This is a genomic window from Proteus sp. LHD240705, from assembly GCF_047921555.1.
Taxonomy (GTDB): domain Bacteria; phylum Pseudomonadota; class Gammaproteobacteria; order Enterobacterales; family Enterobacteriaceae; genus Proteus.
Window position 1 is genome coordinate 1 of record NZ_JBLRMI010000005.1, and the last position, 57,671, is coordinate 57,671.

Genomic DNA, 57,671 nt, shown 5'->3' on the forward strand with positions numbered 1-57,671 from the left:
AGTCAGTTCGCTTAGCGCCCTGTGCCGTGACAACGAGGACGCATTATAGGGAGTTTTCTGAGGCTGGCAATAGTTTTTTTAAAAAAAATGTTCGTTTGTTGGTAAATTAAACGAAGTGCCTATTTTTTGTGGCTTTTTAGCCATTTTGGCAAGTCTGCAAGGCTATCGAGAACAAAATCTGCACACTGTTGTGCCTCTTCAGTTATCTCTTTTCCAGTGCGAACAAGAATTTTATGACCCACTCCCGCAGTTTTTGCTGCCAACATATCTTCTTTTTTATCGCCAACCATATAAGAAGAAGCCATATCGATGTTTAATTGTGCTTTTGCATCCATAAACATACCTGAGGCTGGTTTGCGACAATCACATTCTTTCTTATATTCTTCTACAGTGGCATCAGGATGATGAGGACAATAATAGATACCATCTAAATCAACACCTCTATCTGCCAAAGACCAATCCATCCACTCTGTTAGGTGTAAAAATTGATCTTCACTATAGTAGCCACGCCCAATGCCCGATTGATTAGTCACTAGTACCAAGGCATATCCCATAGCTTTTAATTCAGCCATTGCCTCAATCACGCCATCGATAAATTCAAAGTTATCAATTTCAGACACATAACCATGGTCTATATTAATAGTTCCATCGCGATCTAAGAAAATCGCAGAAATCCCCTTGCTCACAGCATTACTCCATTTAGATATTTTTATTAGTATCGCATGTTTTTTCTTATATAGAGAATGATATCCACGGCTTTCTTTCTTTATTAGTCTTCAACTCTTTTTTATTGACTTAGCCGTCTAGACGCCTTAACATCTATTTTAACTCGGGCAGAATAGTCTTTATGTCCCATATCTACTTATATAAAGAAAAACATGATTAAACTGACGAATATAAACAAAGTATTTAAGCAGGGAGAGCGTTCTATACAAGCGCTATCAAATATTAACCTGCATGTGCCACAAGGGCAGATTTTTGGTGTTATCGGATCGTCAGGTGCGGGTAAAAGTACACTTATACGTTGTGTGAATATGTTAGAAAAACCCACTTCAGGTGAAGTGCTTGTTGATGGGCGTGATCTCACAAAGTTATCTGATAAAGAATTAACGAAAGCACGTCGTGGTATTGGCATGATTTTCCAACATTTCAACTTACTGTCTTCACGTACCGTATTTGATAATGTGGCACTGCCATTAGAACTTGATAACACACCTCGCGCTGAGATTAATAAGCGTGTTAATGAATTACTTGAATTAGTTGGTTTATCAGATAAGAAAGAGTATTACCCAGCAAACTTATCTGGTGGACAAAAGCAACGTGTTGCAATAGCTCGCGCATTAGCAAATTCACCCAACGTTTTGTTGTGTGATGAAGCCACCAGCGCACTTGATCCAGCAACAACACGTTCTATTTTAGAATTGCTGAAAGACATTAACCGTCGTTTAGGTCTCACCATTTTATTAATCACTCATGAAATGGACGTTGTAAAACGCATTTGTGATCAAGTCGCAGTAATAAGTGGTGGTGAATTAGTTGAAAGTGATGCAGTGAGTGAAGTTTTCTCTCATCCAAAAACACCTGTTTCTCAGGCTTTTATCCAATCAACACTACAATTGGATATTCCTGAAGATTACAAAGAACGTATGAAGCCAGAGTGGGAAGAAGGTTTGTTCCCATTATTGAAACTTGAATTTAACGGTCAATCCGTTGATGCACCATTGATGTCCATCGTTGCTCGTCGTTTTGACGCAGATATTAATATCTTAAGTTCACAAATGGACTATGCCGGTGGTGTGAAGTTTGGCGTGATGTTAGCTGAGCTACACGGTAAGAATGGTAATACTGAAAAGTCGATTGCGTTTTTAGAAGAGCATCATGTGAAAGTAGAGGTTCTCGGTTATGTCTGAAGGAATGGTTTATTTATTAATTAGTGGGATCTGGGAAACCTTAGTCATGACCTTCGTTTCAGGCTTCTTTGGTTTTGTCATCGGGCTACCACTTGGTGTTTTACTTTATGTCACTCGTCCTGAACAAATTATGGCAAATCCACCTGCCTATCGTGTTATCTCAGCACTTGTGAATATTTTTAGGGCTATCCCTTTTATTATCTTACTAGTATGGATGATCCCTTTTACTCGCTTGATTGTAGGAACATCTATTGGCTTGCAAGCAGCCATCGTGCCATTAACTGTTGCCGCAGCACCTTTTATTGCTCGTATGGTCGAAAATACGCTATTGGAAATCCCACAAGGATTAATTGAAGCATCTCGTTCTATGGGTGCAACACCAATGCAAATTATTAAGAAAATTTTATTACCAGAATCTTTACCAGGCTTGATTAATGCTGCAACCATTACACTAATTACATTAGTGGGTTACTCAGCGATGGGTGGTGCTGTTGGTGCAGGTGGTTTAGGTCAAATTGGCTATCAATATGGTTACGTTGGCTATAATGCAACTGTAATGAATATTGTGATTGTTCTACTCGTTATTCTTGTTTTTATCATTCAGTTTTTCGGCGATCGCTTAGTGAAGCTGACAACACATAAATAATTAGATTGAAGGTTTCAATTATTAAATCGAAACCTTTTAATTAACAGATCAAATAAGGGTAAATGTATGTCATTGAAATTTAAATCGCTCGCAGTCGTAAGTGCTTTAGTTGGCGCATTAGTATTAGCTGGTTGTGGTGAAAAAGAAAAAGATCCAAACCATATTCGTGTTGGTGTTATTTCTGGCTCTGAACAACAAGTTGCAGAAGTAGCAAAACAAGTTGCTAAAGATAAATATGGTCTTGATGTAGAACTCGTTACTTTCAATGACTTCGTAATGCCTAATGAATCATTAAGTCGTGGTGATATCGATCTTAATGCATTCCAACACAAGCCTTATTTGGATCAACAAATTAAAGATCGTAATTTCAAGATTACTGCAGTAGGAAATACGTTTATTTACCCTATCGCGGGTTACTCTAAAAAAATTACTGATTTAGCTGATTTACCTGATGGCGCTCAAGTGGCTATCCCTAACGATCCAACTAACTTAGGTCGTTCACTGCTGTTATTAGAAAAAGTGGGATTAATTAAATTAAAAGATGGTGTAGGCTTATTACCGACTTCTTTAGATATTATTGAAAATCCTAAAAATCTAAAATTAGTAGAATTAGAAGCACCTCAATTACCACGTTCATTAGATGATCAAAAAATCTATTTGGCGGTAATCAATACCACTTATGCAAGCCAAGTAAACTTAACACCAGCAAAAGACGGTATTTTTGTTGAAGACAAAGAATCTCCATATGTAAATATCATTGTTGCTCGCGAAGATAATAAAGACAGTGAGAATGTGAAGAAATTTATTCAAGCTTACCAAACTGATGAAGTTGATAGTGCTGCAAATAAAATCTTTAACGGCGGTGCTGTAAAAGGCTGGTAATACGTTAAAATTTAACTTAATTATAAAAAAGGCGGACATTTGTTCGCCTTTCTCTTTTTTACTTGGCTAATTTGCATTAAATTAGTGCCGTTTAATTTTTGTATAGACAATAATAAAGAGGATATAACCCATGCACATGCGCTTGCTACTTCTTGGCATCATGGCGCTGTTTATGACAGGCTGTTCAATGCAAAAATCATCTGATGTTGATCAGTCTAAATTTACGGATATGCGTTTAAATAAACCAGGACAACCACAAAAACCGAGGTCACAAACTTTACCTTCAGTGCGCATTGTTGAAAAAACAGAAGACCTTTTAGGTGCACCTTTTAAAGATCTCGGTATTGTCGCTGGCGAGTCTTGTCGTCAAACATTACAAGACCCACCAGCAAGTTTACCTATTGCTAAAAAAAGAATGGCAACAAAAGCGGCTTACAAAAATGCGAATGCCGTTTTATTGCATGAATGCCAAATTGTCACAGGCTTAGGTTGCTATCAATCCGCCATTTGTGAAGGCACAGCCCTACTCATTACAAAATGAACACCTACCAAATGAATCCTATAGGGTATATTTCAAGCCCTTATAAAGAAAAATTTGCCGTTCCACGCCAGCCTGGATTAGTCCAGGATGGCGGCGGTCAACTTATTCTACATACCCCTTATAATCACCCCGATGCAGTCAGAGGTTTAGAACAATTTAGCCACCTTTGGTTACTGTTTGTTTTTCACCAAACAGCACAACAAGGTTGGCATCCTTTGGTTCGCCCACCGAGATTGGGTGGAAACGCAAAGATTGGCGTTTTCGCCACCCGTTCAACCTTTCGTCCTAATCCAATTGGTATGTCGTTAGTTGAATTAAAAAAAGTAAATGCCGAAAATCAGTCTGTTATTTTAGAATTAGGCAGTCTAGATTTAGTGGATGGCACTCCTATTCTTGATATCAAACCTTATTTACCGTTTGCAGAATCTCGTCCAAATGCGATTGCAGGGTTTGCACAAGAAGCCCCTAATAACGAAATGCCAGTTTTCTTTTCACAGATTGCATCCGAACAACTGCAACACTATGCAAGTGAATACCCTCATCTTTCACGCTTTATTACCCAAGTATTACAGCAAGATCCTCGTCCTGCTTATAAAAAGGGAGAACAAAGTGATAGAATTTATGCGGTACACTTACTCGAATTCAATGTTCGCTGGCAAGTCAATGGACAACAGACACTTGTTCTTAGTGTAGAACCGCGGTAACTTGCTATTATCTTCATTGATATTGCTATCATGAATAATCTAATCTGAGAGTCATTCTCATGTCTTTAGACAAATCAGATTGAAAAAAATGCTTTGCCCCTTTTGGCAGACCTAAGTCACTGGTAGACTAGAGCGTGTTGACCTTTGATGGTCGATTTTTATTCGAATTAAAAGCATTTTAGGCAAGGAGAGGGGCTCGCCGCCTAGTGAACTAGGCTAGCACCTCTCAACGCAGAATAAAATGAGTGAAACGTCTTTTAATCGAACCCGTAGGGCTGTTTTTATTTTTAAGTGGTCATTGTTAATATCAATCAATGCCCAAACCCAAAATGTTGAATATGTTGCTTGTTTTATAAATTTCTTTTGCTGTAAAAATAAGCAGCAAAGATCAACACGCTCTAGAGTCTTTCTCTAATTATATTGATATAGACTGGCGTGACAGTCAGCCTAAGTATTTTTGTTCTAATGGAACCTAATAATGCGTACTAGCCACTATTTGCTCTCTACTTTAAAAGAGACACCTGCTGATGCAGAAATTGTCAGCCATCAACTTATGCTTCGCGCAGGCATGATCCGTAAACTCGCTTCTGGTCTTTATGATTGGATGCCGACAGGGGTTCGTGTTCTAAGAAAAATTGAAAAAATTGTTCGTGAAGAGATGGACAACGCAGGATCTCTTGAGATTTCAATGCCCGTTGTTCAACCCGCTGACTTATGGCTAGAAAGTGGTCGTTGGGAACAGTATGGCCCTGAATTACTGCGTTTTTCAGATAGAGGTGAGCGCCCATTCGTTTTAGGCCCAACTCATGAAGAAGTTGTTACTGATATTGTTCGTAATGAAATTACCTCTTACAAACAACTTCCACTGAACTTATATCAAATTCAAACTAAATTCCGCGACGAAGTACGCCCTCGTTTTGGTGTTATGCGTTCTCGTGAATTTATCATGAAAGATGCTTACTCTTTCCATATCTCTCAAGAGTCTTTACAAGAGACTTACGACAGAATGTATGAAGCTTACAGCAAAATTTTCTCACGTATTGGTTTAGATTTCCGTCCAGTACTTGCAGATACAGGCTCTATCGGTGGCAATGCCTCTCATGAATTCCAAGTTTTAGCAGACAGCGGTGAAGATGACATCGTCTTCTCAACTGGCTCTGACTATGCAGCCAATATCGAATTAGCAGAAGCAGTAATGCCTGCAACTCCACGAGCTGCTGCAACTGAAGAATTACGTTTAGTGGATACACCAAACGCTAAAACAATTGCTGAATTAGTTGAACAATTCAATCTACCAATTGAAAAAACAGTTAAGACACTGATTGTTCATGGTACAAAAGAGAGTGGTCACCCATTAGTTGCATTATTAGTCCGTGGCGATCACGAACTTAATGAAGTTAAAGCAGAAAAATGCGCTATCGTTGCAGCACCTTTAACTTTCGCTACTGAAGCTGAGATTCGCCAAGCTGTAAATGCAGGTCCAGGTTCATTAGGCCCAGTTAATCTGCCACTACCTGTTATTATGGATCGTTCTGTTTCTGTGATGAGTGATTTCGGTGCAGGTGCAAACGTTGATGGTAAACACTATTTTGGTATCAACTGGGAGCGTGACCTACCTGTTGCTGAAATTGCAGACATCCGTAATGTTGTTGAAGGCGATCCAAGCCCTGACGGTAAAGGAACATTACTAATCAAACGTGGTATTGAAGTTGGTCATATCTTCCAACTTGGCACAAAATATTCAAAAGCATTAAAAGCAACCGTACAAAACGAAGAAGGTCATAACCAAATCGTTACTATGGGCTGCTATGGTATCGGTGTAACTCGTATTGTTGCTGCCGCTATTGAACAAAATCATGATGCTCGCGGTATTATTTGGCCAGATGCGATTGCACCATTCCAAGTTGCTATTTTACCAATGAATATGCATCGTTCTTATCGTGTTAAAGAAGTCGCTGACAAACTTTATGACGAATTACGTGCTCAAGGTATTGATGTTCTGTTTGATGATCGTAAAGAACGTCCGGGTGTAATGTTTGCTGATATGGAACTTATCGGTATTCCACACACGATCGTGATTGGTGATCGTAACCTCGATAACAATCAAATCGAATATAAAGCACGTCGTAGTGATGATAAATCACTAGTCAATGTTGATGATGTTGTTGCCTTTATCAAAGAGCAACTCGCTTAATCATTAAGCCTCTTGACGATAAGAGGCTTCATTGAGCAACAAAAAACCCGCAAAAGCGGGTTTTTTATTAGGAATAGAATAACTAAAACTTAGCTTCTGCTACCACGATGATTTCCACAAGAACCATGACGATTAAAACGAGGTTTTTCATCTGCAACAACTAAAGCTCGGTCATATTGACCGTCTTCCATTGAAGGACGAATACTGTAATAACCATTTACTTCGAGGTAAACAGGTGTTCCACCCTCAACACCCGTTGAGAAATAGCCTTTTTCCAATTCAATACCACTGGCTGCGTAAACACGCCCTGATTGGCAATCTTTAAACGTACCGGCATCAGCAAAATAAGTGAACTCGCCGGCAAGCTGTTTAGGTTGAACCTTAGCTAAAGTATAATTTAGCTCTGAATTAATAACGTTGCCATCAATATCAAGCATGACTAATTTATCTTCGCGAGGTAAATAATAGCTCTTCTCACCATAACTATTAGTCAATGTCAGCTTATCTTTACCTAATACCCATGTTCCTGATTCAAAGAAACTACGTTTATCATCAGGTGAACCTTGATAGCTTTGCTCCATAACATAAGAGCCATCTTGATTAACAAGAATTGTCGTGTCGATGCCAGAGCAATCGGCACAAGGCAGAATACTGTTGTAAGTTTGGTCTACAATTTTTCCATCAAGTGATAAGCCAATATTATTTTGGCAACCTGACAGTATAAATAACCCAGCAGCAACGGCTGCAAATAAAAATTTTTTCCCCATCATCGACTCCCTACATTCTGGGTACTTTTTAATAAATCATTCTCTATATGATTCTAACATTTTTTAAAATAAAAGGGGGCAATAAAACAAGCTTTAAGATAAATGCACCTATAATTGTTAATTATTTCTCAAATCACTTCGAATAAAGAACTATTTCAGAAAATTATTATAATAACTATTGTGCTCACATCGAATAACAGCATAATGATTTTATTCTGAATTATTCACTGGCGGCAACACCGCCACGAAAGAGTGGTGAGGGAATATGTCAACAAATACAGAATATCAACCAATTAACTGTGATGATTATGAGTATCTGGAGTTAGCATGCCAGCGTGGTTTAGCGCTCCATATTGAACTGCATGATGGTGAGCTTATTGAAGGTGTTGCGGATGACCTTTTCTTAAGCAAGAAAGTTGAATACCTAAAAGTCAAAACGTCTGAAGGCTCTAAAGATTTACGACTGGATGTTATTGCCAGCTTTTCTAATCCCGAACTTGGGACAATTGTTATAAAATCGGAATAACCGAATAAAGAACAACCGCCAACTGGCGGTTGTTCATTCATGAGCCTTTCGCCACTCAATAGTAATAGCGTGTTCTGATGTTGCTTTTCCCTCAAAAGTAACAAATGTGTCAATAGCTGCAATTAACGTATCATTATAATAAATCAAAGGGATCCGGGTTCTACGCCAAGGTGCAACTTCAAGCTCTTGCCAAATCTTTTTACTATGTCGAGCATGCTCTCGCCCTACAATACGTAAAGATGCTTGTGTTAAACCAAAACGCACAGTGACTTTTTCATCACTCGAAGGCTTTCTGACAGTGTTTTTTCCAGTTTCGGCTACGAGTGATAGAGCACCTAATCCATTAGGTAAACATAAAGGCTCATTGAGCGACCACTCAATAGCAGGCTCAGCAGGCTCAGCAGGCTCTTTAATGATTGGAACTAGATAAAGGCGCTGTTTATAACGTCTGACTTCATCTTGATAAAATTGTAATCTAGGTTCAGCATCCGCTTTGGCTAAAGCCACTTCTTGCCATAGTCGTAATATTTGTTGTCTTGAAGGCATGGTTTTATTGTGTTTAGCAAACCAGCGCCTCAGTAAAGCATTGCGCTTTATAACACTACAATGGGCAAGTTGATTAATATCTAAGCTGTGTTCACTGTCCATTAAACTATTAAGTTCAGAATCTAATAGTTCGTCTAGTAGTGCTTCTTGTTCACCACACAATGCAGCACTTCTAGTTACCGCTTGTGAAAAATGAGGCCAACGTTGAGCTAGTAAGGGCATAACACGCAATCGTAAAAAATTGCGATCATAACGATCATCTTGATTACTATCGTCTTCTATCCAAATTAATCGTTGCTCTGTCGCATAGGACTCGATTTGCCCACGAGTAATATTAAGTAATGGTCGAAGTAAATAACCATTCTCAAACACCATCTTGGCAGGCATTGAAGACAATCCAGCAGGGCCACTGCCTCGCTTTAAAGCCAGTAAAAAAGTTTCAGCTTGATCATCTTGGTGTTGAGCAGTCACTAATACTTGTTGTGGCTGTAAATATCGGCGAAAAGCTTGATAACGCGCCTCTCTTGCACCATTCTCAAGACCGCCTTCTTTAGGGTCTACATTCACTTTTTCACTGATAAAATCGACACGCCATTGCTGACAATATTGTTTACAGTGGGCAAGCCAATCATCTGCTTTGATATTTAATCCATGATGAATATAGATAGCTGTTAATTCTAAAGGTAACTGGAATTCATCACGCAAACGAACAAGCCCATGCAATAAAACTGTTGAATCTACCCCACCACTAAAACCCACCAAAATTTTAGTGTAAGGATCAATCTGTTGTTTGATTTCTTCAAGAAGTGAACAGTTTTCCAGTTCCATAGCATTATCATTTATCTGTGAATTCAGATGATTATGTTAAGCTTTTCTACCTGATTTTGCACGAATACAAAGCATTCCTGCAATTAATACCATATCCAAGGATCTTGAATGGCTCATAGAAAGAGCCAAAAGAAAGCAGAATATTGATTATTCTGCCTTTGAACAAAAGCTATTTATGCTGTAAAACCACCATCGACCAAATAAGAGGCTCCAGTGACAAACGAAGCTGCGTCACTAGCCAAAAATGCTACAACATTAGCCACTTCTTCTGGCTTACCAAGACGACCAATCGGGTGCAATGTCGCCAACTTTTGCTTATCTAGTTCACGCCCTTCTAATAAAGGTGTATCAATATAACCTGGACAAACCGCATTAATACGAATACCTTTGCTTGCATAATCAATAGCAAGTGTTTGTGTCAGTAATTTAACACCACCTTTTGATGCACAATAGGCAGGAAACTCGTGTTGACCAACAAAAGAGCAAATCGAGCTACAATTAACAATTGCACCTGATAGTTTGTTTTTCAGCCAATATTGAATAGCTGTACGATTAATCAGAAAGAGCCCATTAAGATTAACGTCTAATACTCCTTTCCATTTTTCATATTCTAATTTATCTGCGATGTTATCAGTTAAAATACCAGCATTAGCAAAGATGAAATCCAGTCGCCCATATTTATTTACTACATAATCAATAAGTTGTTCGTTCTCTTTTTCACTTTTCACATCCATTTGTATAAATTCACCCGAAAGCCCTTTTTCTTTTAGGTATTTTTCTGCTTTTTGCCCTCGGGTTAAATTACTGCCAGTGATAACAACAGATGCGCCTAAAGATAGAAACTTTTCCGCAGAAGCTAATCCAATCCCGCTATTACCACCTGTAATTATCCCAACCTTACCATTAAACGATATCATCGCTTTTTCCTCACAAAAGAAGTAAATGACCCTATAAAATAATAGATAGGGTTGATTATTCTTTTAGTAAAAAAGTGAATTAATATTGTTTTTGAGACCAACTTAACACATTGATATATAATGCATTATAGTGAATATAACCTCATTTTATTATCTCAATGAGGATAGTTTTTAGAGACAAAAACACCCCAAAGTTGGTGTCCAACTTTTGGGGTGCAGTTCATATCAACATGAGGTTTTCTTTTACTTTTTGAATAACGTGGCGCTATCAGCAGTAACCGTATTCCATTAAACGTTGGTAGCGACGGTTTGTTAGCTCTTCTGATTCAAATGCATCTAACTCGTCTAAATCAGCTTTGATTTGTGCTTTTAAAGACGCTGCAATTTCATCATAGTGACGATGTGCGCCACCTAAAGGCTCAGGAATAACTGTATCAATCAGCTTAAGCTCTTTTAAACGATTTGCAGTGATACCCATCGCTTCTGCGGCTAATGGTGCTTTATCAGCACTTTTCCAAAGGATAGATGCACAACCTTCTGGTGAAATAACAGAATAGGTGCTGTATTGCAGCATATTCACTTTATCACCAACACCAATGGCCAGTGCACCACCAGAACCACCTTCGCCAATAACAGTACAGATGATTGGCACGCCAAAGCGTGACATTTCACGTAAGTTACGTGCAATCGCTTCTGATTGACCGCGCTCTTCAGCACCAACACCAGGATAAGCACCTGGAGTATCAATAAAAGTGATAATAGGAAGATTAAAACGTTGCGCCATTTCCATTAAACGAAGCGCTTTGCGATAGCCTTCTGGCGCTGGCATACCAAAGTTACGGCGGATTTTCTCTTTCGTTTCACGCCCTTTTTGGTGCCCAATAACCATCACTGGACGACCATCTAAACGAGCGATACCACCAACAATGGCTTTATCATCAGCATAAGCACGGTCGCCTGCTAATTCTTGGAAGTCAGTAAAGATACGATGAATATAATCCAGTGTGTAAGGTCTTAATGGATGACGTGCAAGTTGTGCTACTTGCCATGCACCAAGATCAGAAAAAATCTTACGCGTTAGCTCTAGGCTTTTTTCTCTTAAGCGTGAAACTTCTTCATCGATATTAATATCAATTTTTTCATCATGTTGGCTAACTGCGGTTAGCGAATCAATTTTCGCTTCTAACTCGGCAATTGGCTGTTCAAAATCCAGAAAATTAAGACTCATAACATTCCTATTTTAGTCAAATTCTAATTCTACCTGCTCATTACCCAGCAGAGTTCGCAGATCCGTTAAAAGCATATCTGTTGGCGTTACACGCCAAGTCGCACCAAATCGTAAACGTGCGCAGGCATCATGCTTTTCAAAATAAAGATGAACCGGTATCGTGCCTGAACGATGAGGTTCTAAAACACCGCGAAGACGATTTAATAATTGCTCATTAATTTGCCTGTCTGATAATGAGATAGCAAGTCCTCGTGCATATTTTTCACGGGCTTCGTTGATATCCATAAGTTCGCGGACTGTCATTTTAAGCCCACCATTGAAATCATCAAAGCTGACCTGCCCAGTAGCAATTAAAATCTTGTCTTGTTCTAATAAATGTTGGTATTTATCCAATGCATCAGAAAATAACATAATTTCTAAGCGACCTGAACGATCATCTAAGGTACAAACGCCGATCCGATTTCCGCGTTTCGTTGTAAATACTTTAGAAGCAAGTACTAAGCCTGCTACCTTCACCATTTGACCACGAGGTGTTGGTACTAAATCTTTTAGACGCGTTCCTGCCGCATATCGTTCAATTTCTTTTAAATAACGTGTGATCGGATGACCTGTTAAATATAAACCTAACGTCTCTCGCTCACCTTCTAAAACGACTTGGTCTGGCCATTTAGGTATATTGGCATAAGAACGCTCAACTTGTTCAGGCGCTTCAGCTAACACACCAAACATATCCGATTGGCCTATTGCTTCAGCCTTGGCATGTTGGTCTGCGGCTTTTAATGCATCTTCTAATGAAGACATTAAAGCAGCACGATGAGGTCCCAGCTTATCGAATGCGCCTGACATTATCAGTTTTTCCATCACTCGGCGATTCAATTTTTTGGTTTCTGTTCTAGCACAGAGATCAAAAATATCTTTAAAGTGACCGCCTTGCTGACGCGCCTCTACAATTGCTTCAATTGGCCCTTCACCCACACCTTTAATAGCACCAATACCATAAACGATTTCGCCTTCATCATTTACGTGGAAATGATAAAGACCACTATTAATATCAGGAGGAAGAACCTTTAAGCCCATTCTCCAACATTCATCAACCAATCCCACCACTTTTTCAGTGTTATCCATATCAGCCGTCATTACAGCAGCCATAAATTCAGCTGGATAGTGGGCTTTTAGCCACAATGTTTGATAAGAAACTAATGCATACGCTGCTGAGTGTGATTTGTTAAATCCATAACCGGCGAATTTCTCCACCAAGTCAAAGATCCTCATGGCAAGCTCACCATCGACACCGTTTTTAATAGCACCCTCTTCAAAAACAGAGCGTTGCTTTGCCATTTCTTCAGGTTTTTTCTTACCCATTGCGCGTCGTAACATATCCGCGCCACCTAGCGTATATCCCGCAAGAACCTGTGCAATTTGCATAACTTGTTCTTGGTATAGGATAACACCATAGGTTGGTTCTAGAACGGGCTGTAAGCTTTCATGTTGCCACTTAACATCAGGATATGAGATCTCTTCAACACCGTGTTTACGGTCAATAAAGTTATCTACCATGCCTGATTGCAATGGCCCCGGACGAAATAGGGCAACAAGTGCAATCATATCTTCAAAACAGTCAGGACGTAGGCGTTTGATGAGATCTTTCATACCACGAGATTCCAACTGGAATACCGCGGTCGTTTCTGAACGCTGCAACATGTCAAAACTGCGCTGATCCGTTAATGGGATCGCCGAAATATCAACAGGTTCGAGAGATTTTTTAGCTCGTCGGGCATTAATCATCTCTAATGCCCAGTTAATGATGGTTAGTGTTCTTAAACCTAAGAAGTCGAATTTAACAAGACCCGCGTATTCAACGTCGTTCTTATCAAATTGTGTAACGGGGTTATTTCCCTCAGCATCACAATAAAGTGGCGCAAAATCGGTGATTTTCGTTGGTGAAATAACGACACCACCCGCGTGTTTACCTGCATTACGCGTCACACCTTCTAATTTACGAGCCATATCAATAAGAGATTTAACCTCTTCGTCGGCTTCATAAATTTCTGGTAATTGAGGCTCGGCTGCAAACGCTTTTTCCAGCGTCATACCTGGATCAGGAGGAACGAGTTTTGAAATTCTATCAACAAAACCGTAAGGGTGTCCTAAAACACGGCCAACATCGCGAATAACGGCTTTCGCCGCCATCGTACCAAATGTAATGATCTGAGATACCGCATCTCGACCATACATTTCAGCAACGTGGTCGATAACTCTATCGCGTTTTTCCATACAGAAATCGACGTCAAAGTCTGGCATCGATACACGTTCTGGGTTAAGAAAACGTTCGAAAAGTAAGTCGAATTCAAGAGGATCAAGGTCAGTGATTTTGAGTGAGTAAGCGACTAATGAACCAGCACCAGAACCACGCCCTGGTCCTACAGGAACACCGTTATCTTTAGACCACTGAATAAATTCCATCACGATCAGGAAGTAACCAGGGAATCCCATCTGGTTAATCACTTGCAGCTCAATATCAAGACGCTCATCATATTCAGGGCGTCTTTTTTGTCGCTCTTCAGGATCGGGAAATAAAAAGGCTAAGCGTTCTTCTAAACCTTCTTTCGATTTTTTGACGAGGAAATCTTCTGTGCTCATATCCCCTGTTGGGAATTGTGGAAGAAAGTATTCCCCTAAGCGGATCGTGACATTACAGCGTTTAGCGATTTCAACACTGTTTTCTAATGCTTCAGGTATATCAGCAAATAATTCACACATTTCTTCTTCTGTGCGCATATATTGCTGAGGACTATAATTCTTAGGACGTTTGGGATCAGATAACGTAAAACCGTCATGAATTGCGACACGAATTTCATGTGCGTCAAAATCATCACTGTCGAGAAAACAGACATCATTGGTTGCAACGACGGGCAGACCTTTTTCAGAAGCCAGTGCTACTGCTTCATGAAGATAAGTTTCCTCATCAGTACGGCCTGTACGAATAAGCTCTAGATAATAACTATCGGGAAAATGAGTTTGATAATATTCAAGGCACTGATCAACTAAAGCGCGATTTCCGCGAAGTAGGAACTTACCCACATCCCCCATTCTACCGCCAGAAAGCAACAAGAGCCCTTCTTTGTAGGTTGTTAACCACTCTTGTTTAATCGTCGGTCCAACAGCACCATAACCGTGTTTGTAAGCTTCTGAAATCAATAAAGTGAGGTTTTGGTAGCCTACATTATTACGGGCAAGAATAGTAAGATGAGCATATTCATCACCTAATAATTCTGTTTCAAGGTAAACATCAGCACCAATGATAGGTTTAATGCCAGCACCATGTGCAGCACCATAAAATTTCACTAACCCACATAAGTTAGTGAAATCAGTAATCGCAAAAGCAGGCATTCCCAGCGAAGCCACTTTCTTCACAAGAGGCCCTGTTTTTGCCAATCCATCGATCATTGAATAATCGCTGTGTACCCTAAGATGGATAAAACGAGGATCTGCCATAGTGTTTAATTACTCTGTGGATTACTTTAAATTTAAAGCACGTTTTACAGGCGCAAAACTTTTTCGATGATAGGGTGTTGCCCCTAATAAGGCTAGTTTTTCCATATGGAAAACAGTTGGATACCCTTTATGTTTAGCAAAACCATAATCAGGGTAAAGCTTATCTAACTCTTCCATTTCTCTATCACGAGTCACTTTAGCAAGAATAGAAGCTGCACTAATTTCTTGAACTAAACTATCACCTTTTATAACCGCTTGAGAGGCCATTGGTAATTTAGGGCAACGATTACCATCAATTAAGACCATATCAGGTGTTATTGATAAACCCGCAACAGCACGTTCCATTGCTTTCATGGTTGCCCAAAGAATATTTAATTCATCAATTTCTTCTGGCTCTGCACGGCCTATCGCCCAGCATAATGCTTTTTCTTTTATTTCGTCATAAAGAGCATTACGCTTTTTTTCTGTTAGCTTTTTGGAGTCTGTTAATCCTTCAATTGGATTTGCTGGATCAAGAATAACAGCAGCGGTAACTACTGCACCGACTAATGGGCCTCGACCAACCTCATCAACTCCAGCAATAAGATTTGCTTTTGGATATACAAATTCCATTATTTTTCTACCAATTCTAATACTGCATTTGCTGCTTGCTCATCCGCATTACAACGAATGTCACTATGTAGCTGTAAAAATATCTCTTTTAATTGACGTACTTTTTCTTCATCGGTTAAAAGAGGTAAAAGTTGTTGTGCTAACGCTGAGGGTTCGCACTCTTCTTGCAATAATTCTTTGATAATTTCTCGGCCAGCTAACAAATTAGGTAACGAGACATAAGGCGTTTTAACTAACCTTTTTGCTAACCAGAAAGTAAATGGTTTCATGCGATAGCCAACAACCATCGGGCATTTCGTTAACATGCATTCTAATGCAGCTGTGCCTGATGCTAACAATGTTGCATCGCTCGCTGTCATTGCTTCTCTTGCTTGCCCATCAAGAAGTTGTATTTCAAGTTCTGGTGCCACATTTTGATGTATCTGTTCAAATTGGGCTCGTCGATTAGCATTAACTAATGGCACAACAATATGAAGAGCGGGGATTTGCTGTTTTAGTAACTGTGCTGTTTTTATAAAATCAGCACTTAGCATTTCAACTTCAGCATGACGACTACCAGGAAGCAGTGCTAGACAAGGGATTTCTTCAGATATCCCTAGATGTTCACGAGCAGCCTTTTTATCTGGATTTAAGGCTATGGCATCAGCCATTGTATGACCAATAAAACGACAAGGAACCTGATACTTATCATAAAACGCTTTTTCAAAAGGCAGAAAAGCTAAGACGAGATCTGTCGCTTTACCAATTTTGAAAACACGTTTTTGACGCCAAGCCCACACAGATGGACTGACATAGTGAATAGTTTTGATCCCTTTTTGCTTTAAACGACCTTCAAGAGTGATATTAAAATCAGGTGCGTCAATCCCCACGAAAACATCTGGTTTTAATTCTGAGAATCGTTGAGTGAGATCTTTTCTGATCTTTAATAAGCGAGGTAATCGTTCGAGAACTTCAACGATCCCCATGACGGCAAGCTCTTCCATCTCATACCAAGCTTCACAACCTTCAGCTTGCATAAGAGGTCCAGCAACGCCGACAAAGCGAACATTGGGATGCATTTGTTTTAGAGCGCGGATTAATCCCGCGCCCAAGATATCACCGGACGTTTCACCAGCAACTAAGCCGATAACTAACGGACACTGAGTAGTAGATAATTGGCCTGACAAGGTCATATCCTAATTAGCGAATGATACCGCGGTTAGATTTTGCTGAGTTCTCCAGAAAATCACTGAACAGTTTGACATGCGGATTATTATTATCAGCAACCAATTGTCCAATTTCTTCACGCGCTTCTTCCAGTGTTTTACCATTACGGTAAAGTACTTTGTAAGCATTACGAATTGCATGAAGATCTTCTTTAGCAAAACCTCTGCGCTTTAATCCTTCAATATTCAGCCCATAAGGCGTCGCGTGGTTTCCTTGTGCAATAACAAAAGGAGGAACGTCTTGTGCCACGCCTGAACATCCACCGACCATCACATGAGAGCCAATTTGGCAAAACTGATGAACGGCGCTCATACCACCGATAATCACAAAATCACCTAAAGTGACGTGACCACCCAGTGTGCCGTTATTTGCAATAATACAACGATCACCAATGATACAATCATGTGCGACGTGGGTATTAATCATCAGTAGATTATCGTTACCAATTTTTGTGATATTGCCACCTTGGGTTGTTCCACGGTGGATAGTCACACTTTCACGAATAAGGTTTCGATCACCAATAATGACTTGCGTTGGTTCACCACGATATTTCAGATCCTGATTAACTTCACCGATAGAAGTGAATTGATAAATCTGATTATCTCGGCCAATGCGTGTGTGCCCATTGATAACAACATGAGATTTGATGTCAGTACCTTCACCAATCTCAACGTTAGCACCAATGACACAAAAAGGGCCAATGCGAACATTAGCACCGATTACCGCACCCTCTTCAATAATTGAGGAAGGGTGAATTACTGCGGATTTATCTATCATAGGCTAGACCTCACGGCGGCGAGCACACATCATTTCAGCTTCGCAAGCAATTTCCCCATCAACTTTAGCGACGCCTTTAAAGCGAGCAACACCACGACGTTCTTTAATGAATTCTACCTCTAGGATCATTTGATCCCCAGGTAAGACAGGACGTTTAAAGCGAGCACCGTCAATAGCAGCAAAATAGTAGAGTTCACCAGGTTCCAGCTTTCCTACGCTTTTGAATGCTAAAATACCCGTTGCCTGTGCCATGGCTTCGAGGATCAGTACGCCCGGAAAAATTGGTTTTCCTGGAAAGTGACCTTGAAAGAAAGGCTCATTAAAAGATACATTTTTTACTGCTCTTAGAAATTTCTTTTCTTCAAAATCAAGGACACGATCAACCAATAAGAATGGGTAACGGTGTGGAAGTAAATCTAAAATTTCTTCGATTTGCAGAGTATGATTCTCACTCATTGCAATACTCTTCCTGTCTAATAAAACTGAGTCTAATTAATAATGACACGACCTGCTGTGACTCAAAAAGTGAGTTAACCCGCAGGTCGCAAAATGGGTAACATTCGTCAATGACGTATATTGTTACTTGTCGCTACTTTCTACTTGACGTTCAAGCGACTTGAGCCTTTTTTGCATTTCATCAATTCGCAACACAAGAGCTGCGGTTTTACGCCATGCTTTATTCGATTGCAGCGGAATTCCTGAAGAATAAACACCCGGTTCAGTGATAGGACGCATTACCATTCCCATACCTGTTACCGTGACTTTATCACAGATTTCCATGTGACCATTGATAACACTTGCTCCACCAATCATACAATAGCGGCCTATTTTCAGGCTGCCCGCCATGATGACACCACCAGCAACTGCGGTATTATCACCAATAATAACGTTATGTGCGATTTGGCACTGGTTATCAATGATAACACCATTACCGATAACTGTGTTATCTAATGCGCCTCGGTCGATTGTAGTACATGCACCGATTTCAACGCGATCACCAATCACTACTGAACCTAATTGTGGAATTTTGATCCAATTACCACGTTCATTAGCATAACCAAAACCATCTGAACCAATCACAGTACCTGACTGAACCAAACAATCTTTACCAATGATAACTTCATGATAAATAGATACATTTGCCCATAAACGGCTATTATCGCCAATATGTGCTTTTTTACCCACAAAACAACCGGCACCAATCACAACATTATCACCAAGGATAACATCAGATTCGATAACGGCATTTGCACCCACTGATACATTTTTTCCTAACTTAGCGTCAGGAGAAATAACAGCACTTGGATGGATATCCTGTGCTGGCTGCGGTGTTGTATCCATTATCTGTGCCATTTGAGCATAGGCAAGATACGGGTTTTTCACCACAAGTGCGGCAACGGGACAAAACGGAAGATCAGCTTCTGTTAATACAACAGCAGCAGCCTGACATTCACTTAATTTTTCACGATAGCGACTATCGGAAAGAAATGTAATTTGTTCGCTATTTGCTAGGCTCATTGAAGCAAGACCGGCGATAGTGATATCACCATCGCCGTGTAACTGTGCATTCAACTGCTGAGCAAGATCAGCTAATCGAATTGAAAACATCTATTATTTAACCTGTTTTTGAACCTGAGCAGTAATATCTTTACCATCTGCGAAATAAGGTACAGTGTTAGCATCAAGGATCACATCATAGCCTTCTTTCTTCGCTACTGCATCAACAGCGTCTAATACACGTTTCATGATTTTGTTACGTTCTTCAGCTTGACGACGGCTAAAGTCTTGCTCAAAAGCTTGTGCTTTTTGTGCATATGCTTCACGTTTAGCAACCAGATCTTTCTCTGTATTTGCACGTTGTGTTGCATTCATAGTTGGCGCGTCTTTTTGATATTTCTCAACAGCTGTCTGTAATGCTTTACCTAAGTTCTGCAATTCAGTGTCACGTGATTTGAATTCATTTTCCAATTGTTTCTCTACCGCATCACGGTTAGGAATTTGTTGGAGAACTTGACCGATGTTCACAACACCTACTTTATCTGCGGCTTGAACACCTGCTGACATGGTCAATGCCATTCCTAGGGCAGCGGCACATAACAATTTTTTCACGATTAAACTCCTTAAAACCAAAAATAATTTTTTGTCAGAAATCGGATGCCTTTTTCAGCATTGTGAATCAGGCATCAACTTTACTTACATCGCTACCACGTTCTACCAATATTAAACTGGAATTGCTCTGATTTATCGCCTTCGTAATCTTTTATTGGCTTAGCATAAGAGAATACTAACGGACCTAAAGGAGATAACCATTGTAACGCAACACCGGTTGAAACACGTATATCACTTGCACGGCTATAATCAGGCATACCTGCTGTCCAAGCTGAGTTAGTGCTACTCCACTTAGTATCCCACACCGTACCTGCATCAACAAACAGAGAGGTTCTGACTGAAGATGAGTATTTATCATCTACAAATGGCGTTGGAGTGATCAGCTCAAAACTTGCCACAGCCATTGCGTTACCACCGATAGCATCGCTAGATGGCTCACCTGGTTTTGGCTTACCATTTGCGTCAAGGTAAACCGCTTTAGGCCCGATATTATTTGAACGGAAACCACGAACTGTCCCCGAACCACCTGCATAGAAGTTTTCATAGAATGGTAATTCTTTACCACCTAAACCATCACCGTAGCCTAAACGACCTTTAAGTAAGGTTACCCAAGACTCTTTCTCATTAATTGGGTAATAGTACATACCGTCCCAAGTGACTTTATAGTACTTGTTGTCAGAGCCCGGTACAGTCACACGTCCACTTAAGTTACTTCTCGCACCTGATGTTGGGAAGAAACCTTTGTTTAAGTTATTAAATGTCCAACCCATACTGACAGTATAGTCATCAGCATTAAACGATTCACGTTTATCAAAGCCTGGATTTTCACCCATACTTTCTAGGTAACGCCACATTGCAACCTGCGGTTCCATACGTGACAGACCATTATGAGTATAGCCTAAGCCAAGACGTGCTGAGTTATATTCATTAATTGGGAAGCCTAATGTACCATCTACACCATAAGATTTATTGGTATAACCAGATAAATCAGCATCATTAGCGCGGAAATCATTATAGAAAATTCGACCGCCTAAACTCACACCATTAACGGTAAAGTATGGGTCAGTCACAGATAATTCTGCGTAAGTTGAGTAATCATTTTTACTCGCGTTAATAGCAACTGCGTTACCTGTACCTAACCAGTTATCTTGAGTAACACCTACTTGGAAGCTCACGCCACTTTCAGTACCGAAACCGACACCAAAGTTAAGAGAGCCTGTGTTACGCTCTTTGACACGATAAACGATATCAACCTGATCAGGAGAACCTGGAATACGCTGAGTTTCTGTTTCAACCGTTTCGAAATAACCTAAACGATTTAAACGCTCTTTACCTTGTTCAACTAAATCGCTACCTAACCATGCACCTTCCATTTGACGCATTTCACGACGTAAAACAGAGTCTTTAGTGATGTCATTACCAGCGAAACGGACTTGACGAACATAGAAACGGTTTCCTGCATCTACGTTTACATGCAGTTTGACGGTTTTATTTTCATCATTAATTTCAGGGTTTGTCATAACGCGAGGATAAGCATATCCATAACGACCTAACAGATTTTTAATATCATTTTCTGTTTTAGTGACTTGCGCGCCATTATAAAGAGAGCCGGGTGCAATTTCGATAAGCTCTTCAATTTGTTTAGTGTAGCCCGCAGTATTACCATTGACTTCAGTATTTTCTACTGTGTATTTATCACCTTCTTTCAGGTTAATGGTAATGTAAATTCCCTTTTTGTCTGGCGTTAAACTGACATTCGTCGATTCAATATCAAAACGTGCATAACCACGATCAAGATAGAAGCTTCTTAATGTTTCTAAGTCACCAGCCAGTTTTTGCTTCTGATATTTTTCATCAGCCGCTAAGTTCCACCAAGGAACATCATCACGTAATTGGAAACGGTTAACGAGCTCAGCAGTAGAAAATGCTTTATTACCAACAATGTTGATTTGCTGAATAGTTGCTGAAACACCCTCTGCAAACACGAGTTTTAAGTCAACACGATTACGAGGAAGAGGTGTAACAACCACTTTTACAGTTGCATTATATTTACCAACACTATAATAGAAATCTTCAAGCCCTTTCTCGATATTCGCTAGCATTGTGCGGTCAAGTGTTTCACCGATACGAATGTTAGAAGCATCAAGATTCTGTTTTAGCATCTCTTCCTTGATTGCTTTGTTACCAGAAAAAGTAATGCTGGCAATAGTTGGACGCTCTTTTACTTGAACAATCAGTGTATTTCCGTCACGCAGGACACGAACATCATCAAAGTTTCCTGTCGCAAATAATGAACGGATAGTTCGGCTGATATCATCATTACCGACCGAGTCTCCAACTCGGACAGGCATGTTCAGTAATGCTGCACCAACGGCGACGCGTTGAAGACCTTCAAATTGAATGTCCTGAACTACGAATCCGTCTGAACCGTATGCAGTGGCGCTGCCCAGCAGCAGCGACGCTATAAGCAACTTTTTCATCGCCATCGTTGTTTTGTGTTTTCCTAACCGGTCCCTGCTTACCAATTATAAGCGAGAGAAATCATTGAAAAGTGCAAGTCCCATTAAAAGCATCAGTGCCATAATACCAATACGATAACAGAAATCTTGTACACGCTCAGATACCGGCCCTCCCTTTATCTTCTCGATAACCAGGAAAAGCAGGTGCCCGCCATCTAGGACAGGCAGGGGAAACAAGTTAATGATCCCCAAATTGACACTGATAAGCGCCATAAACATCAAATAATAAACAAAACCAGAATCAGCAGACATTCCTGCGCCTTTCGCGATAGAAACAGGTCCACTAAGGTTAGTTAATTTGACGTCACCAACCACTAACTTGCCAATCATTTTGACAGTTAAACCCATCAACTGCCATGTTTTATCAGATGCTTCATAGAGCGCTGAAAATGGGTTGTATTGCTGCATTATCAAATATTGCTCATCAGGAGGTAATATTTGCAATTGCGCACCAACTTGCCCTACTTCAGTACCATCTTTCAGTGCAACAGCTGTCGGCGTAATATTCAACATCAACGACGAGCCGTTACGTTCAACAAGAAGCTCCAAGACTTTATTTGGACTTTGTCGAACAAAATAAGTAAATGGATGCCATGTATCAATTGGCTGACCGTCAACTTTAACGATACGATCCCCTGCCTGTAAACCCGCTTTTTCAGCAGCGGAGCCTTCCGTAACTTCAATAATCTTTGAGTCTAACCTTGCGCCAACAGGCATTATCCCTAGGGACAAGATAGGATCTTGTTTTTCAGGATCAAAATTCCATTGTTGTAAATTCAGTATATTCTCACTCTCAGAAAGAGAATTTAGATCTGAAACAACGAATGAAACCTCTTTGGCACCAATTTGACTAACTAACGCTAAACGAACTGCATTCTGATCAGGCGTTTCGATACCTGCAACGGATTTTAGTTCCATTCCAGGCGTTAATTTTGCTTGTTCTGCGATAGAATTCGGACGAATGTCTGCAATTATAGGTTTTAATGCAGGAACACCTATCATAAAAACTATCCAATAGGCGACAATCGCTAACAAAAAGTTGGCAATAGGTCCTGCGGCAACAACCGCAGCACGCTGACCAACTGTTTTATTATTAAATGCAAGATGACGGCGCTCAGGTGCAACCTCAGCGACTCTTTCATCTAACATTTTTACATAGCCACCCAAAGGTATCCATGCGATAACAAATTCAGTGCCATGTTTATCTATTTTGCGCCAAATTGCTTTTCCAAAACCAATAGAAAAACGCTCGACATAAATACCACAGCGCCTAGCTACCCAAAAATGTCCAAACTCATGTACCGTAATTAAAATACCTAAAACGATAATAAATGCGGCAAGATTCCACAGGATACCCATTACTTACCTTTATAGTTTAAAGCCAGAAGAAATCAGAAAGACCAATCCTGCAAAGACTGGGATAGCCGCAGTCAAACTATCAATTCTATCAAGCACACCACCATGTCCCGGTATCAATTGGCTACTGTCTTTAATGCCTGCAACACGTTTAAACATGCTTTCTGCTAGATCACCAAATACCGATACTATGACGACAACGCCAGATATTAATAACAAGTTATTGGGTACTTCAGTCACAGGTGCAAAATAAGTAAATAACCACGATGCAACACCTGCCGTAATCAACCCACCAACTAACCCTTCGAGGGTTTTACCTGGGGATACTTTAGGCGCCATTTTATGTTTTCCAATTAAACGTCCGAAAGCATAAGCTCCAGAGTCAGCAGCCCAAACTAATAACATGACATACAGTAACCACCATGCGCCTGTATAAGTGTCAGTGTTATAACCCAGCATACGCAGCGCCATCATGCCACAATAAAAAGGAACAATCGTCAATATACCGAACAATAGCTTAATAAAAACTGAATTTTTCCACATATTGGCTGAATTAGGATAACTTACAACTAATAAAATTGCTGCTACCCACCAAATTAAACCCGCCCACAAACCATTTTTTATCATTGGAGTGTCTAGTAGGTGGTCAAAATTAGGTAAAGAAAACTGCATAACGAGTAACAATGCAGCAAAACCGATCCCTGTTGCAATACGTTTGCCTTGAGAATGCCAGCCAATAAATTGTGCCCATTCCCAACCCGCTAAGCCTGATATTGCGATAATCACTAATCCAAAACCTGCTGGAGGAAGTAGAAATAGTGCAGCAATAACAATAGGGATTAAAATTAATGCGGTGATGACACGATACTTAAGCAAGTTATCCTCCCAGATTTATAGTATCTGTTTCTGATGTAGTACCACCGAAACGTCTTTCCCGTTTAGCAAAAGCATCTAATGCATTCTGAAAAACTTGTTCATCAAAATCAGGCCATAAAACCTGTGTAAAATAAAGCTCAGCATAAGCAATCTGCCAAATAAGAAAATTACTTATACGATGCTCACCACCTGTACGAATAACAAGATCGACTTCAGGCTGATTATGCAAGCAAAGATGTGAAGATATTGCATTTTCATTAATATCTTCGAGACTAATTTCCCCTTTTGCGAGGGATGTCGCTAATTGTTTTACGCTTTGAGTAATATCCCACCGACCGCCATAATTAGCCGCAATATTTAAATTAAGCCCTGTATTATTCGCAGTGAGTGCCTCAGAACTTTTAATTCGGTCCTGTAAACGACGGCTAAAACGGCTAATATCACCAATAACCGTTAATTTAACATTATGTTTATGCAGGCTCTTCACTTCGTTATCTAAAGCGAAAACGAATAACTCCATGAGAGAACTCACTTCCTGCTCTGGTCTATTCCAGTTTTCGCTACTAAATGCATATAACGTTAGCGATTCAATTTTGTGTTTTACGGAAAAGCTAACTGCATCCCGAACTGCTTTAATTCCCGCGCGATGCCCCGTTACTCGGAGCTTCCCTTGCTTTTTTGCCCAGCGTCCATTGCCATCCATAATGATAGCAACATGCTTTGGTTTTGATGCGGATGAATCATCACTGGATAAGTTCACTCAATTTAACCCTTTGCTAATCTGATACTGATACAGACAGTCCTCTTCGGATAACCTATGCACAAAAAAAAACCGTGTCACCCACGGCCTTTGGCAAAGCCCCAAAGTTGCTAAAGCGATAGCCTTAGTAATGAACTGTTAATTTTCATTATTGTCTTTAGTGATTCGGCAACTATACCATTAGCCAGAAAGACGAACAAACACCCTATATTAAATATAATCACCATTATACAAATTGGGTGATTATCTGATGAGTTTCTAATCTTGCTAATTTATCAATTTCTAGGACATCATTAATACTTTGAGGCTCTGATAGGTCAAAATGTTCAACAACTTTGCGATTAATTTTAGCAATATCAGTAAATTTCACTTTTTCGTGTAAAAATGCATCAACAACCACTTCATTAGCCGCATTTAACACTGTTGTTGCCGCTTGCCCACGTTTTGACGCTTCAATAGCAAGTGCTAAACAAGGGTAACGTTGATAATCTGGGCGAATAAACTCTAGAGATTGAATCTCAAAGAAATCTAATGCTTTTGCACCAGATTGAGTACGATGAGGATAAGCCATTGAGTACGCAATTGGTGTTCTCATATCGGGCTCACCAATTTGAGCGATAATACTGCCATCTCGATAGCGAACCATTGAATGAATGACAGATTGTGGATGAATAATAACTTCCATTTCTTCTTCAGAAGCATTAAAGAAGTAACGAGCTTCAATATACTCAAGCCCTTTATTCATCATCGTTGCAGAATCAACCGAAATTTTACGCCCCATAGACCAATTTGGATGCGCACACGCTTGATCTGGCGTCATTACATCCAGCTCTTCTAATGGCGTATAGCGAAATGGCCCACCAGAGCCTGTTAACAAAATGCTTGTCACACCTTCATTCGCTAAAGACGCATGACCTAGATTTTCTTGGATTGCTTTAGGTAAGCTTTGATAAATTGCATTATGTTCGCTATCAATGGGTAAAATTGTCGCACCATATTTAGCAACCGCATCAAAGAAAAGACGCCCACTCGTTATCAGTGATTCTTTATTCGCTAACAGAATTCTTTTGCCTTTTTCAATGGCTGCAAGTGTCGGTTTTAATCCTGCAACACCAGTTATAGCAGACATGACCTGATCAGCTTCATCAAGAGCTGCAATTTCATTGATCGCATGAGAGCCAGATAGAATTTCTGTTTTACAAGATGTATTAGCGAGTAACTGTTTAAGTTGATTTGCACTTTTTTCATCAGACATCACAGCGTATTTAGGCTGGAAAGCAAGGCACTGCTGTGCCATCTTGTCTGCATTTTTACCTGCGGCTAGAGCAAGGACCTGATACTCATCAGGATTATTTTCAATTACGGAAAGAGTGCTAGTTCCGATAGATCCTGTTGAGCCTAATATAGTTATTTGTTTCATTTATTAATCAATCAGTATGTCTACAACGTTTTAATTAAAGAGAATTATATCAGTATGGCAAGGTAAATGAGGATTAAAGATGAAAACTTTAATAAATAATGTGACAAAAGAAGGTATTAAGCACGAATTTTCAAATAAATAATTAAAAATAATGCCGCTAAAGAGCGGCATTATCGAAAAAAGATATAAAAATTAGAATTCCATTAACTCTGCTTCTTTCAGAGCTAATGCATCATCAATTTTTTTAATGAACATGTCAGTTAACTTCTGAATGTCATCTTGTGAACGGCGTTCATCATCTTCGCTGATTTCTTTATCTTTCAGTAATGCTTTTATTTTATCGTTAGCATCACGACGGATATTACGAACAGAAACGCGACCTTGTTCTGCATCACCACGAACAACTTTGATTAAGTCTTTACGACGTTCTTCAGTTAACGGAGGCAGTGGAACACGGATAATGGTGCCAGCAGATGAAGGATTTAAACCTAAATCTGATGCCATAATCGCTTTTTCAACAGCTGGTGCTAAAGTACGGTCGAATACAGTGATTGCCAGTGTACGGCCATCTTCTGCGACAACGTTAGCAACTTGGTTTAATGGCGTTGGCGCTCCGTAGTATTCAACTACAATGCCATCTAAAAGGCTAGGAGATGCACGACCAGTACGAACTTTATTAATCTGGCTTTTTAGTGCTTCAACGCTTTTATCCATGCGTTCTTGAGCATCTTTTTTGATTTCATTAATCACGTTATAAACCCTTGGGAACTGGTTATCTTCCAGTCGATATGAAATCATATCGACATAAATGAATTGGCGTACTCTAGATGTTAGCGCCAAATTATACCGTTGTCTCTGTGTATTAAGCGTGAGAAATCAAAGTTCCTTCACTTTCACCCATTACAACCCGACGTAATGCACCCGGTTTATTCATATTGAATACGCGGATAGGTAAATTATGATCTCGGGCTAATGTGAATGCAGCAAGATCCATGACTTTCAATTCACGTTCTAATACATCCTGATAAGTCAGTGTTTCATAAAGTACTGCATCAGGATCTTTGGTTGGATCGGCAGAATAAACGCCGTCCACTTTCGTTGCTTTTAATACAACGTCAGCTTCAATTTCAATACCGCGTAAACACGCAGCTGAATCGGTAGTAAAGAATGGGTTACCTGTACCAGCCGAGAAAATAACGACTCGACCGTGGCGTAATAAGCTAATTGCTTCTGCCCAACTGTAGTTATCGCAGACACCATTCAGTGGAAATGCAGACATAAGGCGTGCGTTTACATAAGCACGGTGCAATGAATCACGCATTGCTAAACCATTCATTACTGTCGCGAGCATTCCCATGTGGTCACCCACAACACGGTTCATACCTGCCGCAGCAAGACCCGCGCCACGGAACAAGTTACCACCGCCAATTACGACACCGACTTGTATACCTAATTCAACGAGTTCTTTGATTTCCTGAGCCATGCGATCAAGTACGCTCGCATCGATACCGAAACCTTCTGCGCCTTGCAGGGCTTCGCCACTCAGCTTTAATAAAATTCGCTGATATACAGGTTTTGCATTGGTAGCCATGGTGTTCTGTCCTAAGCAGATTAGTTAATTGGAGGTTTTAGATAGCTTCTCTTTTTAACAAAAAAAAGCAAACAGCCAGTGGAGATTACAACAAAATAGAACCGCCATTAGGCGGTTCTGTTAACGCTAAGCGTTATTATTTGCTCATTGCAGCAACTTCAGCTGCGAAATCAGCTTCAACTTTCTCAATACCTTCACCAACTTCGAAACGAACGAAGTTGATAACATCAGCATTGTTTTCTTTCAGCAGTTCGCCAACAGTTTTGCTTGGATCCATTACGAAATGCTGACCAGTCAGAGAAATCTCACCGGTGAATTTATTCATGCGACCGATAACCATTTTTTCTGCGATTTCGCGTGGTTTACCTGATTGCATTGCAATATCCATCTGAATTTGGTGCTCATGTTCAACAACATCAGCAGGAACATCTTCAGGACGAACATATTCTGGTTTGCTTGCAGCAACGTGCATAGCAATGTGTTTGATCAGTTCTTCGTTAGCGCCTTTAGCTGAAACTAGAACACCGATGCGAGCACCGTGTAGGTAAGTACCTAATTCGTCAGCTTCTAATACAGCAACACGACGAATGTTGATGTTTTCACCGATTTTAGCAACTAATGCAGTACGTGCTTCTTCGAATTTAGCTTTCAGAGCATCGATATCATCAGTTTTGTCTGCTAATACAGCAGCCATAACTTCTTTACCGAAAGCGATGAAACCAGCATCTTTAGCAACGAAGTCTGTTTCACAGTTCAGCTCAACCAGCGCACCGAATTTACCATCAGCAGCAACTTCTGCAAGGATGATACCTTCAGCAGCAACACGGCCTGCTTTTTTAGCAGCTTTAGCTTGACCTGATTTACGCATGTTGTCGATTGCTAATTCGATATCACCATTAGCTTCAACTAGCGCTTTTTTACATTCCATCATGCCTGCGCCAGTACGTTCACGCAGTTCTTTTACCAATGCAGCGGTAATTCCAGACATTTGTTTCTTCCTCGACTTTTCTATGGACTAGCCATAGATGTTCTCATAGCAGATGTGTAAAGGGGGCCTATTGAGGCCCCCTAACCAATATATAGCAATACCTGGTTAAATAAGGGCTCTTACGAGCATGCCTTATTATTCAGCTTCGACTAAGCCTTCTTCAGCCTGAACAGCCAGATCTTGAGAACGACCTTCACGAACAGCTGTAGCTGCGGCGGTCAGATATAATTTAACCGCACGGATTGCATCGTCATTACCAGGGATAATGAAGTCGATACCATCTGGATCAGAGTTAGTATCAACGATAGCAAATACTGGAATACCCAGGTTGTTTGCTTCTTTGATAGCAATGTGTTCGTGTTCAGCATCGATAACAAACAGAGCGTCAGGTAAACCGCCCATGTCTTTGATACCACCCAGGCTGTTTTCTAACTTACCAAGTTCACGAGAACGCATTAACGCTTCTTTCTTGGTCAGTTTGTCAAAAGTACCGTCCTGAGATTGTGATTCTAAATCTTTCAGGCGTTTGATTGACTGACGAACAGTTTTCCAGTTAGTCAGCATACCGCCTAACCAGCGGTGGTTTACATAAAACTGGTCACAGCTTTCTGCTGCTTCTTTAACAGCTTCAACGGCAGAGCGCTTAGTACCAACAAACAGGATTTTGCCTTTACGAGAAGCAATTTTGTTCAGTTCAACCAGAGCTTCATTGAACATTGGAACAGTTTTTTCCAAGTTAATGATATGAACTTTGTTACGCGCACCAAAGATGAATGGTTTCATTTTTGGATTCCAGTAACGAGTTTGGTGACCGAAGTGAACACCGGCTTGCAGCATATCGCGCATTGAAACAGTTGCCATTTTAGACCTCTATAAATTTAAATTTGGGGTTATTTCGTCCACAAATCCCATACGACCGACTCATCAGCTGTAAAGGTTTGGCCTTTACATAAGAGCACCCCGGCGTTATGTGCCGATTTGTGTGTGTAATTAACACAATTGAATGTTTCAGATTTACGGCTATTACTCACAGTGTGATGCAATAACAGAACTCCGGCGCGCTTTATACCATAAATAACCTCAAGAAACCACTATTACTTGCGTTTGCCACGGGCTTATTTGACATAAAAACACATCATTTGAACAAAGAAAAAAGCGAGACTAACGCAATGATGAGAAATATTGCCCTAATATCAATTTGCTAGAAAAACACCAAATAGAAAAGCGCAATATGTAAAGACAATCAGATTAAGAAGGCGTAATGTTCGTCATTATTCTCGATATCAGACAGATTGCACATATCCTCTTTATTGGCACACCTACTTTCTGCTGATATTATAAATGGTAATCAGAATTATTTCTCATCATCATTCATTTAACCTGCAATACAAAATATGAATACAACAAAGTGTGTTATCTAATTCGTATTGTGGCTTTTAATCTAGACGAAGAACTCAAATGGCTATTGTAATCAAGACAGAAGAAGATATTCAAAAAATGCGCGTCGCAGGTCGTCTTGCGGCAGAAGTTCTTGAAATTATCGCACCGTTCGTAAAACCTGGCGTAAACACCGCTGAATTAGACCGTATTTGTCATGAACATATTGTTAACGCACAACAGGCTATTCCTGCTTGTCTTAACTATCATGGTTTCCCTAAATCAGTCTGTATTTCGGTTAACGATGTTATTTGCCACGGTATTCCTAGCGAAGAGAAAATCCTTAAAGATGGTGATATCGTTAATATTGATGTCACTGTCATTAAAGATGGTTTTCATGGCGATACTTCAAAAATGTTTATCGTAGGTAAACCAACAATACAAGGTGAACGTTTATGTCGTATCACCCAAGAAAGCCTCTACCTTGCCATTAAAATGGTTAAACCAGGTATTCGCTTACGTGAACTTGGCAAAGCAATTCAAAAATTTGTTGAAGGTCATGACTATTCTGTTGTTCGCGAATATTGTGGTCATGGTATTGGTGAAGGGTTCCATGAAGAACCTCAAGTTCTACACTACGATGCAGATGATAGCGGTGTTGTGTTACAAAAAGGCATGGCATTCACCATTGAACCAATGGTAAACACAGGTGATTACCGTATTCGTACAATGAAAGATGGCTGGACTGTTAAAACTAAAGACAGAGGTTGGTCAGCACAATACGAACATACGTTAGTCGTTACCGATAATGGCTGTGAAATCATGACATTACGCAAAGAAGAAGAACCGTTTATTTCTGCGGTATTAGTCAACGAATAAGATTCTTTTTTAGCTAAAAATGTAAAAGCGACATATTTTTTCGAGATGTGTCGCTTTTTTTATTTTATTTGCTATGAAACAGCAGAATTACTAGTCAGGTTATCGTTTTAACATTAGTCTTAATGTCATAAGCAAACATTGAGAAAGAAGACGAACAATGACTCATAAAAACGCATTTCAAACTCCGCCCCCTTCCCTTTTTTTGCTGACAGAAAATACACAAAATTGTGCTGAACTTAAGCAATCAATCGAACAATTTCAGTCTTGGTTAACAGAGGCTTTTCACCATGATGTTGATGTCGCTTTATTACTTCAAGCTCGTAGCCATTTCATTGATCAACTATTAACACAATTATGGCGCTATACACAATTATCCGATTATCCAGACCTTAGTATCATTGCGGTCGGTGGTTATGGCAGGCAAGAGTTACATCCACTTTCTGATATTGACCTTCTCTTTTTAAGTGAGACACCTTTATCACCAGAAGCAGAAGATAAAGTCAGCAAACTCATTACATTACTGTGGGATGTACGCCTTGAAATTGGTGCCAGTGTTAGAACAATGGAAGAATGTCTTTTAGAAGGTCTTTCAGACTTAACGGTTGCAACAAACTTACTAGAAGCACGTCTTATTTGTGGGAATAATTCACTTTATCAGCAATTAATTAACCATATTTTTAGCCAAGGATTTTGGCCATCACCTGATTTTTTTGCTGCAAAAGTTGAAGAACAAAAACAGAGACATCAACGATACCATAGCACTAGTTATAATCTAGAGCCTGATATCAAAAGCAGCCCTGGTGGACTGCGCGATATCCACACTCTAATTTGGGTAGCACATCGCCATTTTGGTGCTGCTTCAGTTTCTGAAATGGTCAACTTTGGCTTTTTAACGCCAGCGGAAGGACAAGAGCTACTAGAGTGCCAATACACACTATGGAAAATTCGCTTTGCTCTCCATCTTGTACTTTCTCGCTATGACAATCGTCTATTGTTTGATAGACAACTCAATGTTGCTCAACTTTTAAATTATGAAGGCGAAGGCAATCAGCCCGTTGAAAAAATGATGAAGGATTATTATCGCGTAACTCGTCGTGTCAGTGAGTTAAATGATATGTTACTTCAATTATTTGATGAAGCCATTCTTGCTCTGCAACCTAATGTAAAACCGCGACCTTTAGATAATGAATTTCAACTAAGAGGCTCATTAATTGATGTCGTTGATGACAGTTGCTTCCTTGATGATCCTATCGCTATTATGCGCCTCTTTTTACGTATGGCTGAGCATAAAGAGATCACAGGAATTTATTCAACAACACTCCGCCATTTACGTTACGCTCGTCGGCATCTAGTACAGCCGTTATGTGAGTACCCACTCGCACGTCAAGTTTTTATGCAGATCTTGCGCCATCCTCGTGCAGTTTCTGGTGCTTTCGTTCCCATGCACAAACATAGTGTATTAGCGGCTTACTTCCCACAATGGAATAATATTGTGGGTCAAATGCAGTTTGATTTATTCCATGCCTATACCGTTGATGAACATACAATTCGTGTTTTACAAAAACTGGAAAGTTTTGATTCTTATGAAAACCACGAGCAACATCCGCTTTGTGTTGATATTTATCCCAAACTTCCTCAACTTGAATTATTACGTTTAGCTGCACTTTTTCATGATATTGCCAAAGGTCGCCATGGTGATCACTCCGTATTAGGAGCCCAAGATGTTGTTCATTTTGCTCAACAACATGGTTTAAATCAAAGAGAATCGGCATTAGTTGAATGGCTTGTTAGTCATCACTTACTTATGTCTGTTACAGCACAGCGACGTGATATTCAAGATCCTGACATTATTTTTCAGTTTGCATCAGAAGTAAAAAATGAAAGTCGATTACGTTATCTTTTGTGCTTAACGGTTGCGGATATCTGTGCAACTAATAGTAGCCTATGGAATAGCTGGAAACAGAGCCTATTACGTGAACTTTTTTTATCAACAGAAAATCAGCTACGCCAAGGTATGCACTCTATTCCCGATTTACGTGAACGTATTCGCCATCATCGTTTGCAAGCACTAACTATTTTACGAATGAAACAGGTTGATGAAGATAAATTGCAGGCAATTTGGGGACGTTGCCATGCCGACTATTTTTTACGACATACACCAGAACAAATTGCATGGCATGCGCTTGCATTAATTGAGCATAATAGCGCTGAACCTATGGTGCTAATCAGCCAACAAACTGAGCATGGTGGTACTGAAATCTTTATTTGGTGTGCTGATAGACCATCCCTTTTTGCATCTGTTGCAGGTGAATTGGATAGACGCAATTTAAGTATCCATAACGCTCAAATTTTTACTAACCGCGATAACATGGCTATGGATACTTTTATTGTGTTAGAGCCTAATGGTAAACCTCTGGCAATTGATAGATATAATGCAATCCGCAACGCTCTTATCCAAGTTGTATCCGCCCCTTATAACGCCAATGCAAAAACACGCTCATTACCCGCCAAATTACGCCATTTTGACGTTCCGACAAAAATTAACTTTATCGCTTCTAACCATAATAAGCGCACCTATATGGAACTATTTGCACGAGATCGTCCAGGATTATTAGCAATTATTGGTAAAGTGTTTGCTGATCTTTCACTTTCATTACATGGTGCCAGAATAACCACAATAGGCGAACGTGTTGAGGACTTCTTCGTATTAACCGATAGCGAAAATAAGGCATTAAACCAAAAAATGAAGGATGAAGTCGTAGAAAGGTTGACAAAAGCCCTAGTTTCAAAGGATAAAATATAGAAACCCACGACAATACATATAGGAAATACTATTAATGCAAGCATTACAATCTATTATTGATAACGTCTTCGAACATCGTGCTGATATCACTCCAAACAACGTTGAGCCTCATATTCGTGATGCTATTAATAGCGTTATTGCACTGCTAGACAGCGGGAAACTGCGTGTCGCGGAAAAAATTGATGGTCAGTGGGTGACTCATCAATGGTTGAAAAAAGCGGTTTTGCTCTCTTTTCGTATTAATCACAATCAAGTGATAGATGGCAATGAAAGTCGCTATTTTGACAAAGTGCCTATGAAATTTGCTGATTATGATCAAGCACGTTTTGAAAAAGAAGGTTTTCGTGTTGTTCCTCCCGCAGCAGTTAGACAAGGGGCTTACATCGCTCGCAACACTGTTTTAATGCCATCTTATGTCAACATTGGTGCTTACGTTGATGAAGGTAGCATGGTTGATACATGGGCAACAGTAGGTTCATGTGCTCAAATCGGGAAAAATGTTCATCTTTCTGGTGGCGTTGGTATTGGTGGTGTTTTAGAGCCACTACAAGCAAACCCAACCATTATTGAAGATAACTGCTTTATTGGCGCGCGTTCTGAAATTGTTGAAGGCGTTATTGTCGAAGAAGGCGCGGTTATTTCAATGGGCGTTTATATTGGTCAAAGTACCAAAATTTATGACAGAGAAACAGGCGAAGTTCATTACGGTCGAGTCCCTGCTGGCTCTGTTGTTGTTTCTGGTAATTTACCGTCCAAAGATGGAAGTTACAGCCTTTACTGCGCCGTAATTGTGAAAAAAGTTGATGCTAAAACGCGTGGAAAAGTAGGCATTAATGAATTGTTAAGAACTATCGACTAATATAAGAACAGCGGATAGAATTAATTCTGTTCGCTATTCTTTCACTCATCTTTCTATCAGGTGCCAATATATGTACGATAATTTAAAAAATTTAGGGATCCCGCATCCTGAAGATATTGACCGCTATACTCTACGCCAAGAAGCTAACAACGATATTTTAAAAATCTATTTTCGCAAAGATAAAGGTGAATTCTTTGCAAAAAGCGTAAAATTTAAATATCCACGCCAACGTAAAACAATTTCTGATGGTCAATCAGGACAAGGTTTTAAAGAAGTTAATGAAATCAATACTAACTTACGTTATGTTATTGAAGAATTAGATCAAATTTGCCAACAAGACCAAGTAGAAGTCGATTTAAAACATAAAATTCTGGACGACTTGCGTCATCTTGAGCACGTTGTAGCAAATAAAATTGCTGAAATCGAAGCCGATTTAGAAAAACTGACTCGTCGTTAATAACAAGGCATTTTAACTGTTATGTATGTCAGTTTTATAGAAAAACACCGCTTAGTTACTGTATAAAATAGAAACAAGCGGTGTTTTAAAATACTGAATATGGCTCATTATTTTATTAACCAATTAAATATCAGATTATTTTCTACTTAATTTAATAGGCCAACCCAGTTTTCAAGCCAATCTATTGCAAATACTTCTGGCTCCGCGACATCCATACCGTCTATTTTTAATATTTCACCGATACGCTTTGATTGGTGCTCTTGCAGTAATTCATCAAATTGCATCCCTGCACCACAAAAATAGTCATAACTACTATCGCCTAAGGCAATCAAGCCATAATTTAGGTTTGGTTGATAACCTACATTATCACGTAGTTCATGAAATAGAGGAGCTATGGTATCAGGTAAATCACCTTGCCCAGTACTTGACGTTATCACAAGTACTGTTGAATATTTTTCCCAATCTGCAAGTGTGCCTTCTTCGTAAACATTAGCTTGATGATTATGCTCAAGTAAAATACGCTGTGCCTCTTCAGCAACTGCTAATGCATTACCGTAAACAGTCCCTACAAAAATACCGATTTTAGCCATAATATTTAGCCCACTTAATACTGTTTGATAACTAATAAACTAAGCATCAAACATATAATATTGTCAATTTATTCTCAATGAGAATAAATTCAGTCATCCTTTTTAAAAAGAGACTGAATGAAATTATTACACTTACTCTTTTCTCCATATAAATAACCTAATAAACTTTCAGGGTAATTTATTTTAGATAACCTTGATGTAACCATTAAACTAATATCATTGATAGTAAAATATTCATTTTTTTCTTTATAACTATTAAGATAAGATGATATCTTATTAATTTCACTCTTATAATTAATTAATAGACTCAAAGATTCATTATGTTTTTTAGGAAAGAAGAACTTATACACTTTAGACAAAAAACCCGTCTCCTTTCTTTTTATAAAACCATCTAATAATGATAAGCATTCATTTGTTTTTGTTGTGATTTCATTAATCGAACAGCAAGAGCTATTTTTGATTGCTATATTAGAAACTTTATTTTTTATTTTATTTTCATAATTATTATAAGCATTAGAGAAAGATGCCAGAGATTTTAATTCAATCGCTAAGGAATCCGTATTGGATTCAATTTTTTTTATCATTTCTGATAATTTATCAATATCATTTTTTTCTAAAGATTTTTCTCTAAACTTTTTAACGAAATCTTGATGAAATACATTAAGTAATTTACAGTTTTTATTACATTCATTATAAACATCCGAATGTTTTTTTATAGATTGTTCTTCGTCTTTTTCATTAATAACTTTATTAATATCCTCAAGCGTTTCATCACCATCCTTAATAAAGCCAAAGGTATTATTAGCATTATTAAGACTTGCAAATTTATAATATTTATTTATTACATCATATAATTTATTGATATTTTCATTAAGAAAATTAAATGATATTTCAAATTTAGTAAGCGCAGATTCAATTTTTTCTTTATTTAATGTATTATTAACATGAGTCTCAATATTATTGTCATCTTTATTTTCTATTTTAACTTGATTATTAGCAGCTTCTACATTACCTAACTTAACAAGTATATGTTCTTTCTTACCTATTATAAAAGGTAGGTTACACCCGGGATTTAACTCTATTGTTTTGTTTTTTATCTCTTGAATTAACTTGCTAATAGATTTTTTCTCAAATCCACCCCAAAAACCCTTCTCAAAAAATAAATTAATAGCTGGATTATTATCTTTATTAAGAATTTTATCTTTCAGAGAAGAAGAACCTGTTTCACTAATTATAGTCTCAATAAACTTTTTTACAGAATCTAATGAGTTAAGGTTTATAACTGTAAGACAATTAATATTTTTTTTATCTAAAAAAACACCACCGCATTTATTATTAGCCTCATTAATTTTATCTAAATGATGAATATTACCCTCTATATATTTATTAATTACATCAGTTAATTCACTTTTTATTTCAGTGAAAAAATTCTTATCAACATAAACGTTACTAATTTTATGTTTTAAAATAAAAAAACTATTTTTAGGTAATGAATTTAAACAATTAGCTATTTTTTCCGATAGTAAAAATACCACATTCTCTCTTTTATCATTTGCAGGTAAAAATTTTGCTAACTTATCGAAATATATTTTCATTATTATTACTCATATTCAATTATAATATTACAACCATAATATTATTGAATAGCAGATAATAATTTCAAAAAAGAGTTTAATTCATATGCGCTATGATATAAAAAAACACGCCCAATAATAAATTTAAGCGTGTTATTTTAATTAAAGACTATTATTTATCACTTACCAGAATCCAAAGACCGAATATATTCATCCATTTCAGTTTTTAGATTATCTGACTTAGGACCAAAAATCGCTTGAATACCCGAGCCAACAACCACAACACCTGCAGCACCTAGTCTTTTCAACTCATCACGATCGACTTTTTCAATCTCTTTAACGCCAATACGTAAACGAGTAATACAAGCATCTAAACTACTGATATTGTCTTTGCCACCAAACGCAGCGACTAAAGATTGTCCCATAGCACTTTTATCCGCTTGTTTCGCGTTTTTATCTTCTACTTCTCGGCCTGGAGTTTTCAGGTTTAATTTCACGATTAAGAAACGGAAAATAGAGTAATAAGTTATTGCATAGAGTATGCCAATAATTGGGAATAGATACAGTTTACTGCTATTACCACTCAATACGATAAAATCAATTAGGCCATGAGAGAAACTGGTTCCATCACGCATACCTAACAAGATACAAATAACGAATGCTAAGCCCGCTAAAATAGCGTGAATAACGTAAAGAATAGGTGCGACGAACATAAATGAGAATTCGATAGGTTCTGTGATCCCTGTTAAGAAGGCAGTTAATGCCGCAGAAATCATGATACCACCGACTTTTACACGGTTCTCTGGACGTGCTGAATGCCATATCGCAATCGCGGCAGCAGGTAAACCAAACATCTTAAATAAAAAGCCACCTGACAACATACCCGCAGTTGGATCACCTGCCATATAGCGAGGAATATCACCGTGGAATACTTGCCCTGCACTATTTACGTATTCACCCACTTGCATTTGGAATGGCACGTTCCAGATATGGTGTAAACCAAATGGTACTAATGCACGCTCTACAACACCATAAATACCAAAAGCGACAGCAGGGTTTTGATACGCAGCCCATTCAGAAAAACGTTGAATTGCTGTACCAATAGGAGGCCAAATAAAGGCTAAGATAATCCCAACAAAAATAGCGATTAAACCTGAAATAATAGGAACAAAACGCTTACCAGCAAAGAAGCCTAAATACTCAGGTAATTTGATGCGATAAAAACGATTAAACATAGAAGCGGCAATAATACCAGCGATGATCCCCCCTAATACTCCTGTATCAGTAAGGTGCTGAGCCTCAATTTCTGCTGGTGTTAAACCTAAAACCCAAGGAGCAACCACAATCATGGTTTTAGACATAATGCCATACGCCACAACAGAGGCCAGTGCTGATACCCCATCATTATTGGTAAAACCTAACGCAACACCAATGGCAAAAATAAGTGGCATATTAGAGAAAACCGAACCACCAGCCTCTGCCATAACTTGAGAAACAGAAGAAGGGATCCATGAAAGATCAGCGGAACCAACCCCTAATAAAATACCGGCAATAGGTAGTACAGATACCGGTAACATCAAGGACTTTCCGATTTTTTGTAAAACAACAAATAGGTTTTTAAACATCAAGCAGACTCCCGGAATGTGGGTTTTTATATGTTGTAAGTTTTTATTTGTTTAAAGTAGTGTGGGTTTTATTTCATAAACTTATCTAATGATAAGCCTTATTTATTTTACATCATAAAATAAATCGCTTAATGAATACATGATAGCTGTCACGTTTCAAACATGTGATCAGATCAATTAATAGAATTATATATTTTACAAATAGTTAAAATAGATTATAAATTTGCGCAAACCATTAAGACTTAAGTAAAAAAGCCTTAATAGTCACACAAAGAAAGTAATATTTGAAATTAAGAAAGGAATTAAAAATGATGAGCTAAATCTTCACCATACTGCTCTAATTCAGGTCTTAATCCACGCCAACCAAATTGATTAATAAGGTGTTGCCAAGGCAGATCCCATTTAGCTGTTAAGTTAAGTGGTTGCAATGTGATTGGATGAATTAAGTTTAGATGGCTTGCATGTAACATCAAGCGATGAGATTGAAAATGATTTACAACACCACGGTTTTGACGTAAATCACCATGAGCAGTATCACCAATAATTGGGTGTCGAATATGAGACATATGGCGACGTAATTGGTGCTTGCGTCCCGTTTCAGGACGTAGCTCTAATAAACTAAATCGAGATGTAGGATAGCGCCCAATCGCAACCTCTTTTTCAACAATACCTAATGGCTGACAGTGCGTCACGCAATCTTGAATTTGTGGAGGTTGAGTTGCAAATTTGTCTGCAATTTTGTCGAGCTCCTCGACTAAAGGGCTATCAATAACAGACGCCTCTTCAACGTATCCTCGAACAACAGCGTGATAAATTTTTTCTGTTTTATGTTGTTCAAAAGATTGAGATAGCGCTCTAGCAACATCAGAAGAAAGTGCCATTAATAGAACACCTGATGTAGGCCTATCTAAACGATGAACAGGGAAAACATGTTGCCCTATTTGATCTCTTAGGGTCTGCATCACAAACACTGTTTCATGTCTATCTAACCAACTGCGGTGAACAAGCCAACCCGCAGGTTTATTCACCGCAACAAGATGTTCATCTTGATAAATAATATCTAGCATTATCGACCTTATGATTTAAACATTGCGTCAAGTTCACGCAAATGATTGAGTAAATCAGTAACATCTCGACTCTTATCTTCTTTAAATGCTTCTTCGTAATAAGGTGCGATTGCGAATTTATTAGGTAATGGCATCTCGTTTTCAATCATCGATGACAATCGCGGAATTAATACCCACTGCAACCATTCATGAGCACTCATTGTATCAATACAGAAAGGCTCAACACTTTCAAATGCTTGTTCAGTAGGAGATTCTAATTGCCATAGCTCAATGTTCTTCATCTCTTCTTCAATCAAGAGCAATTTTGCTAAAATGCGTTGTTCTGGTGTCATCATTTATCCCTTATATAAAACTTACGAATAAGGATAACATTGGGATGGAATAGCAGAAAACAAATAAAAAAATAAAAGGAGCCGAAACTCCTTTTAGACAAGAAAAATAGTTGTCTGTACAACACATGCATCCAAGCAAGACCGTTTTTATCTATCCCTGTGATTAAGTCCGTATCCACATTAATGGAAATATCCTATTTCCTGTGTCCTTGATTACTCTACATTTTATCGGTCACCAAACAGTCCCTTATTTGGTGAACGTAGAATGCCAATAATTGATTAGTTAAACAACCCACAAAACAAAAGCAATTAAAGAGCCATAACTATAAATAAAAACAATAAGTTAATAACTTATTGTTCTATTTAAATAAACCGATTATATTTTTATCAGTGACGTTTTTTGATAAAAAAACACACGCTTTTTTGTAAGACATATCTCACAAGAAAAAAGGTTTATAGACTACGTCACTCATTATATACAGCGACTAATTCTGATAGAAAGAGAGATAAATTTTCAGCTAAAACTTCTCTTTTCTGTTTGCCGAAAGTTTCAAGAATGACTTCCCCCGAAACATTACACACAGAAATTATTTCATTTTCTGAATCTGTGGTGCCGATAAACAATGTTGGTGTAAGTTTTAAACGCTTTTGAGTCACCAAATGACCAATAATGTTTTCTTGTAAGCGAATAAAATCCTCTTCACTCCACACTTGGATCAAGCTGAAATCTATCTCTCTAAAACGAACCTGCATATCTCCAGCATACTGAGTGGTAAAGTAATTGTGCAATTCAGGACGAATAATAATCCCCATTGCTTTTTCAACTTTTTCTAGTTTATCTGTTCCTACAAAAGGTTGCGGTAACCAGTAAACAACTTCATCGCCTGTTCTTGATATACAAATAGAAGGAACACCATAAAGATCTTCACTTGCAGGAGGTAAGCCTGATTTTTCTTGCCATAAATCAACATACTTTTGTGTAAAGGCTTTTAGTTCGGAGGAGATGTTTTCAGTCATGATTATCTGTTTTATCTATTTAAATAAGAATTTCCTTTATGTTACCTGATTATGTCACTAATTCAGAGCATCAAAAATAAAGCATTCATATACTATTGATGTTTCAATAGTATAATTAACCTTCTTTTATTTTCAGCTAAAGTTAGGATGTAAATTATGTCTTTATATCAAGGTGATAAATCTCTTGAAGCATTATCTCTGGGCAAAGAGACTCAATATCATGATCAATATGATGCCGGATTATTGCAAGGTGTACCACGTAGCCTAAATCGAGATTCACTCTCTTTAACTGCTGAAAATTTACCTTTTCATGGTGGTGATATTTGGACCATGTATGAGCTCTCATGGCTTAATAGCAAAGGCTTACCACAAGTTGCTATTGGTCATGTTGAATTAGATGCAACCACTGAAAATCTTATTGAATCTAAAAGTTTTAAATTATATCTCAATAGTTTTAATCAAACTCGTTTTGAAAGTTGGGATATCGTCGAAAAAACCTTACTTAAAGATTTAACGACTTGTGCTAAAGGCAAAGTTAATCTAACCATTTATCCACTTTCGCATTTTACATCACAACCTATTGTTGATTTTGCTGGAGAGTGTATTGATGAACAAGATATTGAAATTGATAATTATCAGTTTGATGCGCAATGGTTAAACGAATCGACAACCGATACACTAGTTGAAGAAACCCTTGTCAGCCATCTGTTAAAATCAAATTGCCTTATTACTAATCAACCAGATTGGGGCTCAGTTGCTATTCAATATAAGGGTAAAAAGATTGATCGTGAAAAACTACTACGCTATTTAGTTTCATTTAGACAACACAATGAATTTCATGAACAGTGTGTTGAGCGAATTTTCCACGATATCATGCAATTATGTGCGCCAGAAACATTAACTATTTATGCAAGATATACACGACGCGGTGGATTAGATATCAATCCTTGGCGTAGTAATTGTGAGTTTGTTCCAGAAATTAGTCGATTAGCCAGACAATAACGGAATAATGCCTGTATGTTAATATGATCTGTGTTATACCAAGATCAGTTGCACTTCAGTTTGTTATTTCAGGAGAAAAAGGAGTCCTACGTGATAACTCATGTCAGCCCATTAGGTTCCATGGATCTGCTTTCACAGCTAGAAGTTGATATGCTAAAGAGAACCGCAAGCAGTGATCTTTATCAGCTGTTTCGCAATTGTTCTCTCGCTGTTCTCAACTCTGGTAGCCTTACTGATAGTAGTAAAGAACTGTTATCTAAATACCAAGATTTTGATATTAACGTACTGCGCCGTGAACGTGGCGTAAAACTAGAGTTAGTCAATCCTCCTGAAGACGCTTTTGTTGACGGAAAAATTATTCGCTCATTACAAGCTAACTTATTTGCAGTGCTTCGTGACATACTGTTTGTTCACGGACAAATCACAACAGCAAAACGTGATCTTCACCTGAACTTAGAAAATAGTACTCACATCACTAATACCATTTTCTCGATTTTGCGTAATGCACGAGCTCTTCATATTGATGAAGATCCTAATATGATCGTTTGCTGGGGTGGTCACTCAATCAATGAAACTGAATACCTTTACGGCAGAAAAGTAGGTAACGAATTAGGGCTACGTGAGCTTAATATCTGTACGGGTTGTGGTCCCGGAGCAATGGAAGCACCAATGAAAGGTGCTGCTGTGGGTCATGCTCAACAACGTTATAGAAATAGCCGTTTTATTGGTATGACAGAACCGTCAATCATTGCGGCAGAGCCACCAAATCCATTAGTTAACGAACTGATTATTATGCCAGATATTGAAAAACGTCTGGAATCTTTCGTACGAATTGGACATGGTATTATTATTTTCCCAGGCGGTGTAGGAACAGCAGAAGAATTGCTGTATCTGCTTGGTATTCTTATGTCTCCAGAAAACCAAGACCAAGTATTACCACTAATTTTAACTGGTCCTAAAGAAAGTGCAGACTACTTTAATGTATTAGATGACTTTATCGCCAATACATTAGGCGACGAAGCTCGTCGTCATTACCAAATCATTATTGATGATGCACCTGAAGTAGCTCGTATCATGAAAAAATATATGCCATTGGTAAAAGATAATCGTCGTAGCACAGGTGATGCTTATAGCTTTAACTGGTCAATGAAGATCAATGCTGATTTACAACATCCTTTTGAACCAACCCATGAAAACATGGCATCACTTAATCTAAGCACAAATCAATCACCAGAAAAATTAGCCGCTGACTTACGTCGTGCTTTCTCGGGTATTGTCGCGGGTAACGTAAAAGAAGTGGGTATGAAAGCGATTGAAGCTCATGGCCCTTATAAAATTCATGGTGATAGTGAAATTATGCGTCGCATGGATATTTTATTAGCAGGCTTTGTTGAGCAACACCGTATGAAACTTCCCGGTGGTACAGCTTACCAACCGTGTTACGAGATTATCAGCTAATTTATTATGATACATTTGCTGATTATTGATGCTTTAAACCTGATCCGCCGCATTCATGCGGCATCAGGTTCTTCCTGCCTTACAGTGTGCGAACAAAGTGTCAATCAACTACTTGGCCACACACAACCTACTCATGCCGTAGCAGTTTTTGACGAAGACGACAGAGACGGTAGCTGGCGACATAAACTGTTACCCGATTATAAAGCGGGTCGCACACCAATGCCTGATGACTTGCGACAACAATTACCTGAAATTAAAGCAATGTTACTTAATTTAGGAATACAGAGCTGGCACTCAGGTGGTGATGAAGCTGATGACGTTGCCGCAACATTGGCAACTAAAGTGGCAAGTGCAGGTTTTCGAGTCACGATTATTTCAACGGATAAAGGCTATTGCCAGTTGCTTTCGCCCTCTGTTCGTATACGCGATTATTTTCAACGACGCTGGTTAGATTTAGAATTTATTAGAGCTGAGTTTGGTGTCGAGCCATCTCAACTTACCGACTATTGGGGATTAACAGGCGTAAGTAGCAGTAAGGTTGCAGGCGTTCCTGGTATTGGGCCTAAAAGTGCTACCGAACTTTTACAAATTCACCCAGATCTAGAATCACTCTATCTGCATATTGATGATGTTCCGACTAAATGGAAAAACAAACTTATTCCCCATAAAGAGTCTGCATTTATCAGTCGGAAAATCACGACATTACGTACTGATATTCAATTAAACGGTAATCTACAACAGTTACGGTTAAAATAGCTCAGTTCTTAGTTATTAAAACTCAACGAGCAAATATATCTTTGAATAACTCGCTTCCATTAAAAAAGGCTAAGTTTCTATTTATAAACTTAGCCTTTTATTGCCATCAACAAATCGATGTGCTTTGAACAGTTTTAGAACTCACGATCTGGTCGATAAGCAGCCCAAATATTTTGAATATGAACCGTTATCTCTTCTCTATCATGATAAAGGTGCTTAGCTTGGATCTTAACGTTGATCCCTTTTTCCGCTAACTCTGACTTTATTTTTTCAAGGATATGAGAGACTTCCTCATAGCGCTTTTTCATTGGCAGTTTTAGATTAAAGATAGCTTCGCGACACCATTCATTAGCAATCCAAGTTGTCATTAATGCAGCAACTTTAGCTGGTTTTTCAACCATATCACAAACAAGCCATGTGATATTTTTAGTTGTAGGTTCAAATTTAAAACCATCAACTTGGTGATGACGAACTTGTCCTGTATCCATCAAAGATTGTGCCATTGGGCCATTATCAACAGCATGTACCATCATACTGCGTTTCACTAATTGATATGTCCAACCGCCGGGGCATGCTCCTAAATCAACCGCTTTCATTCCACTTGCTAAACGCTCTTCCCACTCCTCATAAGGAATGAAAATATGAAATGCTTCTTCAAGTTTTAATGTCGAACGACTTGGTGCATCTGATGGGAATTTTAATCGAGGAATACCCATATAAAATGCGGAATTATTAAAACTATAAGAGTAGCCAACATAACAACATCCCGGTGCAATAAAAAACACATGGATAATAGGGCGGCTAAAATTCTCTACTTTCAGCAAAATTTTCTCATTACGTAAATGATTACGTAATGGCACCGTAAATTTACGGCAGAATTTTAATAATTCTTTGCTTTCGTTAGTATCTGCAACTTCAACTCGAAGTTCACCCGCTTTTTCGACAGCACCTTTTAACATTCCAACAATCGGTGTGATTCTATCTTCTGGCGGTAAATCTTTAAGTAATTCACCTGTTACAAACATCTGACGAGCAAAAATTAATTCACGGAAACTCACTTCACGCGCGATCTTGTCTGCTTCACCTTCTTGGTAGCATTCAAAGATCACATAACCGCTTCCCTCTTTAACACGAGGAAAGCCATAAACGCCGATTTGACCTGCTTTATCCGTAATCTCAGCCGCGCACTCTTTTTCAAAACCTTGGCGACAATATAATGCAACTTTATTCATGGCGAGACGCCGGTGCCCTTAGACGCAAAGCGCCAATAAAAATTAAAGCCCAACCAATAAGAAAACTAAATCCACCAATTGGCGTAAAATAAGATAACAACCTAACTTGTGTTAGCGCCATACAATAAAGGCTACCACTGAAAAGTAGAATACCAACACCAAAGAAAATACCTGCCCAATAAAACCATAAAATGGTTTTACGCATTAACATTGCCGCGATCCCGACAAGTAATAAGGTATGGACGATTTGGTAGCGCATCGCTAACTGAATGTATTCCCAATGTTGTGGCGATAAATGCGGTGCAAGTTTATGAGTTGCAAATGCACCAAAAGCAACATAAAAGAAGCCACTAATCGCGGAAAACATAAGCAATGTACGACTATTCACTGTTTATTCCTTCCTATCTAGAAGATATTTGCCAATCGCAATATTAAGATGATGTCAGTAAACCCAGCTTTTCTTGCTCATTCGCTGCTTGAGATAAAATCCATTGGCGAAAAGCCGCAATTTTACCTAATTCAGCCTGGCTATCTTGGCAAACTAAATAAAATGCATTTTTACTAACAAGGACATCTGGAAAAGGTCTTACTAATCGACCTGATTCTATTTCACTACGTGCCATTACATTATTAACTAATGCAACGCCTTGTCCATGTACAGCGGCCTGTATCACCATTGAACTATGGCTAAAAATAGGCCCTTGTTGCACATTTATCTGATTTTGTATCTCTAATTGACGTACATAAGCTTGCCAATCTCGACGAGATGTATCATGTAGCAATGTATGATAAATCAGATCGGATGGGGTTTTTAGTGGTTTTTCACCTGTAAGTAAAGATGGTGCACAAACAGGGATCAAATATTCCGCATAAAGGCGGTCTGTACGTAAACCAGTCCAATTTCCTCGACCATAAAAAATAGCTACATCAACATCATCAGCCAGCTTATCTTCTTCTCTATCAACAGCCTGAATTCGCACATCAATTCCCGGATAAGCTTGATTAAATCCAGATAGCCGTGGTACTAACCATTGAATAGCAAAACTTGGAGAAAGGCTAACAGTAAGTGCGCCTTTCGCGCTTCGAGCTAATAATTTGCGAGTTGCCTCGTTAATTGATGAAAAGATTTCCTTAATATCGAGGTAATAACTCTGCCCTTCTTCGGTTAATAAAAGAGAGCGGTTGCGTCTTCTAAATAATTTTAGCCCAAGGAATTCTTCTAATGTTTTAATTTGGTGGCTCACTGCTGCTTGTGTCACAAATAATTCTTCAGCGGCTTTAGTAAAACTTAAATGACGTGCCGCTGAATCAAAAACCCTAAGCGCATTTAATGGCGGTAAACGTTTAGACATATTCGGTTCTTAAACCCCTATTTTGGCTATTAGTAGATCCTAACTTTCATCATTAGTTTTTTTTATGCGAAGCATTATAAATTGTCCCTTGATGATTAGCCAGTAAATACCTATAGTAAGCGCACTTCCTAAGCCGGAACGAAAAGTTGTGTAGTAGTAATACTGCGAAACTTTTGGCTTTGTGGTTGTGATGTTGTGTTTGCAAGTTGTCTGGAAATTCCAGACTTAGTAGCTGATGCTACTGTTTTTTTTCACTTCCTGTACATTTACCCTGTCTGTCCATAGTGATTTTATAGTGCACCGCCAAGGCGGTGCTTTTTTTATTCCCTATTTTTCTCTACTTTTGAATGACTCACACATACCGTTTTGATGTTTTCATCCATTTTTTATAATGAATTTATCATCTTTATTCTAAAAAAACTCACTACAAATTATCCCCAATAAATTAAAACAAGAAAAAATAGGATCTTAATCTGATCTCAGTGATTTTTTATTGAGTGAACTTTCATCATCTTAATCGTGTTATTATGAGCGCAATGACTTATAACAAACGGGTGCCTTTAGGTTTCCGTTATAAATAAATATAATTAACCGTATAATCTATACGCCCTATTTTTAACGACAAATCACGAAAATTTATTCGTCTACCAATACAGCCTAACTATGAACGTATTTTCACCTGATTTATTTCGACAACAATTTCCTGCTCTTAAAGAAAAAACTATTTATCTCGATAGTGCAGCAACTGCATTAAAGCCTCTCGCCATGATAGAAGCCTCAGATGCGTTTTATCGCCATAATTTTGCGACGGTTCACCGTAGCCAATATCAGCATGCTAAAGAGACAACGCAACAATATGAGGCGACACGTCAACAAGTTGCCGAATTAATCAATAGTGCTGATAGTGATACGATTATTTGGACAAAAGGCACCACAGAATCACTCAACTTTATTGCTCAAGGTTATTTTCGTCCACGCTTACAAGCAGGTGATGAAATAATTGTTAGTGAGCAAGAACACCATGCAAACCTTATTCCTTGGTTGATACTAGCGGAACAAACAGGCGCTCGAGTGATCCGTTGGGCTATTGAGGAGCATTTTTTACCTTCAATTAATAGCTTAAATGCTTTAATCAATAAGCGGACACGAATTGTTGCTGTTAGCCAAATGTCGAATGTGACAGGTGCTCAAATCGCATTAGATAAAGTGTCTCAATGCGTTCATCAATATGATAATTGCTTACTGGTTGTCGATGGAGCGCAAGGTATTGCGCATCACCCAACAGATGTCACAGCATTTGATATCGATTTCTATGTTTTTTCTGCTCATAAACTTTATGGCCCTAATGGGTTAGGTATTTGTTATGGTAAACGAAAACATTTAGAAGACATGGCACCTTGGCATGGTGGTGGAAAGATGCTCACTAACGCAACATTTGATGGTTTTACTCCCGCGCCTATTCCTCAGCGTTTTGAAGCTGGAACGCCTAATGTTGTGGGTGTTATTGCATTTTCAGCCACATTAGCCTGGTTAGAAAAACAAGATATGCATCATGCTAACCAATATGCTCTTGAGCTTGCAGAAGAAGCAGAGAGGCGTCTGAGTGAGCTAAATGGGTTTATCAGTTACCGAGCCACCAACTCATCGATTGTTTCTTTCAATTTCGAAGGTGTTCATCATAGTGATTTAGCAACATTAATCACAGAGAAAGGTATTGCATTACGCACAGGGCAACACTGCGCACAACCTCTTATTGATTCATTAAATATTTCAGGCTGTTTACGCATTTCTTTTATGCCTTATAATCAACTTTCTGATATTGATGCCTTTATTGACGCTGTTATTTTTGCGTTAACACTCTTAAAAGACGAATAATTATCATGACCAACATTACAACACAGCATCCTTTTGGCAATGAAATCACCCTAGATATCTTGCTTAATGATTTTCAAAAATCAAAAGCATGGGAAGATAAATATCGCCAATTAATTCAACTTTCTCGTAAATTACCTGCATTACCTGATGAATTAAAAACAACAGAAAAAGAAATCAAAGGATGTGAGAACAGAGTGTGGCTAGGCGTTGAATTAAATAATGACGGCAAATACCATGTTTATGGTGATAGCGATGGTCGTATTGTAAAAGGCTTACTGGCTATTATTTTAGTCGCTGTTGAAAATAAAACGGCACAAGAAATAGCTGATATCGATATGTTAGCGATTTTTGAACAATTAGGATTGGCTAATCAAATTAGCCAATCTCGCACTGACGGAGTGAATGCAATTATCGCGCGATTGAAATCACTCACATCCCAGCATTAAGTTTTATACTCTAAATAATTCAAGATGTAGCTAGGCGAAAAGTGAATGAGTCGCTAGGAGCATACATCAGTATGTGACTAGTGTGAATGAACGCCGTCAACAACGCTACAACTTGAAGTATGACGAGCACGTTGCGCCTTTGCTAGCATCTTCTTCAAAGCATGAGACACCGCAATAAAACCAAACGATGCCGTTACCATCGTTACAGCACCAAAACCGGCTGAACAATCCATACGTTTCACACCATCCGCCGTACTTTTTGCCGCACAAACCGTACCATCGCCTTGTGGATAAACGAGTTGTTCTGTTGAGAAAACACAATCAATCCCTAATTTTCCCTTACTATTTTTTACGACATTAAAATCAGATTTCAAACGCTCTCTTAATTTAGCGGCTAACGGATCTTGAATTGTTTTTGCTAAATCCACCACTTGGATTTGTGTTGGATCGATTTGTCCACCAGCACCACCCGTTGTGATCACCGGAATTTTATAACGGCGACAATAAGCTAATAATGCAGCCTTTGGTCTTACACTATCAATTGCATCAATAACATAATCAAAGTCGTTATTCATCATTTCAGCGACATTATCAACCGTGACAAAATCATCAATACTAGTCACTTTGCATTCTGGATTAATTTCTAAAATACGCTGTTTCATCACATCGCATTTAGGCTGACCCACGCTTTCTTTTAACGCATGTATTTGACGATTAGTGTTAGTCACACACACATCATCCATATCAATTAAGGTGATGGCACCAATACCACTACGTGCTAATGCTTCAGCAGCCCAACTGCCAACTCCACCTATACCCACGACACAGATATGAGCCTGAGCAAAATAAGACAACGCGTTTTGCCCATAGAGTCGCCCTATTCCAGAAAAGCGTTGTAAATATGAATCTGATAATGAATTTTGCATAATGCGATAACAACCTAAATAACAGAAATAATCATGGCTCTTAATATCCATAGCCATGTCGTTTGCATAATTTTACCGTTAATAACGAACAGATAAATAGCAAATCGTTTTTATGACGAAGGATTTAATGAGTTAAGTTGTGATTTTTTTAATACCCAAACACGCCCATAATGATTATAAAAACCTGCCATATGACCCGCATCTTTACCAATTCCATGATAAATATCGAAATGATGCCCTTTAATTGCCCCACCTACATCTAATGCCACCATTAAACGCATTTGATATTCGCCTGTAAAATTACCGGTATTATCAAGTACAGGAATTTCAGCAAGCAACACAGTTCCGGCAGGAATAATACTTCTGTCAGAAGCCACAGAGGCAAGTGCAACAAGTGGGATAGCACTAGCGCCTCTAACCGGTGTAAAAGGCTCTGGTTTGAAAAAAACAAATGAAGGGTTTTCTTCTAATAATTTTCTCACTTCGGTATCACTATGTTTATCTGCCCACTCTCTGATAGCCAGCATAGACATATCTTTTCTTTCTACTTCGCCATTATCAATAAGCACTTTACCAATACTACGGTAAGGGTGTCCGTTTTTCCCTGCATAACCAAAGAACGTTAAAGGTTTACCATCACCAAAATCAACATAACCACTTCCCTGAACTTCCATCATAAAATTATCCATAATGGAGTTACTGTAAGCTGCAATTAAAGATTGGCTTAATGCACCATTATAAATAGCAGCACGAGACGGCAACTTTGAACGGCTATTAGCTGGCATTTTATAAAGAGGGTATTGGAATTCACCTTGTTGCGTTAAACGGGCTTCAAGAACAGGTGTGTAATATCCAGTAAATTGAACATTACCGTACTTATCAACCCCTTCCATTTGAAATGCAGAAAGATTGAATTGGCGTAATTGGCGAGTATCAGCACCAGATCGTAACCAGTTTTCTACCGCTTGATAAGTTTCTTTATTGCTATTGTATAAACGGGATGATGTTTGGTTTATCTGGCTTACTTGTTGTAAGTAATCAGGGCCATTAATGGGTGTACCTTGTGTATTTGGCGAACTTACCTCAATGAGATCTTGCTTAAGCTTTCCATCTTTATACTGTTGCCCTTGCTCTGTTGGACGATGACATCCAGTCAAGGCAAGCGCTAACATACCTAAAATTAACGATTTTCGCCAAGTAACCATTTTTTTCCCGCTTAATAACTAAATTTGAGTACTGATTTTGAATGAGAAAGATACCAAAGCCAAATCAATAAAGATAATGAATATACATGTTGTACCTGCATTCTATTATCACCCAATCAATATGACTTTTAAACATCAAGTATATACTCTCTAAATAACTTGAAGTATGACGAGTATAACTGCCTAAATTTGCATCTTGATGTGTTATTTCTGACCGTTTTTAAAAGAAAACTGTAAAAATTTCATAAAAAACTTGCAACTCGGCAGATCCTGAGTATAGTGCCCCTCTGTGGAGACGCGGGGTGGAGCAGCTTGGTAGCTCGTCGGGCTCATAACCCGAAGGTCGTCAGTTCAAATCTGGCCCCCGCAACCAATTCACAAAGCAGTAAGTTATAGTATCAGTCGCGGGATGGAGCAGCATGGTAGCTCGTCGGGCTCATAACCCGAAGGTCGTTGGTTCAAATCCAGCTCCCGCAACCAATTCTATAAACAACAATTCAGTCGCGGGATGGAGCAGCATGGTAGCTCGTCGGGCTCATAACCCGAAGGTCGTTGGTTCAAATCCAGCTCCCGCAACCAATTCTTTTCAATGTTATTCCTCATTTTTACCATCTCTTTTGATTTATTAATTCAAATCTATTACCCAACTTATTTATACATTTATTCTGATCATTCTCTTTTATTTTAATAAGATTATTGTGTTGAAAAACAATAAGACATTCCAATAGAAAGCAGATGATATTCACTTTCTACTGGAATATGAAAAGAAGGTATAAAAAGAATTTAACTACGATCAGCTAACGTTAATTCACCGCCATTAGCAAAATAAGCTTTGATACCTTTGAAAATAGATTCTGCAATCTGTTGCTGGAATTTTGCTGTTTTCAGCTTTTTCTCTTCTTCGATATTACTGATAAAGGCCGTTTCAACCAGAATTGACGGAATTTCTGGCGCTTTTAATACCGCAAACCCAGCCTGATCGACTTTATTTTTATGCAATTTATTAATCCCCCCCATCAGCTTAAGCACTTCACTACCAAATTTCAGACTGTCGTTGATAGTGGCTGTTTGCACAAGATCAAGCATTGCATGGTCAACGTAACGGTCACCACTTTTACTCACCCCACCAATTAAGTCAGACTCATTTTGTGTTTGAGCAAGATAACGCGCTGTATTACTGGTTGCGCCGGTTTTTGATAATGCAAAAACAGATGAACCTCTTGCAGAGCGGTTTGTAAATGCATCAGCATGGATAGAGACAAATAAATCTGCCTGCATTTTTCGCGCTTTAGCAACACGTACAGTCAATGGAATAAAGACATCTTCATTACGTGTCATATACGCCTTCATTTTGGCATCTTTATCAATAAGCGTTCTTAAGCGACGAGCAATTTGTAAAACCACATCTTTTTCACGAGTTTTATATTTGCCGATTGCTCCCGGATCTTCTCCACCATGACCAGGATCGATCATGATAATAATCGGCCTATCACGCCCCGCTCTGCCAGGTTTACGTGTGTCTGTTTGTGCGGGTACAGCTTGTTGTAAATCACCGTCGTTATATTCACGCAATAGTGCTAATAGTGGATCATCTTCAGTATCAGCCCCATGACTTGGGTAGAAATCTAGCACTAAACGGTTTTTAAATTCAGCCACAGGTTTAAGCGTAAACATTTGTGGTTGTACAGGCGTTTTTACTTCAAATACCAGTCGCACTGTTTTAGGTGTATTTTGACCAACCCGAATAAGTTTTAAATACGGATCGCTAGTCTGAACTTGATTAGCAACACCTTTCAATACGCTATTAAGTTGAATACCTTCTAAATCCACCACAATACGTTCAGGGTTTGACAATGCAAACTGACGATATTTCAGTGGTGTACTGGATTCTATAGTCACGCGAGTATAAGTCGAGGCAGGCCAAACCCTCACAGCAACAATAGATGCTGTGGCTGCAAGACCAACAGGACTAATACTTAACAATAATAACGCGCCAATTCCTTTAACAAGACGACGACGAGTTTGATTGTGCTCAGAATGACTCATGAAAATATTCCAAAAAAACGATTAACGTCAATAAACTCTAAAAAGAGATAAAAAAAGTTAAGAACGAAAAACTTTACCCAATCCACACTTCACTGTCACTTAAAAACAGCACAATTACTCACTTTTACACGAATATTCTGCCTTCAGGGAAAACAATAAGATAGGATTTTACTTGCCATTCCTCTCCAAAAAGAATAAAAATACATTAAATTCGAATAAAAATTCACTTGAGAGGGTTTTATGAAAGAGCGTAGCACCGAATTGGTCGATGGATTTCGCCACTCGGTTCCGTATATTAATGCACATAGAGGCAAAACATTTGTCATTATGCTAGGTGGCGAAGCCATTGCTCACGAAAACTTCCCATCTATCATTAATGATATTGGGTTGTTACACAGCCTAGGCATTCGTTTAGTGGTTGTTTATGGTGCTCGCCCACAAATTGATACTGCTCTTGAAATACAAAAAGTATCTCCGATTTATCATAAATATACGCGCATCACAGATAGCAAAACCTTAGAAATCGTTAAACAAGCTGCGGGTACATTGCAACTTGATATTACGGCTCGCCTATCAATGAGTTTAAGCAATACGCCATTACAAGGTGCGCATATTAATGTTGTTAGTGGTAACTTTGTTATCGCACAGCCATTAGGGGTTGATGATGGCGTTGATTATTGTCATAGCGGAAAAATTCGTCGTATCGATGAAGAAGCTATTCATCGCCAGTTAGACAGTAATGCTATTGTATTAATTGGCCCAGTTGCAGTGTCTGTTACTGGTGAAAGCTTTAATCTCACCTCAGAAGAAGTGGCAACACAGCTTGCGATAAAACTTAAAGCACAAAAGCTGATTGGTTTTTGCTCATTCCAAGGTGTTACCGATGAAGAAGGTCACATTGTTTCTGAACTGCTGCCTAATCAAGCTGAAGATAAAATTCGAGAGCTACAAACAGAAGGCGATTATCACTCAGGCACAGTAAGATTCTTACGGGGAGCTGTTAAAGCCTGTCGTCGTGGTGTAGAGCGTAGCCACTTATTAAGTTATCAATCTGATGGTGCGCTTATTCAAGAATTATTCTCTCGTGATGGTATTGGTACTCAAATCGTCATGGAGAGTGCAGAGAAAGTTCGTAGAGCAAATATTAATGATATTGGTGGCATACTCGAACTTATTCGCCCATTAGAACAGCAAGGTATTTTAGTCAGACGTTCAAGAGAACAATTGGAAATTGAAATTGATCAATTCACTATTATTGAACGCGATAATATGACTATCGCATGCGCAGCGCTCTACCCTTATCCATCAGAAAAAATTGGTGAAATGGCCTGTGTTGCAGTGCATCCTGATTATCGTAGCTCTTGTCGTGGTGAGGTTTTACTACAGCGCATTTCAGCGCATGCTAAGCAATTGGGGTTAGAAAAGCTATTTGTTCTAACAACTCGTAGCATACACTGGTTTCAAGAAAAAGGATTTGAACCCGCTGAAATTGATAAATTACCCATTGAAAAACAAGCACTCTATAATTACCAACGCCGTTCTAAAATTTTAATTTTAGACTTACATAAAGAGTAATTACCAAGCACAAAAAAGACAGGTATCCCTCTCAATGCCTGTCTTTTATTATTTTCCATTATTAACTAACCGCTAATAACGTAATTTATCAATTAATCCACTTCGACGTTGAATACGCGTTTGTATTGCCATTTTCACCATAGACTCTGAAGCATAAAGAGAAAGCTTCTGTTTAGCGCGTGTTAATGCGGTATACAACAATTCTCGACTAACAACAGGTGAAAATTTATCGGGAAGAACTAATGCTGTATGGGTAAATTCCGAACCTTGTGATTTATGCACCGTCATTACATACGCAGTTTCATGTTGTGGTAATCGGCTAGGTTGGATCGCTTTCAATTTTCCATCTGGTAGTTGGAAAAATGCTTTCATTTCACCTTCATCGTTATTGAGCATAATGCCAATATCACCATTAAACAGACCTAACGTACTGTCATTTCGTTGGATCATAATTGGGCGACCAATATAATCACTTTGATAACTGTTTGTAGGACGACGGATCAATCGCTGGCGATGCAATAACATTTCAATTCTGTCATTTAAACCACTCACACCAAAAGGACCTTCTCTTCGTGCGCACAATAAACGGTATTGGTTAAATGCATTAAGAATAATATCAGGTGATGCTTTTTGAGAAACTAAAGTGAGATACTCTCGATAAGCATTAACAGCATCTTGTATCATCAGTAAATAACTTTCTTTTGACTCTAAAGCAATAAAGCTCACATCTTGAGGCTCTAATGCTATTTCAAGCTGTTGTGGGCTAACCTCTGCTTTTTTCAACAACGCAATAGCAATTTTGGTTTGTCCTTTATTAACCGCCAAAGCAAGTTGTCCTATCCCTGAATCTTCACCAAAACGGTAGCTTTTACGTAATAGACACAGAGAATCACTGACAACAGACACTGGAGTTTGAGAAACAGGAATAATATCAGTAGATTTAACCAATTCACCTTGAGTTAAGTGATTAATCTGATCAAATCTTTTTTGACTAAAACCATCTTCAGAAAAACGGCAAATATCACCTAATACAGCCCCTGCCTCAACAGAAGCAAGTTGGTCTTTATCACCTAAGAAAATGACGTGACATTTTGATGGAAGTGCATCAATCAAGCGTGCCATCATGGGTAAATCAACCATTGAGGCTTCATCAACAACTAAAATATCAAGCTGTAATGGATTATCTTTGTGGTAACGCACTTGCTGACTTTCAGGCTGAGCCCCTAATAAACGATGAATAGTCTGTGCCTGCTTTGGCATCCACTTATTTTCTTCTTCGCTTAAATTAAGTTGCGCCAAAGCCTTACCTAAAGATTCCGTTAATCTCGCAGCGGCTTTTCCAGTTGGCGCCGCTAATTGAATAATGGGCTTCTCATTTGATGTGAGCATCACAAAAGCCGCTAAAATTTTAGCAACTGTCGTGGTTTTCCCCGTTCCTGGCCCCCCTGAAATAATAGAAATGGGGCTTGTGATAGCAACACTGGCAGCTACTTTTTGCCAATTTGTTTCTTGGCTTTCTTTCGTTGCTGGAAAAAGCTGGTTAAGTACCTTAATTAATTCATTTTCATCAATATCAACAATGCAGTGCTCTTGCCTAAAAAATTGCGCTACTTTCTCTTCATAGCTCCACATTCTTTGTAGATAAAGAAGTCCATTATCTAAAATAATGGGGAAAGGAGAATCATCGTTACTTTGACTAACGCAATGACAATGAGTCAACTCTTCTACTATTTTTTTAGCAGAAGGCTTACCCATTTTTTGCCAAATTTCTTGTGCAAACTCTTTTTGTCTACCATCAAACAGTTGATCTTTTTGAATAA

51 protein-coding genes and 3 tRNA genes (1 of these 54 running past the window's edge) are annotated in these 57,671 nt (G+C 38.7%); 20 read left to right on the forward strand and 34 right to left on the reverse strand.

The window, feature by feature from the left end; translation table 11 throughout:
• Positions 1-119: 119 nt before the first annotated feature.
• The gene (gene gmhB, locus ACNART_RS10900) at positions 120-686 is read right to left on the reverse strand and encodes a D-glycero-beta-D-manno-heptose 1,7-bisphosphate 7-phosphatase (RefSeq protein WP_109373134.1); all 567 of its coding nucleotides are present in this window, start codon (positions 684-686) and stop codon (positions 120-122) included.
• Between the two features lie 192 nt (positions 687-878).
• Between gmhB and metN the strand changes: the two genes are divergently transcribed.
• The 6 genes from metN to proS all read left to right on the forward strand — a co-directional run bounded on the left by metN (position 879) and on the right by proS (position 6,877).
• Entirely contained in the window at positions 879-1,910 is a 1,032-nt protein-coding gene (gene metN, locus ACNART_RS10905) for a methionine ABC transporter ATP-binding protein MetN (protein ID WP_099074391.1), read from the forward strand.
• Positions 1,903-2,556: a methionine ABC transporter permease MetI gene (locus ACNART_RS10910; RefSeq protein WP_109373133.1), complete on the forward strand. Its 654-nt coding sequence runs from the start codon at positions 1,903-1,905 to the stop codon at positions 2,554-2,556. Before metN ends, ACNART_RS10910 begins: the two co-directional genes overlap by 8 nt.
• Positions 2,557-2,622: 66 nt before the next feature.
• Positions 2,623-3,438 carry a MetQ/NlpA family lipoprotein gene (locus ACNART_RS10915; protein ID WP_109373132.1) on the forward strand — a complete coding sequence of 272 codons (816 nt, stop codon included), beginning with the start codon at positions 2,623-2,625 and terminating at the stop codon, positions 3,436-3,438.
• A gap of 130 nt (positions 3,439-3,568) precedes the next feature.
• Positions 3,569-3,979 (forward strand): Rcs stress response system protein RcsF, encoded by a 411-nt coding sequence (gene rcsF / locus ACNART_RS10920; RefSeq protein ID WP_109373131.1) that lies wholly within the window; start codon positions 3,569-3,571, stop codon positions 3,977-3,979.
• On the forward strand, positions 3,976-4,683 hold the full coding sequence (gene tsaA, locus ACNART_RS10925; protein WP_109373130.1) for a tRNA (N6-threonylcarbamoyladenosine(37)-N6)-methyltransferase TrmO: 708 nt from the start codon (positions 3,976-3,978) through the stop codon (positions 4,681-4,683). The genes rcsF and tsaA overlap by 4 nt, the downstream gene beginning before the upstream one ends.
• 478 nt (positions 4,684-5,161) lie before the next feature.
• Positions 5,162-6,877: a proline--tRNA ligase gene (proS, locus tag ACNART_RS10930; protein ID WP_416303595.1), complete on the forward strand. Its 1,716-nt coding sequence runs from the start codon at positions 5,162-5,164 to the stop codon at positions 6,875-6,877.
• An 89-nt stretch (positions 6,878-6,966) separates the two neighbouring features.
• On the opposite strand, the gene nlpE is transcribed toward proS, so the two are convergent.
• Positions 6,967-7,647: an envelope stress response activation lipoprotein NlpE gene (nlpE, locus tag ACNART_RS10935; protein ID WP_160230640.1), complete on the reverse strand. Its 681-nt coding sequence runs from the start codon at positions 7,645-7,647 to the stop codon at positions 6,967-6,969.
• A gap of 262 nt (positions 7,648-7,909) precedes the next feature.
• Between nlpE and rof the strand changes: the two genes are divergently transcribed.
• Positions 7,910-8,170: a Rho-binding antiterminator gene (gene rof, locus ACNART_RS10940; RefSeq protein ID WP_109373127.1), complete on the forward strand. Its 261-nt coding sequence runs from the start codon at positions 7,910-7,912 to the stop codon at positions 8,168-8,170.
• Between the two features lie 33 nt (positions 8,171-8,203).
• Here rof and tilS read toward each other — a convergent pair whose 3' ends face one another.
• The 19 genes from tilS to rpsB form a co-directional block, all read right to left on the reverse strand.
• Entirely contained in the window at positions 8,204-9,544 is a 1,341-nt protein-coding gene (gene tilS / locus ACNART_RS10945; protein WP_416303596.1) for a tRNA lysidine(34) synthetase TilS, read from the reverse strand.
• Positions 9,545-9,717: 173 nt separating this feature from the next.
• Positions 9,718-10,461: an SDR family NAD(P)-dependent oxidoreductase gene (locus ACNART_RS10950; protein ID WP_198620931.1), complete on the reverse strand. Its 744-nt coding sequence runs from the start codon at positions 10,459-10,461 to the stop codon at positions 9,718-9,720.
• A 268-nt stretch (positions 10,462-10,729) separates the two neighbouring features.
• Positions 10,730-11,689 carry an acetyl-CoA carboxylase carboxyl transferase subunit alpha gene (accA, locus tag ACNART_RS10955; RefSeq protein WP_109373124.1) on the reverse strand — a complete coding sequence of 320 codons (960 nt, stop codon included), beginning with the start codon at positions 11,687-11,689 and terminating at the stop codon, positions 10,730-10,732.
• 12 nt (positions 11,690-11,701) lie between these two features.
• The gene (dnaE, locus tag ACNART_RS10960) at positions 11,702-15,184 is read right to left on the reverse strand and encodes a DNA polymerase III subunit alpha (RefSeq protein ID WP_198620932.1); all 3,483 of its coding nucleotides are present in this window, start codon (positions 15,182-15,184) and stop codon (positions 11,702-11,704) included.
• Between the two features lie 21 nt (positions 15,185-15,205).
• Entirely contained in the window at positions 15,206-15,796 is a 591-nt protein-coding gene (rnhB, locus tag ACNART_RS10965) for a ribonuclease HII (RefSeq protein ID WP_006535883.1), read from the reverse strand.
• The gene (lpxB, locus tag ACNART_RS10970) at positions 15,796-16,968 is read right to left on the reverse strand and encodes a lipid-A-disaccharide synthase (protein WP_198620933.1); all 1,173 of its coding nucleotides are present in this window, start codon (positions 16,966-16,968) and stop codon (positions 15,796-15,798) included. The genes rnhB and lpxB overlap by 1 nt, the downstream gene beginning before the upstream one ends.
• Positions 16,969-16,975: 7 nt before the next feature.
• Positions 16,976-17,779 (reverse strand): acyl-ACP--UDP-N-acetylglucosamine O-acyltransferase, encoded by an 804-nt coding sequence (gene lpxA / locus ACNART_RS10975; RefSeq protein WP_088494703.1) that lies wholly within the window; start codon positions 17,777-17,779, stop codon positions 16,976-16,978.
• A gap of 3 nt (positions 17,780-17,782) precedes the next feature.
• Positions 17,783-18,235 (reverse strand): 3-hydroxyacyl-ACP dehydratase FabZ, encoded by a 453-nt coding sequence (fabZ, locus tag ACNART_RS10980; protein ID WP_006535887.1) that lies wholly within the window; start codon positions 18,233-18,235, stop codon positions 17,783-17,785.
• 123 nt (positions 18,236-18,358) lie between these two features.
• Positions 18,359-19,387, reverse strand: a complete 1,029-nt coding sequence (gene lpxD / locus ACNART_RS10985) for a UDP-3-O-(3-hydroxymyristoyl)glucosamine N-acyltransferase (RefSeq protein ID WP_109373121.1) — start codon at positions 19,385-19,387, stop codon at positions 18,359-18,361.
• A gap of 3 nt (positions 19,388-19,390) precedes the next feature.
• Positions 19,391-19,888, reverse strand: a complete 498-nt coding sequence (locus tag ACNART_RS10990) for an OmpH family outer membrane protein (RefSeq protein ID WP_036934019.1) — start codon at positions 19,886-19,888, stop codon at positions 19,391-19,393.
• A 92-nt stretch (positions 19,889-19,980) separates the two neighbouring features.
• Complete coding sequence (gene bamA, locus ACNART_RS10995) at positions 19,981-22,374, reverse strand: outer membrane protein assembly factor BamA (protein ID WP_196532754.1); 2,394 nt, start codon at positions 22,372-22,374, stop codon at positions 19,981-19,983.
• A gap of 39 nt (positions 22,375-22,413) precedes the next feature.
• A complete protein-coding gene (rseP, locus tag ACNART_RS11000; RefSeq protein WP_109373119.1) occupies positions 22,414-23,766 on the reverse strand; it encodes a sigma E protease regulator RseP in 1,353 nt (450 codons plus the stop codon).
• A gap of 9 nt (positions 23,767-23,775) precedes the next feature.
• Positions 23,776-24,639, reverse strand: coding sequence for a phosphatidate cytidylyltransferase (gene cdsA, locus ACNART_RS11005; RefSeq protein ID WP_198620934.1), 864 nt, complete (start codon positions 24,637-24,639; stop codon positions 23,776-23,778).
• 1 nt (position 24,640) lies between these two features.
• Positions 24,641-25,342, reverse strand: coding sequence for a polyprenyl diphosphate synthase (gene uppS / locus ACNART_RS11010; RefSeq protein ID WP_232797595.1), 702 nt, complete (start codon positions 25,340-25,342; stop codon positions 24,641-24,643).
• A 283-nt stretch (positions 25,343-25,625) separates the two neighbouring features.
• Positions 25,626-26,819 (reverse strand): 1-deoxy-D-xylulose-5-phosphate reductoisomerase, encoded by a 1,194-nt coding sequence (gene ispC, locus ACNART_RS11015; RefSeq protein ID WP_198626184.1) that lies wholly within the window; start codon positions 26,817-26,819, stop codon positions 25,626-25,628.
• Between the two features lie 192 nt (positions 26,820-27,011).
• Positions 27,012-27,569, reverse strand: a complete 558-nt coding sequence (gene frr / locus ACNART_RS11020) for a ribosome recycling factor (protein ID WP_109373116.1) — start codon at positions 27,567-27,569, stop codon at positions 27,012-27,014.
• Between the two features lie 112 nt (positions 27,570-27,681).
• A complete protein-coding gene (gene pyrH / locus ACNART_RS11025; protein WP_023582710.1) occupies positions 27,682-28,410 on the reverse strand; it encodes a UMP kinase in 729 nt (242 codons plus the stop codon).
• A 136-nt stretch (positions 28,411-28,546) separates the two neighbouring features.
• The gene (gene tsf / locus ACNART_RS11030) at positions 28,547-29,398 is read right to left on the reverse strand and encodes a translation elongation factor Ts (RefSeq protein WP_109373115.1); all 852 of its coding nucleotides are present in this window, start codon (positions 29,396-29,398) and stop codon (positions 28,547-28,549) included.
• Between the two features lie 135 nt (positions 29,399-29,533).
• Entirely contained in the window at positions 29,534-30,259 is a 726-nt protein-coding gene (rpsB, locus tag ACNART_RS11035; protein WP_023582712.1) for a 30S ribosomal protein S2, read from the reverse strand.
• Positions 30,260-30,856: 597 nt separating this feature from the next.
• Here rpsB and map point away from each other — a divergent pair.
• From map to ACNART_RS11055, 4 genes are all read left to right on the forward strand, one after another.
• Positions 30,857-31,654, forward strand: a complete 798-nt coding sequence (map, locus tag ACNART_RS11040) for a type I methionyl aminopeptidase (RefSeq protein ID WP_075671708.1) — start codon at positions 30,857-30,859, stop codon at positions 31,652-31,654.
• 157 nt (positions 31,655-31,811) lie between these two features.
• Positions 31,812-34,457, forward strand: coding sequence for a bifunctional uridylyltransferase/uridylyl-removing protein GlnD (gene glnD, locus ACNART_RS11045; RefSeq protein WP_368927952.1), 2,646 nt, complete (start codon positions 31,812-31,814; stop codon positions 34,455-34,457).
• Between the two features lie 34 nt (positions 34,458-34,491).
• Positions 34,492-35,316, forward strand: coding sequence for a 2,3,4,5-tetrahydropyridine-2,6-dicarboxylate N-succinyltransferase (gene dapD / locus ACNART_RS11050; protein WP_416303597.1), 825 nt, complete (start codon positions 34,492-34,494; stop codon positions 35,314-35,316).
• A gap of 70 nt (positions 35,317-35,386) precedes the next feature.
• Positions 35,387-35,773 (forward strand): DUF3461 family protein, encoded by a 387-nt coding sequence (locus ACNART_RS11055; RefSeq protein WP_006535910.1) that lies wholly within the window; start codon positions 35,387-35,389, stop codon positions 35,771-35,773.
• Between the two features lie 146 nt (positions 35,774-35,919).
• Here the strand turns inward: ACNART_RS11055 and ACNART_RS11060 are convergent, their stop codons facing one another.
• The 6 genes from ACNART_RS11060 to syd all read right to left on the reverse strand — a co-directional run bounded on the left by ACNART_RS11060 (position 35,920) and on the right by syd (position 41,978).
• Positions 35,920-36,363: a flavodoxin gene (locus tag ACNART_RS11060; RefSeq protein ID WP_368887852.1), complete on the reverse strand. Its 444-nt coding sequence runs from the start codon at positions 36,361-36,363 to the stop codon at positions 35,920-35,922.
• A gap of 89 nt (positions 36,364-36,452) precedes the next feature.
• Positions 36,453-37,958: a hypothetical protein gene (locus ACNART_RS11065; protein ID WP_198632344.1), complete on the reverse strand. Its 1,506-nt coding sequence runs from the start codon at positions 37,956-37,958 to the stop codon at positions 36,453-36,455.
• A 158-nt stretch (positions 37,959-38,116) separates the two neighbouring features.
• Entirely contained in the window at positions 38,117-39,562 is a 1,446-nt protein-coding gene (gene ptsG / locus ACNART_RS11070) for a PTS glucose transporter subunit IIBC (protein ID WP_198620940.1), read from the reverse strand.
• Positions 39,563-39,864: 302 nt separating this feature from the next.
• On the reverse strand, positions 39,865-40,629 hold the full coding sequence (gene truC, locus ACNART_RS11075) for a tRNA pseudouridine(65) synthase TruC (protein ID WP_196574366.1): 765 nt from the start codon (positions 40,627-40,629) through the stop codon (positions 39,865-39,867).
• A gap of 8 nt (positions 40,630-40,637) precedes the next feature.
• Positions 40,638-40,961, reverse strand: coding sequence for a YqcC family protein (locus ACNART_RS11080; RefSeq protein ID WP_109373107.1), 324 nt, complete (start codon positions 40,959-40,961; stop codon positions 40,638-40,640).
• A gap of 465 nt (positions 40,962-41,426) precedes the next feature.
• Positions 41,427-41,978: a SecY-interacting protein gene (syd, locus tag ACNART_RS11085; RefSeq protein ID WP_196532763.1), complete on the reverse strand. Its 552-nt coding sequence runs from the start codon at positions 41,976-41,978 to the stop codon at positions 41,427-41,429.
• A 156-nt stretch (positions 41,979-42,134) separates the two neighbouring features.
• Here syd and queF point away from each other — a divergent pair, with 156 nt between their 5' ends.
• From queF to xni, 3 genes are all read left to right on the forward strand, one after another.
• Entirely contained in the window at positions 42,135-42,980 is an 846-nt protein-coding gene (gene queF, locus ACNART_RS11090) for an NADPH-dependent 7-cyano-7-deazaguanine reductase QueF (RefSeq protein WP_198626190.1), read from the forward strand.
• Between the two features lie 90 nt (positions 42,981-43,070).
• A complete protein-coding gene (ppnN, locus tag ACNART_RS11095) occupies positions 43,071-44,438 on the forward strand; it encodes a nucleotide 5'-monophosphate nucleosidase PpnN (protein WP_109373104.1) in 1,368 nt (455 codons plus the stop codon).
• Positions 44,439-44,444: 6 nt separating this feature from the next.
• Positions 44,445-45,194, forward strand: a complete 750-nt coding sequence (gene xni, locus ACNART_RS11100; RefSeq protein WP_368927957.1) for a flap endonuclease Xni — start codon at positions 44,445-44,447, stop codon at positions 45,192-45,194.
• 134 nt (positions 45,195-45,328) lie between these two features.
• On the opposite strand, the gene rlmM is transcribed toward xni, so the two are convergent.
• From rlmM to ACNART_RS11115, 3 genes are read right to left on the reverse strand one after another with little or no spacing between them, the layout of a single operon-like run.
• Positions 45,329-46,426, reverse strand: a complete 1,098-nt coding sequence (rlmM, locus tag ACNART_RS11105) for a 23S rRNA (cytidine(2498)-2'-O)-methyltransferase RlmM (protein ID WP_109373102.1) — start codon at positions 46,424-46,426, stop codon at positions 45,329-45,331.
• Positions 46,419-46,814, reverse strand: coding sequence for a DUF423 domain-containing protein (locus tag ACNART_RS11110; protein WP_036913817.1), 396 nt, complete (start codon positions 46,812-46,814; stop codon positions 46,419-46,421). Before ACNART_RS11110 ends, rlmM begins: the two co-directional genes overlap by 8 nt.
• Positions 46,815-46,857: 43 nt before the next feature.
• Complete coding sequence (locus tag ACNART_RS11115; RefSeq protein WP_023582728.1) at positions 46,858-47,778, reverse strand: transcriptional regulator GcvA; 921 nt, start codon at positions 47,776-47,778, stop codon at positions 46,858-46,860.
• A 663-nt stretch (positions 47,779-48,441) separates the two neighbouring features.
• Here ACNART_RS11115 and csdA point away from each other — a divergent pair.
• Both csdA and csdE read left to right on the forward strand, forming a co-directional pair.
• The gene (gene csdA, locus ACNART_RS11120; protein WP_368927959.1) at positions 48,442-49,653 is read left to right on the forward strand and encodes a cysteine desulfurase CsdA; all 1,212 of its coding nucleotides are present in this window, start codon (positions 48,442-48,444) and stop codon (positions 49,651-49,653) included.
• Between the two features lie 5 nt (positions 49,654-49,658).
• Positions 49,659-50,099, forward strand: coding sequence for a cysteine desulfurase sulfur acceptor subunit CsdE (gene csdE / locus ACNART_RS11125; RefSeq protein ID WP_198620945.1), 441 nt, complete (start codon positions 49,659-49,661; stop codon positions 50,097-50,099).
• Between the two features lie 77 nt (positions 50,100-50,176).
• Here csdE and tcdA read toward each other — a convergent pair whose 3' ends face one another.
• Together tcdA and mltA are read right to left on the reverse strand one after the other, a co-directional pair.
• Positions 50,177-51,025, reverse strand: coding sequence for a tRNA cyclic N6-threonylcarbamoyladenosine(37) synthase TcdA (gene tcdA / locus ACNART_RS11130; RefSeq protein ID WP_198630374.1), 849 nt, complete (start codon positions 51,023-51,025; stop codon positions 50,177-50,179).
• 110 nt (positions 51,026-51,135) lie between these two features.
• The gene (gene mltA, locus ACNART_RS11135; protein ID WP_198620946.1) at positions 51,136-52,230 is read right to left on the reverse strand and encodes a murein transglycosylase A; all 1,095 of its coding nucleotides are present in this window, start codon (positions 52,228-52,230) and stop codon (positions 51,136-51,138) included.
• A gap of 296 nt (positions 52,231-52,526) precedes the next feature.
• Between mltA and ACNART_RS11140 the strand changes: the two genes are divergently transcribed.
• The 3 genes from ACNART_RS11140 (at position 52,527) to ACNART_RS11150 (ending at position 52,809) form a co-directional block, all read left to right on the forward strand.
• Positions 52,527-52,603: transfer RNA gene (locus tag ACNART_RS11140), tRNA-Met, on the forward strand.
• Positions 52,604-52,633: 30 nt separating this feature from the next.
• Positions 52,634-52,710: transfer RNA gene (locus ACNART_RS11145), tRNA-Met, on the forward strand.
• Between the two features lie 22 nt (positions 52,711-52,732).
• A tRNA-Met gene (locus tag ACNART_RS11150) sits at positions 52,733-52,809 on the forward strand.
• Between the two features lie 204 nt (positions 52,810-53,013).
• On the opposite strand, the gene amiC is transcribed toward ACNART_RS11150, so the two are convergent.
• Complete coding sequence (gene amiC / locus ACNART_RS11155; protein ID WP_109373098.1) at positions 53,014-54,276, reverse strand: N-acetylmuramoyl-L-alanine amidase AmiC; 1,263 nt, start codon at positions 54,274-54,276, stop codon at positions 53,014-53,016.
• Positions 54,277-54,516: 240 nt separating this feature from the next.
• Here amiC and argA point away from each other — a divergent pair, with 240 nt between their 5' ends.
• Positions 54,517-55,851 carry an amino-acid N-acetyltransferase gene (gene argA / locus ACNART_RS11160; RefSeq protein WP_368927782.1) on the forward strand — a complete coding sequence of 445 codons (1,335 nt, stop codon included), beginning with the start codon at positions 54,517-54,519 and terminating at the stop codon, positions 55,849-55,851.
• Between the two features lie 72 nt (positions 55,852-55,923).
• Here the strand turns inward: argA and recD are convergent, their stop codons facing one another.
• Positions 55,924-57,671, reverse strand: partial view of an exodeoxyribonuclease V subunit alpha gene (recD, locus tag ACNART_RS11165; protein WP_368927783.1) — the 3' portion only. It continues 163 nt past the right edge of the window; only the last 1,748 of its 1,911 coding nucleotides appear in the window; its start codon lies off the right edge, out of view; the stop codon is at positions 55,924-55,926.

Excerpts from the sequence above, each read along its gene's own strand:
- metN (WP_099074391.1), top strand. The coding sequence starts at position 879 with ATGATTAAACTGACGAATATAAACAAAGTATTTAAGCAGGGAGAGCGT.
- ACNART_RS10910 (WP_109373133.1), top strand. The coding sequence starts at position 1,903 with ATGTCTGAAGGAATGGTTTATTTATTAATTAGTGGGATCTGGGAAACC.
- ACNART_RS10915 (WP_109373132.1), top strand. The coding sequence starts at position 2,623 with ATGTCATTGAAATTTAAATCGCTCGCAGTCGTAAGTGCTTTAGTTGGC.
- rcsF (WP_109373131.1), top strand. The coding sequence starts at position 3,569 with ATGCACATGCGCTTGCTACTTCTTGGCATCATGGCGCTGTTTATGACA.
- tsaA (WP_109373130.1), top strand. The coding sequence starts at position 3,976 with ATGAACACCTACCAAATGAATCCTATAGGGTATATTTCAAGCCCTTAT.
- proS (WP_416303595.1), top strand. The coding sequence starts at position 5,162 with ATGCGTACTAGCCACTATTTGCTCTCTACTTTAAAAGAGACACCTGCT.
- nlpE (WP_160230640.1), bottom strand. The coding sequence starts at position 7,647 with ATGATGGGGAAAAAATTTTTATTTGCAGCCGTTGCTGCTGGGTTATTT.
- rof (WP_109373127.1), top strand. The coding sequence starts at position 7,910 with ATGTCAACAAATACAGAATATCAACCAATTAACTGTGATGATTATGAG.
- tilS (WP_416303596.1), bottom strand. The coding sequence starts at position 9,544 with ATGGAACTGGAAAACTGTTCACTTCTTGAAGAAATCAAACAACAGATT.
- ACNART_RS10950 (WP_198620931.1), bottom strand. The coding sequence starts at position 10,461 with ATGATATCGTTTAATGGTAAGGTTGGGATAATTACAGGTGGTAATAGC.
- accA (WP_109373124.1), bottom strand. The coding sequence starts at position 11,689 with ATGAGTCTTAATTTTCTGGATTTTGAACAGCCAATTGCCGAGTTAGAA.
- dnaE (WP_198620932.1), bottom strand. The coding sequence starts at position 15,184 with ATGGCAGATCCTCGTTTTATCCATCTTAGGGTACACAGCGATTATTCA.
- rnhB (WP_006535883.1), bottom strand. The coding sequence starts at position 15,796 with ATGGAATTTGTATATCCAAAAGCAAATCTTATTGCTGGAGTTGATGAG.
- lpxB (WP_198620933.1), bottom strand. The coding sequence starts at position 16,968 with ATGACCTTGTCAGGCCAATTATCTACTACTCAGTGTCCGTTAGTTATC.
- lpxA (WP_088494703.1), bottom strand. The coding sequence starts at position 17,779 with ATGATAGATAAATCCGCAGTAATTCACCCTTCCTCAATTATTGAAGAG.
- fabZ (WP_006535887.1), bottom strand. The coding sequence starts at position 18,235 with ATGAGTGAGAATCATACTCTGCAAATCGAAGAAATTTTAGATTTACTT.
- lpxD (WP_109373121.1), bottom strand. The coding sequence starts at position 19,387 with ATGTTTTCAATTCGATTAGCTGATCTTGCTCAGCAGTTGAATGCACAG.
- bamA (WP_196532754.1), bottom strand. The coding sequence starts at position 22,374 with ATGGCGATGAAAAAGTTGCTTATAGCGTCGCTGCTGCTGGGCAGCGCC.
- rseP (WP_109373119.1), bottom strand. The coding sequence starts at position 23,766 with ATGGGTATCCTGTGGAATCTTGCCGCATTTATTATCGTTTTAGGTATT.
- uppS (WP_232797595.1), bottom strand. The coding sequence starts at position 25,342 with ATGGATGGCAATGGACGCTGGGCAAAAAAGCAAGGGAAGCTCCGAGTA.
- ispC (WP_198626184.1), bottom strand. The coding sequence starts at position 26,819 with ATGAAACAAATAACTATATTAGGCTCAACAGGATCTATCGGAACTAGC.
- pyrH (WP_023582710.1), bottom strand. The coding sequence starts at position 28,410 with ATGGCTACCAATGCAAAACCTGTATATCAGCGAATTTTATTAAAGCTG.
- tsf (WP_109373115.1), bottom strand. The coding sequence starts at position 29,398 with ATGTCTGGAATTACCGCTGCATTGGTAAAAGAACTGCGTGAACGTACT.
- rpsB (WP_023582712.1), bottom strand. The coding sequence starts at position 30,259 with ATGGCAACTGTTTCAATGCGCGATATGCTGCAAGCCGGTGTTCACTTC.
- map (WP_075671708.1), top strand. The coding sequence starts at position 30,857 with ATGGCTATTGTAATCAAGACAGAAGAAGATATTCAAAAAATGCGCGTC.
- glnD (WP_368927952.1), top strand. The coding sequence starts at position 31,812 with ATGACTCATAAAAACGCATTTCAAACTCCGCCCCCTTCCCTTTTTTTG.
- dapD (WP_416303597.1), top strand. The coding sequence starts at position 34,492 with ATGCAAGCATTACAATCTATTATTGATAACGTCTTCGAACATCGTGCT.
- ACNART_RS11055 (WP_006535910.1), top strand. The coding sequence starts at position 35,387 with ATGTACGATAATTTAAAAAATTTAGGGATCCCGCATCCTGAAGATATT.
- ACNART_RS11060 (WP_368887852.1), bottom strand. The coding sequence starts at position 36,363 with ATGGCTAAAATCGGTATTTTTGTAGGGACTGTTTACGGTAATGCATTA.
- ACNART_RS11065 (WP_198632344.1), bottom strand. The coding sequence starts at position 37,958 with ATGAAAATATATTTCGATAAGTTAGCAAAATTTTTACCTGCAAATGAT.
- ptsG (WP_198620940.1), bottom strand. The coding sequence starts at position 39,562 with ATGTTTAAAAACCTATTTGTTGTTTTACAAAAAATCGGAAAGTCCTTG.
- truC (WP_196574366.1), bottom strand. The coding sequence starts at position 40,629 with ATGCTAGATATTATTTATCAAGATGAACATCTTGTTGCGGTGAATAAA.
- ACNART_RS11080 (WP_109373107.1), bottom strand. The coding sequence starts at position 40,961 with ATGACACCAGAACAACGCATTTTAGCAAAATTGCTCTTGATTGAAGAA.
- syd (WP_196532763.1), bottom strand. The coding sequence starts at position 41,978 with ATGACTGAAAACATCTCCTCCGAACTAAAAGCCTTTACACAAAAGTAT.
- queF (WP_198626190.1), top strand. The coding sequence starts at position 42,135 with ATGTCTTTATATCAAGGTGATAAATCTCTTGAAGCATTATCTCTGGGC.
- xni (WP_368927957.1), top strand. The coding sequence starts at position 44,445 with ATGATACATTTGCTGATTATTGATGCTTTAAACCTGATCCGCCGCATT.
- rlmM (WP_109373102.1), bottom strand. The coding sequence starts at position 46,426 with ATGAATAAAGTTGCATTATATTGTCGCCAAGGTTTTGAAAAAGAGTGC.
- ACNART_RS11115 (WP_023582728.1), bottom strand. The coding sequence starts at position 47,778 with ATGTCTAAACGTTTACCGCCATTAAATGCGCTTAGGGTTTTTGATTCA.
- csdA (WP_368927959.1), top strand. The coding sequence starts at position 48,442 with ATGAACGTATTTTCACCTGATTTATTTCGACAACAATTTCCTGCTCTT.
- csdE (WP_198620945.1), top strand. The coding sequence starts at position 49,659 with ATGACCAACATTACAACACAGCATCCTTTTGGCAATGAAATCACCCTA.
- tcdA (WP_198630374.1), bottom strand. The coding sequence starts at position 51,025 with ATGCAAAATTCATTATCAGATTCATATTTACAACGCTTTTCTGGAATA.
- mltA (WP_198620946.1), bottom strand. The coding sequence starts at position 52,230 with ATGGTTACTTGGCGAAAATCGTTAATTTTAGGTATGTTAGCGCTTGCC.
- amiC (WP_109373098.1), bottom strand. The coding sequence starts at position 54,276 with ATGAGTCATTCTGAGCACAATCAAACTCGTCGTCGTCTTGTTAAAGGA.
- argA (WP_368927782.1), top strand. The coding sequence starts at position 54,517 with ATGAAAGAGCGTAGCACCGAATTGGTCGATGGATTTCGCCACTCGGTT.